At 62.3% G+C, this 57,040-nt stretch carries 40 protein-coding genes and 10 pseudogenes; 19 read left to right on the forward strand and 31 right to left on the reverse strand.

The window, feature by feature from the left end:
* Positions 1-1,531: DNA mismatch repair protein MutS (gene mutS, locus JCM21793_RS07445; RefSeq protein ID WP_025029959.1), on the forward strand; the 1,531-nt coding region annotated here is incomplete at its 5' end.
* A gap of 14 nt (positions 1,532-1,545) precedes the next feature.
* Here mutS and JCM21793_RS07450 read toward each other — a convergent pair.
* Positions 1,546-2,505 carry a small ribosomal subunit Rsm22 family protein gene (locus tag JCM21793_RS07450; protein WP_025029960.1) on the reverse strand — a complete coding sequence of 320 codons (960 nt, stop codon included), beginning with the start codon at positions 2,503-2,505 and terminating at the stop codon, positions 1,546-1,548.
* A gap of 134 nt (positions 2,506-2,639) precedes the next feature.
* Here JCM21793_RS07450 and JCM21793_RS24695 point away from each other — a divergent pair.
* The 6 genes and pseudogenes from JCM21793_RS24695 to JCM21793_RS07480 all read left to right on the forward strand — a co-directional run bounded on the left by JCM21793_RS24695 (position 2,640) and on the right by JCM21793_RS07480 (position 10,901).
* Positions 2,640-5,437, forward strand: a pseudogene (locus JCM21793_RS24695) ([protein-PII] uridylyltransferase).
* 250 nt (positions 5,438-5,687) lie between these two features.
* Positions 5,688-7,262, forward strand: coding sequence for a murein biosynthesis integral membrane protein MurJ (gene murJ / locus JCM21793_RS07460; RefSeq protein ID WP_025029961.1), 1,575 nt, complete (start codon positions 5,688-5,690; stop codon positions 7,260-7,262).
* Positions 7,263-7,316: 54 nt separating this feature from the next.
* The gene (locus JCM21793_RS07465) at positions 7,317-8,510 is read left to right on the forward strand and encodes an acyltransferase family protein (protein ID WP_025029962.1); all 1,194 of its coding nucleotides are present in this window, start codon (positions 7,317-7,319) and stop codon (positions 8,508-8,510) included.
* Between the two features lie 72 nt (positions 8,511-8,582).
* Positions 8,583-9,649, forward strand: a pseudogene (gene trpS, locus JCM21793_RS24705) (tryptophan--tRNA ligase).
* 92 nt (positions 9,650-9,741) lie between these two features.
* Positions 9,742-10,233, forward strand: coding sequence for a universal stress protein (locus JCM21793_RS07475; RefSeq protein WP_007008142.1), 492 nt, complete (start codon positions 9,742-9,744; stop codon positions 10,231-10,233).
* Positions 10,234-10,325: 92 nt separating this feature from the next.
* Complete coding sequence (locus JCM21793_RS07480; protein WP_007008143.1) at positions 10,326-10,901, forward strand: NifU family protein; 576 nt, start codon at positions 10,326-10,328, stop codon at positions 10,899-10,901.
* A 97-nt stretch (positions 10,902-10,998) separates the two neighbouring features.
* Here JCM21793_RS07480 and JCM21793_RS07485 read toward each other — a convergent pair whose 3' ends face one another.
* A complete protein-coding gene (locus JCM21793_RS07485; protein WP_007008144.1) occupies positions 10,999-11,622 on the reverse strand; it encodes a L,D-transpeptidase in 624 nt (207 codons plus the stop codon).
* Between the two features lie 196 nt (positions 11,623-11,818).
* Between JCM21793_RS07485 and cueR the strand changes: the two genes are divergently transcribed.
* A complete protein-coding gene (gene cueR, locus JCM21793_RS07490) occupies positions 11,819-12,208 on the forward strand; it encodes a Cu(I)-responsive transcriptional regulator (protein ID WP_007008145.1) in 390 nt (129 codons plus the stop codon).
* A 38-nt stretch (positions 12,209-12,246) separates the two neighbouring features.
* Positions 12,247-12,747, forward strand: a complete 501-nt coding sequence (locus tag JCM21793_RS07495; RefSeq protein ID WP_025029963.1) for an MmcB family DNA repair protein — start codon at positions 12,247-12,249, stop codon at positions 12,745-12,747.
* 3 nt (positions 12,748-12,750) lie between these two features.
* Here JCM21793_RS07495 and JCM21793_RS07500 read toward each other — a convergent pair whose 3' ends face one another.
* The 7 genes and pseudogenes from JCM21793_RS07500 to JCM21793_RS07530 form a co-directional block, all read right to left on the reverse strand.
* Positions 12,751-13,368 carry a 2-hydroxychromene-2-carboxylate isomerase gene (locus JCM21793_RS07500; protein ID WP_025029964.1) on the reverse strand — a complete coding sequence of 206 codons (618 nt, stop codon included), beginning with the start codon at positions 13,366-13,368 and terminating at the stop codon, positions 12,751-12,753.
* A gap of 328 nt (positions 13,369-13,696) precedes the next feature.
* A complete protein-coding gene (locus tag JCM21793_RS07505) occupies positions 13,697-14,242 on the reverse strand; it encodes a thioesterase family protein (RefSeq protein WP_025029965.1) in 546 nt (181 codons plus the stop codon).
* Positions 14,243-14,384: 142 nt separating this feature from the next.
* Positions 14,385-16,603: pseudogene (locus JCM21793_RS24710) on the reverse strand (3-hydroxyacyl-CoA dehydrogenase NAD-binding domain-containing protein).
* Positions 16,604-16,625: 22 nt separating this feature from the next.
* Complete coding sequence (locus tag JCM21793_RS07515) at positions 16,626-17,834, reverse strand: acetyl-CoA C-acetyltransferase (protein WP_025029966.1); 1,209 nt, start codon at positions 17,832-17,834, stop codon at positions 16,626-16,628.
* A 47-nt stretch (positions 17,835-17,881) separates the two neighbouring features.
* Positions 17,882-18,988: an acyl-CoA dehydrogenase family protein gene (locus JCM21793_RS07520; protein WP_036539865.1), complete on the reverse strand. Its 1,107-nt coding sequence runs from the start codon at positions 18,986-18,988 to the stop codon at positions 17,882-17,884.
* Positions 18,989-19,122: 134 nt separating this feature from the next.
* Entirely contained in the window at positions 19,123-20,919 is a 1,797-nt protein-coding gene (locus tag JCM21793_RS07525) for an acyl-CoA dehydrogenase C-terminal domain-containing protein (protein ID WP_025029968.1), read from the reverse strand.
* Positions 20,920-21,297: 378 nt separating this feature from the next.
* Positions 21,298-21,765, reverse strand: coding sequence for a MerR family transcriptional regulator (locus tag JCM21793_RS07530; RefSeq protein ID WP_025029969.1), 468 nt, complete (start codon positions 21,763-21,765; stop codon positions 21,298-21,300).
* 438 nt (positions 21,766-22,203) lie between these two features.
* Between JCM21793_RS07530 and JCM21793_RS07535 the strand changes: the two genes are divergently transcribed.
* The 3 genes and pseudogenes from JCM21793_RS07535 to JCM21793_RS24715 all read left to right on the forward strand — a co-directional run bounded on the left by JCM21793_RS07535 (position 22,204) and on the right by JCM21793_RS24715 (position 27,862).
* On the forward strand, positions 22,204-25,935 hold the full coding sequence (locus JCM21793_RS07535) for a peptidoglycan-binding protein (protein WP_025029970.1): 3,732 nt from the start codon (positions 22,204-22,206) through the stop codon (positions 25,933-25,935).
* A 224-nt stretch (positions 25,936-26,159) separates the two neighbouring features.
* Positions 26,160-27,080, forward strand: a complete 921-nt coding sequence (locus JCM21793_RS07540; protein ID WP_007008155.1) for a sulfite exporter TauE/SafE family protein — start codon at positions 26,160-26,162, stop codon at positions 27,078-27,080.
* Positions 27,081-27,083: 3 nt separating this feature from the next.
* Positions 27,084-27,862: pseudogene (locus JCM21793_RS24715) on the forward strand (TIGR02186 family protein).
* Between the two features lie 103 nt (positions 27,863-27,965).
* On the opposite strand, the gene pdeM reads toward JCM21793_RS24715, so the two are convergent.
* The 9 genes and pseudogenes from pdeM to phnC form a co-directional block, all read right to left on the reverse strand.
* A complete protein-coding gene (gene pdeM / locus JCM21793_RS07550) occupies positions 27,966-28,673 on the reverse strand; it encodes a ligase-associated DNA damage response endonuclease PdeM (RefSeq protein ID WP_025029971.1) in 708 nt (235 codons plus the stop codon).
* Positions 28,670-31,201: a ligase-associated DNA damage response DEXH box helicase gene (locus JCM21793_RS07555; protein WP_025029972.1), complete on the reverse strand. Its 2,532-nt coding sequence runs from the start codon at positions 31,199-31,201 to the stop codon at positions 28,670-28,672. Before JCM21793_RS07555 ends, pdeM begins: the two co-directional genes overlap by 4 nt.
* Before the next feature lie 83 nt (positions 31,202-31,284).
* Complete coding sequence (phnN, locus tag JCM21793_RS07560) at positions 31,285-31,917, reverse strand: phosphonate metabolism protein/1,5-bisphosphokinase (PRPP-forming) PhnN (protein WP_025029973.1); 633 nt, start codon at positions 31,915-31,917, stop codon at positions 31,285-31,287.
* On the reverse strand, positions 31,914-33,053 hold the full coding sequence (locus JCM21793_RS07565; protein WP_025029974.1) for an alpha-D-ribose 1-methylphosphonate 5-triphosphate diphosphatase: 1,140 nt from the start codon (positions 33,051-33,053) through the stop codon (positions 31,914-31,916). Before JCM21793_RS07565 ends, phnN begins: the two co-directional genes overlap by 4 nt.
* Positions 33,054-33,055: 2 nt before the next feature.
* The gene (locus tag JCM21793_RS07570) at positions 33,056-33,763 is read right to left on the reverse strand and encodes a DUF1045 domain-containing protein (RefSeq protein ID WP_025029975.1); all 708 of its coding nucleotides are present in this window, start codon (positions 33,761-33,763) and stop codon (positions 33,056-33,058) included.
* 112 nt (positions 33,764-33,875) lie between these two features.
* A complete protein-coding gene (gene phnE / locus JCM21793_RS07575) occupies positions 33,876-35,423 on the reverse strand; it encodes a phosphonate ABC transporter, permease protein PhnE (RefSeq protein WP_025029976.1) in 1,548 nt (515 codons plus the stop codon).
* A 2-nt stretch (positions 35,424-35,425) separates the two neighbouring features.
* Positions 35,426-36,394 carry a phosphonate ABC transporter, permease protein PhnE gene (gene phnE, locus JCM21793_RS07580; protein WP_025029977.1) on the reverse strand — a complete coding sequence of 323 codons (969 nt, stop codon included), beginning with the start codon at positions 36,392-36,394 and terminating at the stop codon, positions 35,426-35,428.
* A 67-nt stretch (positions 36,395-36,461) separates the two neighbouring features.
* A pseudogene (gene phnD, locus JCM21793_RS24720) lies at positions 36,462-37,368 on the reverse strand (phosphonate ABC transporter substrate-binding protein).
* 87 nt (positions 37,369-37,455) lie between these two features.
* Positions 37,456-38,298 (reverse strand): phosphonate ABC transporter ATP-binding protein, encoded by an 843-nt coding sequence (gene phnC / locus JCM21793_RS07590; protein WP_025029978.1) that lies wholly within the window; start codon positions 38,296-38,298, stop codon positions 37,456-37,458.
* A 226-nt stretch (positions 38,299-38,524) separates the two neighbouring features.
* Between phnC and JCM21793_RS07595 the strand changes: the two genes are divergently transcribed.
* Positions 38,525-38,932 (forward strand): GFA family protein, encoded by a 408-nt coding sequence (locus tag JCM21793_RS07595; RefSeq protein WP_025029979.1) that lies wholly within the window; start codon positions 38,525-38,527, stop codon positions 38,930-38,932.
* Between the two features lie 12 nt (positions 38,933-38,944).
* Here JCM21793_RS07595 and JCM21793_RS07600 read toward each other — a convergent pair whose 3' ends face one another.
* Complete coding sequence (locus JCM21793_RS07600) at positions 38,945-39,901, reverse strand: NAD(P)H-dependent flavin oxidoreductase (RefSeq protein ID WP_025029980.1); 957 nt, start codon at positions 39,899-39,901, stop codon at positions 38,945-38,947.
* Positions 39,902-40,002: 101 nt separating this feature from the next.
* A pseudogene (locus tag JCM21793_RS24725) lies at positions 40,003-41,144 on the reverse strand (aminotransferase class I/II-fold pyridoxal phosphate-dependent enzyme).
* Positions 41,145-41,300: 156 nt separating this feature from the next.
* Here JCM21793_RS24725 and JCM21793_RS07610 point away from each other — a divergent pair.
* The gene (locus tag JCM21793_RS07610) at positions 41,301-42,395 is read left to right on the forward strand and encodes a hypothetical protein (protein ID WP_025029981.1); all 1,095 of its coding nucleotides are present in this window, start codon (positions 41,301-41,303) and stop codon (positions 42,393-42,395) included.
* Positions 42,396-42,611: 216 nt separating this feature from the next.
* Here JCM21793_RS07610 and JCM21793_RS07615 read toward each other — a convergent pair whose 3' ends face one another.
* Positions 42,612-44,210 carry a cisplatin damage response ATP-dependent DNA ligase gene (locus JCM21793_RS07615; RefSeq protein WP_025029982.1) on the reverse strand — a complete coding sequence of 533 codons (1,599 nt, stop codon included), beginning with the start codon at positions 44,208-44,210 and terminating at the stop codon, positions 42,612-42,614.
* A pseudogene (locus JCM21793_RS24730) lies at positions 44,210-45,219 on the reverse strand (ligase-associated DNA damage response exonuclease). Before JCM21793_RS24730 ends, JCM21793_RS07615 begins: the two are co-directional and overlap by 1 nt.
* Before the next feature lie 116 nt (positions 45,220-45,335).
* Here JCM21793_RS24730 and JCM21793_RS07625 point away from each other — a divergent pair.
* The gene (locus JCM21793_RS07625; protein WP_025029983.1) at positions 45,336-46,310 is read left to right on the forward strand and encodes a class I SAM-dependent methyltransferase; all 975 of its coding nucleotides are present in this window, start codon (positions 45,336-45,338) and stop codon (positions 46,308-46,310) included.
* A 187-nt stretch (positions 46,311-46,497) separates the two neighbouring features.
* On the opposite strand, the gene bfr is transcribed toward JCM21793_RS07625, so the two are convergent.
* The 9 genes and pseudogenes from bfr to phnG form a co-directional block, all read right to left on the reverse strand.
* Positions 46,498-46,983, reverse strand: a complete 486-nt coding sequence (gene bfr / locus JCM21793_RS07630; protein WP_007010512.1) for a bacterioferritin — start codon at positions 46,981-46,983, stop codon at positions 46,498-46,500.
* Entirely contained in the window at positions 46,949-47,263 is a 315-nt protein-coding gene (locus JCM21793_RS29445; RefSeq protein ID WP_025029984.1) for a hypothetical protein, read from the reverse strand. The genes bfr and JCM21793_RS29445 overlap by 35 nt, the downstream gene beginning before the upstream one ends.
* A 295-nt stretch (positions 47,264-47,558) precedes the next feature.
* The gene (locus JCM21793_RS07640) at positions 47,559-48,173 is read right to left on the reverse strand and encodes a DapH/DapD/GlmU-related protein (RefSeq protein ID WP_025029985.1); all 615 of its coding nucleotides are present in this window, start codon (positions 48,171-48,173) and stop codon (positions 47,559-47,561) included.
* Positions 48,170-48,876: pseudogene (gene phnL, locus JCM21793_RS24735) on the reverse strand (phosphonate C-P lyase system protein PhnL). The gene JCM21793_RS07640 and the pseudogene phnL overlap by 4 nt, the downstream one beginning before the upstream one ends.
* Before the next feature lie 2 nt (positions 48,877-48,878).
* Positions 48,879-49,655 carry a phosphonate C-P lyase system protein PhnK gene (gene phnK / locus JCM21793_RS07650; protein ID WP_025029986.1) on the reverse strand — a complete coding sequence of 259 codons (777 nt, stop codon included), beginning with the start codon at positions 49,653-49,655 and terminating at the stop codon, positions 48,879-48,881.
* Positions 49,656-49,689: 34 nt separating this feature from the next.
* Complete coding sequence (locus JCM21793_RS07655; RefSeq protein WP_007010517.1) at positions 49,690-50,580, reverse strand: alpha-D-ribose 1-methylphosphonate 5-phosphate C-P-lyase PhnJ; 891 nt, start codon at positions 50,578-50,580, stop codon at positions 49,690-49,692.
* Between the two features lie 10 nt (positions 50,581-50,590).
* Positions 50,591-51,685 (reverse strand): annotated as a pseudogene (locus JCM21793_RS28635) (carbon-phosphorus lyase complex subunit); the annotation flags it as partial.
* Between the two features lie 3 nt (positions 51,686-51,688).
* Positions 51,689-52,299, reverse strand: a pseudogene (gene phnH, locus JCM21793_RS28640) (phosphonate C-P lyase system protein PhnH).
* Entirely contained in the window at positions 52,299-52,766 is a 468-nt protein-coding gene (gene phnG, locus JCM21793_RS07670) for a phosphonate C-P lyase system protein PhnG (protein ID WP_025029989.1), read from the reverse strand. The pseudogene phnH and the gene phnG overlap by 1 nt, the downstream one beginning before the upstream one ends.
* Before the next feature lie 123 nt (positions 52,767-52,889).
* Here phnG and phnF point away from each other — a divergent pair, with 123 nt between their 5' ends.
* The 4 genes from phnF to JCM21793_RS07690 all read left to right on the forward strand — a co-directional run.
* Positions 52,890-53,642: a phosphonate metabolism transcriptional regulator PhnF gene (phnF, locus tag JCM21793_RS07675; RefSeq protein WP_081784659.1), complete on the forward strand. Its 753-nt coding sequence runs from the start codon at positions 52,890-52,892 to the stop codon at positions 53,640-53,642.
* Positions 53,643-53,749: 107 nt separating this feature from the next.
* Positions 53,750-54,988 carry an ABC transporter substrate-binding protein gene (locus JCM21793_RS07680; protein ID WP_036539870.1) on the forward strand — a complete coding sequence of 413 codons (1,239 nt, stop codon included), beginning with the start codon at positions 53,750-53,752 and terminating at the stop codon, positions 54,986-54,988.
* A 21-nt stretch (positions 54,989-55,009) separates the two neighbouring features.
* Positions 55,010-56,686 (forward strand): ABC transporter permease, encoded by a 1,677-nt coding sequence (locus JCM21793_RS07685; protein WP_025029992.1) that lies wholly within the window; start codon positions 55,010-55,012, stop codon positions 56,684-56,686.
* Positions 56,687-56,702: 16 nt separating this feature from the next.
* Positions 56,703-57,040 (forward strand): ATP-binding cassette domain-containing protein (locus tag JCM21793_RS07690; protein ID WP_036539876.1); only part of this gene is annotated, 338 nt, incomplete at its 3' end.

Below are 57,040 nucleotides of genomic sequence, written 5' to 3' on the forward strand. Positions count from 1 at the left end.
CTTCGAGGCGGCCCATGGCGTGGCGGAGCTGCTTCAGGGCAAGGACGCGCCTGCCGAAATCGCCGCCGCACTGTCCGGCATTGCCGGCCTGCCTCTGGATTTCGCCGCCCATCTGTCCCGCGCGCTTTCCGACGAGCTGCCGCTATTGAAACGCGATGGCGGGTTCATCCGCGCTGGCTACAATGACGAGCTCGATGAAATGCGCGCGCTGCGCGACCAGTCGCGTCGTGTTATCGCCGAGATGGAGCGGCAGCTTGCCGGAGAGACGGGCATCAAATCGCTCAAGATCCGGCACAACAACGTGCTGGGCTATTATATCGAGGTCACGGCCAACAATGCCGGCGTGATGAATGGCACGGACGAGGCGAAGGCCCGCTTCATCCACCGCCAGACCATGGCCAACGCCATGCGCTTCACCACAACGGAACTGGCCGAGCTTGAAACGAAGATCGCCAACGCCGCCGACCGCGCCCTGCAGATCGAGCTTGGTGTCTTCGATCAACTGTTGTCCGAAGCCGTGGCCGCCGCCGACCGCATTCGCGCTGCCGCGGATGCGCTAGCGGTGCTCGATGTTTCAGCCGCACTTGCCGAACTGGCGGAAGCGGAAAACTACTGCCGCCCGCAGGTGGATGAGAGTCTCGACTTTCACATCGAAGGCGGGCGGCATCCCGTGGTGGAGCAGGCGTTGCGCAGGCAACTGGCCGAGCCTTTCGTCGCCAATGACTGCGACCTCTCGCCGACGGGCAAGGGGGATGCGGGAGCGATCTGGCTTCTGACCGGCCCGAATATGGGCGGTAAATCGACCTTCCTGCGCCAGAACGCGCTGATCGCGGTGATGGCGCAGATGGGCTCCTTCGTTCCTGCATCTGTCGCCCGCATCGGCGTGGTGGATCGCCTGTTCAGCCGCGTTGGCGCATCCGACGATCTGGCGCGTGGCCGCTCGACCTTCATGGTAGAGATGGTGGAAACGGCGGCGATCCTCAATCAGGCGGGGCCGCGTGCGTTGGTGATTCTTGATGAGATCGGCCGCGGCACGGCGACCTTCGATGGCCTGTCCATCGCCTGGGCAGCGGTGGAATATCTCCATGAACAAAACCGCTGCCGCGCGCTCTTCGCCACGCATTTCCACGAGATGACCGCGCTTTCGGAAAAGCTCGGACGGCTCTCCAATGTCACCATGCGGGTAAAGGAATTCGAGGGTGACGTGGTGTTCCTGCACGAGGTGGGACGCGGCGCGGCTGATCGTTCCTACGGTGTGCAGGTGGCACGGCTCGCCGGTCTGCCGCATGCGGTGGTGGAGCGGGCGCGCGCAGTGCTCCAGCAGCTCGAAGAGGGCGAGACCTCCGGCAAGGCCTCGAAACTGATCGACGATCTGCCGCTCTTCTCGGTGGTGGCAAAGCAGGAAGCGAAAGCGTCGAAGACGCCGGATCGCCTCGGCGAGGAATTGCTGGCGCTCAATCCGGATGATCTGACTCCGCGCGAGGCGCTGGAGGCGCTTTATCGGCTGAAGCAGCTTGCGGCGGAGAAATAGGCTGCGCTACCAACCTAAAGTACATCGCCCCAGTCGGCCTTGCGGGCGGCCTTGAAGGTGCGGCCTTCGCGGCGGGTGACGAGGCGTTCGTCCAGCGCGCCGCTGCTGGTGCACAGTTTCAGGCGCACCATGCCGCTGGATGTTTTCGGCGGGGCGAGCACGCGGTCGGGGCGCTCGTCGGGCTTGTGGCGAGACACCGCCAGATAGCTGAATTTTTCATCCTCCCACGGCACCTCGCCGCCCTTGGCCGTGCGGTGCAGGCGCGAGCGGGCGACGCGGCGGGAGAAATGACACCAGTCGGGCGCTGTCACCGGGCAGGGCGCGTGGTGCGGGCAGGGGGCGAGAATGTGGCCGCCAAGGGCGATGAGCCGGTCGCGTGCGGCAAGAATGCGCTGCCATCCGGCGGGCGTTCCTGGCTCCACGATCACCAGCGTGTCGGCGGTCAGCGCCCAGAGGCGGTCGATCAGCGTTTCGCGTACCGCCGGAGCAAGTTCGTCCAGAACATAGCAGAGCGTCACGAGGTCGGCCGGCGCGATATCGGTGAGACCGTCTTCGACGCTTGCCGCATGCCACCTGGCTTCCACGGGAAGAGCTTCAGCAAGCCTCGCGCCGGTCTCGCGCATGGTAGCGCTCGTTTCGACCAGCGTTGCGGTATCGAGCTCCGGCCATTCCGCGCGAGCAGCCCAGAGCGCGGTGCCCGGGCCGGCGCCCACATCGAGCATGCGCGATGGCGCAAAATCCTCACGCCGTGCTGCGGTCTCCGAAAGACACTGGCGTATGGCGGCGTAGGTGGCGGGCAGGCGGGTTGCCAGATAGGCTTTTGCCGCCAGTGCATCGCCCACGTGGAGGCTTCCGTCACGGGTTTCGGCGCGGTAGCGCTTCGACAGGCGCCGGGCAGCATCCTGTATCTGGAAAAGCGGCGTGCCTTCCAGAAGTGCGTCGACTGCCTGGCGCAGCGGGGTGGGAAGCTCCATTTGAAACCCGGATGCTTGGTGTGCGAAACCGGTGCGACATAACGGCAGGGGGCAAAAGCTGCAACCGTAACTTTTGACAGCCGTTTCGCCGCGCGCGAAAACACGCTATACAGCGCCGCCAATTCGGAAAGCTCATGGCCAAGGTTCCACTCAAGCTCGACCAGATCATAGACGGCGCGGACCTGCGCGCCGAGCTCGCAGGTTATGCCGAAAAGTCGAGCGGCTCAGAACTGCGCACAAGCGTGATGAAAGCGCTGAAGGCGCGCATTGCGGAAGGCCGGAAAGCCGCCGAAACCATGCTGATGAACGATGGCGGCGGCACGGCCTGCGCGGCCCGCCTCTCGCATCTGATGGATGTGATTATCACTGAGGTGCAGCATTTTGCGGCAACGCACATCTACCCGACACAGAACCCGTCGTCGGCAGAACGCCTGGCGATTGTCGCCGTCGGCGGCTATGGGCGCGGCACGCTGGCGCCCGGATCCGACATCGATCTCCTTTTTCTCTTGCCCTACAAGCAGACGCCCTGGGGCGAGCAGATCGTGGAATATGTGCTCTACATGCTGTGGGACATGGGCTGAAGGTCGGCCATGCCACCCGCAACATCGACGAGTGTATCCGCCAGGCGCGCACCGACATGACGATCCGCACTGCCGTTCTGGAAGCGCGCTTCATCTGCGGCGAAAAACCTCTTTACGAAGAGATGGTCGAGCGTTTCGACGAGGAAGTGGTCAAGGATACGGGGGCCGAATACAGCCAGGCCAAGCTTGCCGAGCGCGACCTGCGTCATGCCAAGGCGGGCGAGAGCCGTTATCTGGTCGAGCCCAATGTGAAGGACGGCAAGGGTGGCCTGCGCGATCTGCACACGCTGTTCTGGATCGGCAAATATTTTTACCGCGTGCGCCGCGCGGAAGACCTGGTGGGGCAGGGGGTCTTTACCCGCAAGGAATATCTCCAGTTTCGCAAGGCGGAAGATTTTCTCTGGGCGGTGCGCTGCCACATGCACTTTCTCACCGGAAAGGCGGAAGAGCGGCTGCATTTCGATATTCAGCGCGATATCGCAGAGCGGCTTGGCTATACGAGCCATCCTGGCCTGTCGGCGGTCGAGCGCTTCATGAAGCACTACTTCCTCACCGCCAAGGGCGTGGGCGACCTGACACGCATCTTCTGTGCAGCGCTTGAGGAAGAACAGGGCAAGCACGTGCCCGGCTTCAACCGCTTTTTCATGAATTTCTCGCGCCGCCGCAGAAAACTTGCAGGCACCAGCGATTTCATCGTCGACAATCACCGCATCAACGTGGCGGACGAAGGTGTGTTCGAGCGCGACCGGGTGAACCTGTTGCGGCTGTTCTGGTTCGCCGATCGGCACGGTCTCGAATATCACCCCGAGGCGCTGAAGCTGCTCACCCGTTCGCTCAAGCTGATCGACCGAAATCTGCGCCGTGATAAAGAGGCCAACCGCCTCTTTATGGATGTGCTGACGTCCGACCGCGATCCTGCGCTCAACATGCGCCGCATGAACGAGGCCGGCGTTCTGGGCAAGCTCATCCCCGATTTCAACAAGATCGTGGCGATGATGCAGTTCAACATGTACCACCACTATACGGTCGACGAGCATCTCATCCGCTGCATCGGCGTCCTGTCCGAGATCGAACATGGCGACGGCGAGAAGCTGCATCCGCTTTCCCATTCGCTGATGCCGTCTCTAAAGCCGTGGCGCGAAGTGCTCTACACCACGGTTCTTCTGCATGACATCGCCAAGGGGCGGCCGGAAGACCACGAGACGGCGGGTGCGCGGATCGCCCGCAGGCTGTGTCCGCATATGGGGTTCGATCCCAAGGAAACGGAGATGATCGCCTGGCTGGTCGAGCATCATCTCGACATGTCCATGGTTGCCCAGACGCGTGATCTGAACGACCGCAAGACGACCCAGGACTTCGCCGACATGGTGCAGTCCGTGGAGCGGCTAAAGCTGCTTCTGGTGCTGACCGTCTGCGACATTCGCGGCGTCGGGCCCGGCGTGTGGAATGGCTGGAAGGGCCAGCTTCTGCGCACGCTCTATTATGAGACCGAAGTGCTTCTGACCGGTGGCTTCTCCGAAGCGCCGCGCTCCACCCGTGCGGACGAGGCGCGCCAGCGGCTGGCAGGCGCGCTGGAAGAGCACGGCTGGCCCGAAAAGGACATCGAGGACTATCTCGATCTGCACTACTCGGCCTATCTGCTGGCCGTCGATCTGGATGACCAGATACGCCATGCGGATTTCATCCGCGATGCCGACAGGCAGGAACGGCCTCTTGCAACGATGGTGAAGCCGCACACATTCGAGGCGGTGACCGAGATCACGGTGTTCGCGCCGGACCACCCGCGCCTCCTGTCGATCATCGCCGGTGCCTGCTCGGCAGCCGGCGCGAACATTGTCGACGCGCAGATTTTCACCACCACCCATGGTCGCGCGCTGGATACGATCCTGATCAACCGCGAGTTCGATTTCGATGCCGATGAGCGCCGACGGGCCGAAAGCGTGCGCAGGCTCATCGAGGATGTCCTCTCGGGCAAATCCTATCTGCCCGACATGATCGAGAAGCGCGCAAAACCGCGCCGCGGCACCCGCGCCTTCCGCGTCGAGCCGCGCGTTGAGATCGGCAACACGCTGTCGAACCGTTTTTCCGTTGTCGAGGTGAGGGGGCTCGATCGTCCGGGGCTGCTTTCGGAAGTAACCGAAACGCTGTCCGACCTCTCGCTCGACATTGCCTCGGCACACATCACGACGTTTGGCGAGAAAGTGATCGACACATTCTACGTGACCGATCTCACCGGCCAGAAGATCGTCAGCACCGACAGACTGGATGCGATCCGCAAGGCGCTTTTGAAAACGCTGGAAAGCGGCGTGGAGCGATCGGTGAGAGGCAAATCGCGGACGGCTGCCGAATGAGCATGGTGGCGGGGGAGGAAGCCTTGCAGGGCGGCGGCGGGAGCAGCGTTCCGGCGTGGACCCCCGGGACAAGCCCGAGGATGACGACGGGGTTGGTTGGCCGATCACTCGTATATGCAGCGACGCAGGCACTACTGAAGAAGCTCGTCATCCTCGGGCTTGACCCGAGGATCCATGCCAGCGCATCTCAGCATTGCAATTCTTTGGATTGCAGCCCCCATCCCGCACCCATTTTCAGGTCTTCGCTCCCATGAGTCTCATCGGAAAATTCGCCAGTGTCGGCAGCGCGACCATGGCAAGCCGCATCCTCGGCTTTGCGCGCGAAGCGCTGATTGCGGCCGCCATTGGCGTTGGCCCGGTTACGGACGCCTTCTATGCTGCGTTCCGCTTTCCCAACCTCTTCCGCCGGCTCTTCGCCGAAGGGGCGTTCAACACTGCCTTCATTCCGCTTTTCGCCAAGGAGATGGAGGGCGGTGGTGTTGAGGCCGCCCGGCGCTTTGGCGAGGATGTGCTGGCCGTTCTGATGATGGTGCTTCTGGCGCTTTCGGCCGCCGCCATGCTCGCAATGCCGTTTCTGGTCTCAACCATCATCGCACCGGGCTTTGCCGCTTCGCCGGAGAAGTTCGACCTGACGGTGATCATGACGCGGATCATGTTCCCCTATCTGTTCTGCATGTCGCTGGTCGCCATGTTCTCCGGCATTCTGAATGCGATGCGCCACTATTTCCTGGCGGCATTGGTGCCGACGCTTCTCAATGTGATTTTGATCGGGGTTCTGCTCGTCGCGCTTTTCTGGCAGTTCGACCCGCGCCAGACGGGCATCTGGCTTGCCTGGGGCGTGTTCGCCTCGGGTCTGGCACAGCTGTTCTTTCTGATACAGGGTGCGCGTCACGCGGGCTACTCCATGCGGGTGCGGCGTCCGCGCCTCACGCCTGGTGTAAAACGCCTGCTTGTGCTCATGGCGCCGGCGCTTCTGACCGGCGGCATCATGCAGATCAACCTGCTGGTCGGGCAGATCATCGCCTCCACTCAGGGCAACGCCATCGGCCTCCTGAACTTCGCCGACCGCATCAACCAGCTGCCGCTTGGCGTCATCGGCATTGCCGTGGGCGTGGTGCTTCTGCCGGAGCTTTCCCGCGCCCTGAAGGCTGGCGATCACGCCGACGCGCAGCACCTGCAGAACCGCTCCATGGAGTTCGCGCTGGGGCTCACACTGCCGGCCGCCGTAGGGCTCATGGTCATGCCGGCGCCGATCGTCGCTCTTCTGTATGAGCGTGGTCAGTTTACCGCGCTCGATACGGCTATGACGGCAGCGGCGCTCGCCGCCTTCGCCAGCGGTTTGCCGGCCTATGTGCTGACGAAAGTGTTCCAGCCGGCGTTCTTCGCGCGCGAAGACATGAGAACGCCGATGTGGTTCTCGCTGGTCACGGTTGTTGTGAACATTGCAGCTAGCCTGCTCTTCTTCCCCGTCTACGGCCATGTGGCGATCGCCGCGGCAACCTCGCTTTCAGCCTGGGTGAATGTGCTTCTTCTGGCGGTCACCCTTTGGCGGCGCGGCGATTTCCGACCTTCGTCGCTAACCCTGCGGCGCATCGCTTTCATGCTGCTCGCCAGCGCAGTGATGGGCGTGGTCGTCTGGGGAATGCTGACAGGTCTACCGCAGTTTGTCGGGCACGACCTTCTGATCGTACGCATTCTCACCGTTGTCGCCATCGTCGTGCTCGCGGCGATTGCCTATTTCGGCGTGGCGCTTGCAACCGGTGGGATCGACCGGAAGGAGCTTGCCCGTGCCCGGCGACGGGACCGCAAGAACGTCTCCCATTAACGGAATGCGAAGGCGGTGCATCTAGCATTGCCTTCATCATTCCGGGGGAGAGGCATGCAGCAACGGCTCTACTATATCGATTTTCTGCGTGTCTCCGCGTTCATGCTGCTGATCGCCTATCACGCTTCGGTCGCCTTCTTCCCGGACATGAAATGGCTGATCGAGGCGCCGGAGGGCAGCGCCACCTTGTCGCTGATCATGAAACACCCACGCGCCTGGCGGCTTGCCCTGCTTTTCTTCGTGTCAGGCATGGGCACCTGGTTCGTCTATCGACGGTGCGACGATCTCAGCTTTCTGACCGGCCGGTTCATGCGCCTCTTCCCGCCGCTGATCTTCGCCATGTGCGTCATCATCGTGCCGCAGGTCTGGTATGAACGCATGTATGAGGAGGGTTATCAGGGCTCCTTGCTCACCTTCTGGCTCACGCGCTATTTCACCGAAGGCAAATATCCCGACGGGAATTTCACCTGGGCGCATATGTGGTTCGTTGCCTATCTGCTGGTGATGACCATCGTCTGCTATCCGGTTTTCCGGCTGATCGATCAGCCCTTCATGAAGCCGGTGACCGACTGGTTTCAACGGGTGGCAGGCTCCGGATCGGTCTACCTGCTCTTCCTACTGCCGCTCGTGCTCAATCTTGTGCTGTCGCCCGTTTTCCCGCGCCAGACCAATGCGCTCTACAATGACGGCGCCTGGTTTGCGGTATGGGCGAGCTGGTTCGGGCTTGGCTTTCTTTTCGCCAGATACCATCAAGCGCTGATTGGGAATGTCGTGGGTTTACGCTGGCAAAGCGCCGGGTTGGCAGCAGCGCTGACGGCGGCGCTCTACCTCTTCTCATGGACCGGAGCCGGCGGTGCTTTCATCGGCGACTATGAAACCATGACGCCGCTCTTCAAGACGCTCCTGATGGCGCTGGCATGGACGATGATCCTGGCGCTGTGCGGGTTTACGGCGAAGCATCTGAACGCACCGAGTGTTACTGTCTCATGGCTCAACCGCAAGGTCTTTCCACTTTACATCGTGCATCAGACCGTGGTTCTGGCCGCGCTCTATTATGTTCTGCCGCTCGGACTTGGCGTCTGGACCGAATATGCGTTGGTTCTGACTGCGACGTTTGCCGGCTCGTTCCTGTTCGCCATCGCGGTTGAGTGGCTGCCCGGCCGGAGCGGCATTCTGGCGGGGCTCGCACCGCGCGGTCGGCCCTTGCCCGCCGGCGGAGCGGAAACGCAATCGGTGCGTGGGGCTTGATTGCCGGTTTCGCGTCGTTCATAAGCCATGGCGCGCGGTTTTCGCGCTTCAAAAGGCATTCAGGAACGATCCATGAGCGAATTCAGGGAGCTCGTCTTCTCCGGCGTTCAGCCGACGGGCAATCTTCACCTCGGCAATTATCTGGGCGCGCTGCAGAAGTTTGTCGCGCTGCAGGACAGCCATGAGTGCATCTATTGTGTCGTCGATCTGCACTCGCTGACCGCGACCATGGCGCATGACGATCTGGCCGACCAGACGCGTTCGATCACCGCCGCCTTCCTGGCGAGCGGCATCGACCCGAAGAAGAACATCGTCTTCAACCAGAGTCAGGTGCTGCAGCACGCAGAACTCGCATGGATATTCAACTGCGTCGCGCGCATCGGCTGGATGAACCGCATGACGCAGTTCAAGGACAAGGCCGGCAAGGACCGTGAGAACGCGTCCCTCGGTCTGCTCGCCTATCCGAGCCTGATGGCGGCTGACATTCTCGTCTACCGCGCCACCCACGTTCCGGTAGGGGACGATCAGAAGCAGCACCTCGAGCTGACGCGCGACATTGCGCAGAAATTCAACAATGACTTCTCCGGGCGCATTGCCGAGCTTGGCTATGGCGTGGAGATGGAGGTGGGCGAAGAAAAGGTGAACGGCTTCTTCCCGCTCACCGAACCGCTCATCGAAGGCGCGATCACCCGTGTGATGAGCTGCGTGACGGCTCCAAGAAGATGTCCAAATCGGACCCGTCCGACCTGTCGCGCATCAATCTTACGGACGACGCCGACGCCATCGCCAAAAAGATCAAGAAGGCAAAGACCGATCCCGAGGCTCTGCCTTCAGAAGTGGACGGCCTGGCCGAGCGGCCCGAGGCGCAGAACCTTGTTGGCATCTATGCCGCGCTTTCCGGTGCCACCAAGGCGGATGTGCTTGCGGAGTTCGGTGGGCGGCAATTCTCCGAGTTCAAGCCGGCGCTGGCGGAGCTTGCGGTCGAGAAACTCTCGCCGATCGCCGGCGAGATGCGCCGCATTCTTGCGGATCCGGCTTATATTGACGGTGTTCTGCGTGAAGGCGCCGGCCGGGCGCGCGAGAAGGCGGAAGCGACCATGAAGATGGTGCGCGAGATCATCGGGCTCATCGACGGGTGAGCCCTTTGAACACCCCGTCTTGCCGAAAGCCGTTCGCGATGGCAGATTGCGCGGAAATGGCGGGTCACTCGCCGGCGAAACAGGACGTGTGAATGGTCTCCAAGCGACTGATCCGCGAGGCGGGACACCGCCGCAAGTTCCTTGCCATCATTGATGACACGCCCGAATGCGAGCGGGCCGTTGCCTACGCGGCGCGGCGCGCCCAGTCGACAAATGGCGTTCTGGTGCTTCTTTTCGTGATCGAACCCGGCGACTTCCAGCACTGGCTGGGGGTCGAGCAGATCATGCGTGAGGAAGCGACGGCAACGGCCAATGCAGCACTCGACACGCATGCCACCAAGGTGCGCGAGACAATCGGCATCGAGCCGGAACTCGTGGTGCGCGAAGGCAAGTCCGCCGACGAGATTCACAAGCTGATCGAAGAGGACCAGGACATCGCCATCCTCGTTCTGGCAGCGGGCAGTTCCAAGGAAGGGCCGGGGCCGCTGGTCTCGTCCATTGCCGGTAAGACGGCCGCTTTTCCCATCCCCGTCACCGTCGTGCCGCAGAATCTGAGCGACGAGGAAATCGAAAGCCTGGCATAGGGGCGCGACGCTCCCCATATGTGCGCTTGAACACCGGAGCGATTCCACCTATTTTAGAATCATTCCAAGAAACGCCAGATCGGAAAACCACCATGTTCATTCAGACTGAAGCGACCCCCAATCCCGCGACGCTGAAATTCCTGCCTGGCCGGGTGGTTCTGGAAGAAGGAACGGCCGATTTCCGCGAGGCGGAGTCGGCGGCAGAGACATCGCCGCTGGCCGAGCGGCTGTTTTCGGTCTCCGGCGTGACTGGAGTCTTCTTCGGTTATGACTTCATTACCGTCACCAAAGAGGACGGTCCGGACTGGCAGCATCTGAAGCCGGCCATTCTTGGCACCATCATGGAGCACTTCATGTCGGGCCAGCCGGTCATGGCCAAGGCAGGGCTCGGCGGCCTTCCGGTTTCCGACGAAGGCGAGTTCTACGACGAGGCGGATGAGGAAATTGTTTCGACCATCAAGGAGCTGCTCGATACGCGTGTACGCCCGGCGGTTGCCCAGGATGGCGGCGACATCACTTTTCGCGGCTACGAGAAGGGCACCGTCTTTCTGCATATGAAAGGTGCCTGCGCGGGCTGCCCGTCTTCCACGGCCACGTTGAAGCACGGCATCCAGAACCTGCTCCATCATTTCGTTCCGGAAGTTCGGGAAGTCGAACAGGTGCTCTGATCGCTCCCGCGTCAGGATCAAGACAAGAAAAAACCGGGCTCCAGAGCCCGGTTTTTTTCAGGGTCGGATCGACTGACCCCGGTCGCTGAGACGGTTTCTACCGCTTAACGATTACTTTAGCACCAACTTCGGTACGGTTGTAAAGGTCAATGATGTCCTGATTCATCAATCTGATGCATCCCGACGACATTGCCTTGCCGATGGAGCGCCATTCCGGCGTGCCGTGCAGGCGATAGCCGGTGTCGCCACCGCGGTTGAACAGATAGAGCGCGCGTGCGCCGAGCGGATTGGACAGGCCGGGCGGCATGCCGCGGCGCCATTTCGCCAGCTCCGGCTGACGGCCGATCATCGCAGACGGCGGCGTCCAGGTCGGCCACTCGCGCTTCATGGCGATGCGCGCCGTGCCCGCCCATTCAAAGCCCTCACGACCAACGCCGATGCCATAGCGCATGGCTTTGCCGCCATCCATCACGAGGTAGAGAAACTTGGCATTGGTGTCGACAATGATGGTGCCAGGCTTTTCCTTGGTTTCGTAGGAAACAATCTGACGGTGATACTGGCGGGGAACTTCATTGATCGGAATGCGGGGAAGCTGGTAGCCAGCGTCTTTCACCGTGCCGTAGTCGGACGTGAAAACCTTGAAAGGACCGCCCGTCGTACAGCCGGCAAGTGCCGTTGCAAGCCCCAGTGCCGCAGCGACGGCGATGGATTTGAATTTCATGTGTTCCCCCAGCCCGGATACCTTAATTATGCCTGAAGCGCGTCGTAATCTGATCATCATTGTTAAATTCTTGGTTAACAAATTGCCAAGGCTTAGGCCGCGCTGACGTAGCGGAAGCCCCTTATTGACTCACATTATTGCAAACAGGCAACACAATCCCCAGTTTCTGCATTGATGAAAGCGCAGGAGTCGCATCATGAATGTTGGACAGGCCGCCCGCCGTTCGGGATTACCGGCTAAGACGATTCGCTATTATGAGGAAATTGGCTTGATAGCACCGCAGCGTGCGGGCAACGGCTATCGCGCCTACAGCGATCAGGACCTCCATTTTCTGACATTTCTGAAGCGCGCGCGGGGGCTTGGCTTCTCCATCGACGAATGCCGGCAACTCATGGCTCTCTATCGGGATAAAGAGCGGGCAAGCCAGGACGTGCGCGATATAGCCGTGTCCCATGTGGCGGCAATCGACGACAAGATCGCTGAACTGCAATCCATGCGCGCAGTTCTCAACAAGCTGATCCTTGCCTGCCGGGGCGATGAACGTCCGGATTGCCCAATCCTCAATGACATCGCCGGAGCACGGTAAGGCTTCAAACGGGGCTATGAGGATGGCATAATTCCGCAATGCCGATCATCTCTCCGATTCCCGTCAACCCTCTGGCCGATGGGCGCCAGTCGGATCGCGCCATGGTCATCCGACGCGGCGTGCAACGCCTGCTGATGAGCATGGGGGCCGTTGTGTTGCCGGAGTTGACGCTTGCCACCGGTCGTCGCGCCGATCTCGTGGCGCTGACGCGGAAAGGCGATATCTGGATCATCGAGATCAAGTCGTCGGTTGAGGATTTTCGAGTGGATCGGAAATGGCCGGATTACCGCCAGCACTCCGATCGCTTCTTCTTTGCGACCCACCCGGAAGTGCCGGCAGAGATTTTCCCCGAGGAGTGCGGTTTTATCCTGTCTGACGGCTATGGGGCCGAGATCCTCCGCGAGCCCGACGAACACCGGCTCGCCGCCGCCACACGCAAGGCGATGATGCTGCGCTTTGCGCGGGCGGGTGCGGCGCGCGTCACCGCTGCGGAGCTTGCCGGTATCGAGGTCCCGCTTGCCGAAGGCGAGGTGGGCTGAAGCTCAGGGTGTGATGGGTGCGCGGCCCGTCGCCAGTGCATGGTCGAGATATTCGACACGGTCCTGCCCGAAGAACGCCTCGCCGTTCAGCACATAGGTGGGCACGCCAACTGCATCGGCCTCGACCGCGTCTTTCGTATTCTGCGCGCGGATTGCGGCAATCGCTTCGCTTTGGGCGGCTTCGAGAATGGATGCGGCGTCGAACTTCTCCAGTTCCAGATATTTCGCCAGCGTGTCGGGATCGGCGATGTTCTCCTCGTTCGCCCACACGGCGGCGAAAACACGCTCCATATAGCTCATGGGGTCGTGCCCTCCGGCGACCAGGGCCGCAATCACATGGTCTGAAAGAGCCGGGTCGACAGGCCAATGCCTTGGCGTCTTGTTGATGGGCATGCCGCGGAAATCCGCGATGCGCTGCAGTTCGACCAGTCGCAGTCGCTGGCGCACCGGAGGGCGCTTTGCCGGCGGGACCGCACCGGAAATCTCCCACACACCCATCAGGTTGACCGGCTTCACCCGCACGGTCGCGCCATGTTTGGACAGAACCGTCCGCAGTGGCCGATGACCCAGATAGGTGAAGGGCGAAGCGGAAGTGAAATAGTAGTCGACGGTGGCTGGCATGAGTGTCTCCGGTACATTTTCCGAGGCTGAAACTAGGGTCAGGACCTATTAATATGGTCGCAATGGTCGGCCTGATTTGTGCGGATACGCGAAGCAAGACCACAGGAAGACTTCATGTCTTTCAAGGTCTTGCGACAAAGTAGGCCGTGCAAATCAGGCCGATCCGAAGGACGCTCGATAGACCGGCGACCTGCCACGTCAAACCCCTTGACCGGGAGAAGGACCCCGCTCTGCGGGCTTTTCCTTGCATCTCTTGGTCTATCGATCGCCATTGTGGTCATATTAATGGGTCCTGACCCTAGCGAGCCAGGCGCCGCACCGATAGACGTCAGGCCAACACTTTTGCGCGAGCGCGCAGGCCCTGATGCGAGGCCATGAAAGCCTTTTCCTCGTCATTTGGAGCGCGCGGTGCCGTATCGACGCCGAGCGCGCTCATCAACTCGTCCATCGGAACGAAGCGCTTTCCGCGATAATCGTAAACACCTCCGGTGGTGAGGATCATGGCGGCGATACGTCCGTCCTGGAGGACGAAACGATGCTGTCCAATGATCTGCGTGCCGTCCCACGTCTCGATGGTGGAGACCACATCGAAACGCTGCCACAGGCGAACCTCGCGCACATAGGCCGTCTGAAGTCCGCCAAGCAGCGGCGCCCAGCCGCGTTCGCGGGCTGCCGCCACCAGACCGCTGCGCAGAAAAATGTCGATCCGCCCCATATCCGCCAGCATCATGTAGCGGGCGTTGTTGAGGTGGATATTCATGTCGATGTCGGTCGGCAGGCAGCGGAACGAGAGCGTGCTCTCATCGCCCAGCCGGTAGACGCCCCGGCTCTTGCGTGTGGCTGCCACACGAAGAAGACGCATCCAGACATACATGGTTTTCTATCCTGACGGGTTTGGTGTGGCGGCTGGCGCTCAACGAGCCTCAAGCGAGGCTGCGACCTGTGGCGCTGCACTATCTATCGTCCCGGATGCGGTTCCGTATCCGGGACGGTGTTTTCGCTTCAAGCGGTGGGCCTCAGGCGGCTTTCTTCTCCGCCGCCTTTTCAGGCGCGAAGCGCTGGTAGAAGGTCTCGCCGCTCTCAGCCATGTCCAGCAGGAGCTTCGGGGCTTTGAACTGCTTGCCGTACTTCTTCTGCAGGCGCTTGGTCATGGCAACGAAGGCATCAGCACCCATCCCATCAATGTAGGACAGCGCGCCGCCCGTATAGGGTGCGAAGCCGAAGGCGAGGATGGAGCCGACATCCGCCTCGCGCGGATCGACGACAATGCCTTCTTCCATGATGCGGGCCGCTTCCAGCGCGATCGTGGCCAGGAAACGCTCCTGCAGTTCCTCGACATCGATCTTGTCCGGGTTCTTCTGCGGATAGAGATCCTTCAGGCCGGCCCAGAGATGCTTCTTTGCAGCTTTGCCGGATAGTCATAGAAGCCCTTGCCGTTCTTGCGGCCAAGGCGGCCATGCTTGTCGACCAGCGTGTCGATCAGCTCCATGTGGCGCGGGTCGACGGCCTTGGGGCCGAGATCGCGCACGGTCTGCTTCATGATCTTCTGGGCGAGATCGACAGCCGTCTCATCGGTGAGCGCAAGCGGGCCAATTGGCATGCCGGCCATCTTCGCCGCATTCTCCACCATCGGGGCGGGTACGCCCTCGATGACCATGGAGAAGGCCTCCTGCATGTAGCGCAGGACGCAGCGATTGACGTAGAAGCCGCGCGTATCGTTGACCACGATGGGCGTCTTCTTGATGGCGCGCACATAGTCCATCGCCATGGCCAGCGCCTTGTCGCCGGTCTTCTTGCCCATGATGATCTCCACCAGCATCATCTTGTCGACGGGGGAGAAGAAGTGGATGCCGATGAAGTTCTTCGGGCGTTTGGAGTTTTTCGCCAGGCCGGAGATCGGAATGGTAGAGGTGTTGGAGGCGAAGACGGCGGACGGCTTCAGAACCGCCTCGGCCTTCTCTGTCGCCGTTTTCTTGATCTCCGAATCCTCGAACACCGCCTCGATCACCAGATCGCAGCCTTCAAGCTCGGCATAATCGTCACTCGGTGTGATGAGGGAGAGGAGCTTTTCCTTGTCTTCGGCGGTGGCGCGGCCCTTCTTGATGGCCTTGTCCATCAGGTCGGCCGAATGCGCCTTGCCCTTTTCGGCGGATGCCGTGTCGCGGTCGATCAGAACGACCGGAATGCCGGCTTTGGCCGTGACGAAGGCGATGCCTGCGCCCATGAAGCCGGCGCCCAGAACCCCGATTTTCCTGAGCTTCTTCGCTGGCACGTCGTCCGGACGGCGCGCGCCCTTGTTGAGCTCCTGCAGCGAGACGAAGAGCGAGCGGATCATCATCTTCGCTTCGGTCGTCTGCATGATCTCGGTGAAATAGCGCTGCTCGATGGTCAGCGCGGTATCGAAGGGCACCAGCATGCCCTCATAGACGCATTTCAGGATCGCAGCTGCTGCCGGGTAATTGTTGTAGGTCTCACGGCGCAGGATGGCGATTGCCGGCGGCCAGAGGTTTGCGCCTGCTGCCGAGTAGACGGGGCCGCCGGGCAGTTTGAAGCCCTTCTCGTCCCACGGCTGAACCGGGCTGAGGCCGTCGAGGACCATCTTCTTCGCCGTCTCGACCAGCTTCTTCGGCGCGGCGATCTCGTGGATCAGCCCCATGGCCTTCGCCTTCTGCGGCGTCAGCGTCTGGCCGGTGGTCAGCATCTGCAGGGCTTCCTGCGGCTTGGCAAGGCGTGGCACGCGTTGGGTGCCGCCCGCGCCGGGGAAAATGCCCACCTTCACTTCAGGAAGCGCCATCTTCACTGCCGGGCTGTCGGCTGCGACGCGGCCATGGCAGGCGAGCGACAGCTCGAAAGCGCCGCCCATGCAGGTGCCGTTGATGGCCGAGACCCACGGCTTGCCGGAGGTTTCAAGCTTGCGCCAGAGCCAGCCCATGCGGCCGGCATTGTCGAACAGAAGCTTGACCGCCTTCTTGCGGTCCTTGGCCTTTTCCTTCTCGAACTGGCCGAGCATTTTCTGCAGCATGGTCAGGTCCGCGCCGCCGGAAAAGGTCTCCTTGCCCGAGGTGATGACAGCACCCTTGATCGCATCGCTGCCGGCAACCTGGTCGATGATCGCGTCCAGCTCGTTCATCACCTCTTCGGTGAAGACGTTCATGGAGCGGTCCGGCATGTCCCAGGTGACGAGCGCGATGCCGTCTGCTTCCACGTCAACGGTGAAATTCTTGTAGTCGGTCATGGTCTGATCTCTCCCCGACAGCTCAAACGCGTTCGATGATGGTTGCGGTGCCCATGCCCGCGCCGATGCACAGCGTCACGAGCGCAGTGTTCAGGTCGCGGCGCTCAAGCTCGTCGAGAACCGTGCCGAAAATCATCGCGCCGGTCGCACCCAGCGGGTGGCCCATGGCGATTGCGCCGCCATTCACATTGATCCGGTCATGGTCGATCTCGAAGGCTTGCATGTAACGCAGCACCACCGAGGCGAAAGCCTCGTTCAGCTCGAACAGGTCGATGTCCGAAAGCTTCATCCTGGCTTTCTTCAGAAGCTTTTCCGTCACGTCGACCGGGCCGGTCAGCATGATCGCTGGCTCGGAGCCGATATTGGTGAAGGCGCGGATCCTTGCGCGCGGCGCGAGCCCCATGGATTTGCCGGCCTTGCGCGAACCGAGCAGCACGGCGGCCGCGCCATCGACGATGCCCGACGAGTTGCCGGCGTGGTGCACATGGTTGATGCTTTCAAGCTCCGGATAGCGCTGCACGGCCACGGCGTCGAAACCGCCCATTTCGCCGGGCATCACGAAGGATGGATTCAACTGGCCAAGCGCCTGCATGTCGGTGCCGGGGCGCATGTGCTCGTCATGATCGAGAATAGTCAGGCCGTTCTGGTCTTCCACGGGGATCACCGACTTCTTGAAATAGCCCTTGTCCCAGGAGTTCTTGGCGCGCTTCTGGCTTTCCACGGCATAGGCGTCCACATCGTCGCGGGAAAAGCCGTATTTCGTGGCGATCAGGTCTGCGGACACGCCCTGCGGCATGAAATAGGAGGGGATGCCGACCGAAGGGTCCATGAACCATGCGCCGCCGGACATGCCCATGCCGACGCGCGACATGCTCTCCACGCCGCCGGCAATGACGATTTCGTCGGAGCCGCCGGCGATCTTGGCCGCGCCCAGATTGATGGCGTCGAGGCCCGATGCGCAGAAGCGCGAGATCTGCATGCCCGGAGCCGCGTTCGCGTAGCGCGCCTCGAAGGCGGCCGAGCGCGGGATCACGGAGCCGGCTTCACCGACCGGATCGACGCAGCCGAAAATGATGTCGTCCACCTTGGCGGTGTCGAGGCCGTTGCGGTCGCGCACGGCTTCCAGAACTTTCGCGCCAAGGCGCACGGCGGGCACCTCGTGCAGCGAACCGTCCTTCTTCCCGCGTCCGCGCGGCGTGCGCACGGCGTCATATACATAAGCGTCAGCCATATCGGTCTCCCTGCTTTACCGACCCAACGCGGGGTCGTGCGATTGGTTCAAAGGGTTCTGGCGATCACCAGCTTCATGATCTCGTTGGTGCCGCCATAGATGCGCTGCACGCGGGCGTCGCGATACATGCGCGCGATGGGATATTCGTTCATATAGCCATAGCCGCCGTGGAGCTGCAGGCATTCGTCGACCACCTTGCACTGCAGGTCGGTGAGCCAGTATTTGACCATGGAGGCGGTGGCGGTATCGAGATTGCCGGCGAGGTGACGTGCCACGCAATCATTGTAGAAAACGCGGCCGACCGTTGCCTCGGTTTTCAGTTCCGCCAGTTTGAACTGGGTGTTCTGAAAGTCGATCACCTTCTGGCCGAAGGCCTTGCGCTCTTTCACATAGTCGATGGTGACGGCCAGAGCGCGCTCGATCATGGCTATCGCCTGGGCGCCGATCAGAAGCCGCTCCTGCGGGAGTTGCTGCATGAGCTGCACAAAGCCCTGGCCTTCCTCATGACCGAGAAGATTGGCGGTTGGCACACGCACATCGTTGAAGAAGAGTTCCGAAGTGTCGTTGGACTTGAGGCCGATCTTGTCGAGGTTGCGACCGCGCTCAAACCCTTCGGTCTCGTCGGTTTCGACCACGATCAGGGATGTGCCCTTCGCGCCCTGGCTAGGGTCCGTCTTGGCCACCACGATAACGAGATTGGCTAACTGCCCGTTGGTGATGAAGGTCTTGGAGCCGTTGAGGCGGTAATGGTTTCCGTCCTTCTCCGCCCGCGTTTTCACACCCTGAAGATCGGACCCGGCGCCGGGTTCGGTCATGGCGATTGCGCCGATCAACTCGCCGCTCGCGAGCTTCGGCAGCCAGCGCTGCTTCTGCTCTTCCGAGCCGTAATGGAGGATGTATGGCGCGACGATGGCGTTGTGGAGCGCAATGCCGAAACCATCGACGCCCACATGGCTGATCGCTTCGATGATCGCGCTTTCATGGGCGTAGGCGCCGCCCGCACCGCCATGCTCCTCCGGCATCGAGGCGCAGAGAAGGCCCGCAGCGCCGGCTTTCTCCCAGCTTGCGCGGTCGAAGATCTCCGCTTTCTCGAACGCTTCATAGTGAGGCGCAATCTCTTCCGTCAGGAAGCGGCTCGCCATGTCATAGAGCATGGCGACGTCTTCACCGGCCCAGTCGGGCCGAGAAAGGCCAAGTACGGACTGTGGGTCTGCCACTCTACGCCTCCTCGCTGACAACGCTGCGCACTAGCGTAGGCACGCTAGAACGAGCACGGCTTTCATACCAGTCAAAACGCCTCTTCCGGCAGGGCCATCATCGCGTCGGCGCCGGTGGAGATACGGGCGAGGTGCGCCGCCGTTTCGGGCATGACGCGCTCCATGAAATACCGGCCGGTGGCGATCTTGGCCTCAAGGAACGAGGCGTCGCCGTTGGCACCCGCGGCAATCTGCTCCTGCGCTTGCTTGACCATTCGGCCCCACATGTAGCCAAGCGCCATAAGGCCCATCAGATGCATGTAGTCGTAGGAGGCCGCACCCGCATTGTCAGGCTTCTGGACCGCGTTCTGCATCAGCCAGAGCGAAGCGGCCTGCAGGTCGTTAAGGCCTTTCTTGAGCGCCTTCGTGAAGGGGGCCATCGCCTCGTCGTCACGATGGGCCTCACAGAAATCGCCGACTTCCTTGAAGAAGGCCTGTGCGGCGCGGCCACCTTTGGCCGGCAGTTTGCGGCCCACCAGGTCCAGCGCCTGAATGCCGTTCGCGCCCTCGTAGATCATGGCGATGCGGGCGTCACGCACGAACTGGCTCATGCCATGTTCCTCGATATATCCGTGACCGCCGAACAGCTGCTGCGCCATGACGGCGTGCTCGAACCCCTTGTCGGTGAGAACGCCCTTGATCACGGGCGTCATCAGCGCCAGGAGATCGGATGCCGCTTCGCGGTCCTTCTCGTCTTCGGAGAGATGCGCGATGTCTGATTTGAGCGCGGTCCACAGGATCAGCGCACGTCCGGCCTCGTTGAAGGCGCGCATGGTCATCAGATTGCGGCGCACATCCGGGTGGACGATGATCGGATCGGCCTTCTTTTCCGGTGCTCTCGGCCCTGTGAGCGAGCGGCCCTGTAGACGTTCGCGGGCATATTCCACCGCGCCCTGATAGGCAGCCTCGCCGACGGCGTGGCCCTGCAGGCCGACGCCGAGGCGCGCCTCGTTCATCATCGTGAACATGGCTTTGAGGCCGCCATGCTCCTCGCCAAGCAGATAGCCGGTGGCGTCGTCATAATTCATGACGCAGGTGGCATTGCCGTGAATGCCCATCTTTTCCTCGATGGCTCCGCAGGAAACCGCGTTGCGCGCACCGGGCGTGCCGGCATCGTCGATCATCACCTTAGGCACGATGAAGAGCGAGATGCCCTTCACGCCGGCGGGTGCACCCTCGATGCGAGCCAGAACCAGATGGATGATGTTTTCCGAGAGATCGTGCTCGCCCGCGGAAATGAAGATCTTCTGGCCGGAAATTTTGTAGCTTCCGTCGCCGTTTGGCACGGCTTTGGAAGTCAGAAGGCCCAGATCGGTGCCGCAATGAGGCTCGGTCAGGTTCATGGTGCCGGTCCAGGTGCCTTCCACCATCTTCGGCAGCCACTTCTGCTTCTGCTCCTCGGTCCCATGTGTAAGGATCGCTGCGATGGCGCCCTGTGTGAGGCCCGGATACATCATCAGCGCCATATTGGCGGAAACCAGATACTCGCTGACGGCCGAGTGCACCGTGTAGGGGAGGCCCTGGCCGCCGTATTCTGCAGGCACGGAAAGGCCCAGCCAGCCGCCTTCGCAATATTGACGGTAGGCATCACCAAAGCCCTTCGGCGTCGTGACGGAACCATCCTCATGGCGGGTGCAGCCTTCGATGTCGCCTGTGCGATTGAGCGGCTGCATGACGTTTTCGGCCAGCTTCGCGCCTTCGCTCAGGATCGCTTCGACGATGTCCGGCGAGGCGTCGGCAAAGCCCGGCAGATTGTCGTAATTGCCGTAGCCAAGAACATCGTTGAGCACGAACAGCGTATCGCGCACGGGCGCACTGTAGGTCGGCATGAGACTCCTCCAGCTCTCGGAACAAAGGCGCGAACAGAGCTTTCGCGCAGCATCGGAAGCGCTCTAGCAAATTTTGACGTTTGCGTAAACGTCAAAAACGACGCGCGGCGTCACAAAGCCCCGTGCCGACCAGTGCCGGCACGGTGAGTTCTGGAATGAAACTGAAGCTGCGGCCCCGCAGCGGAGAGCGCGCCGGAGCAATCTGCAGTCAGGTGGAATGGCCTGACATCTGCAGAAATTCAGATGATGACAGGGCGTCCGGGCGGTTTGTCCCCGGCATCTGCCTCCCGTCCAGATTGGTCGTGTGCGCAAATGCCGGGTAGAGAAAAACCGCTGGCGGTGTTCCGCCGGTCTTCAGTCCGGATGTGTCGGACGAAATCAGCCGGCGGTGCCCAGAGCCGAGGCGGTATTCAGCCGGGCGCCGACGTCCGCGATCAGCTTCTTCAGCTCGGAAATCGCATCCTCGATGGAGCGATGCTGTTTCTGAAGCCGCACCATCTGGCGTTCGGATTTCGTCAGGACGAGTTGCAACTGCTCGACATTGCCCTCCGTGCGATCCGCCTTTGGGTCGTGAAGGTCAAGCACTTCCTTTATGTCGCTCAGCGAGAAGCCGATCTTACGGCCAAGCAAAATCTGCTGGAGGCGGAGCTTGTCGTTGCGCGAATAGAGGCGTGTCGTGCCCACGCGCTCCGGCGTCAGCAGGCCTTTGTCTTCGTAAAAGCGCAGGGCGCGAAGGGTGACGCCGAATTCGCGCGCCATCTCGCCAATGCGGGTGAATTCTTCGGAGGTCTCGGGAGAATCATTTCCCTCGGCGGTCTTTTCGACAGCCATTGCAATGTTCGTCATGATCACTGTTCCGTATCGAATGAACACTCCGGCGGGGAAACCGGAATGGTGACATGCCTGACGGCCAAACTTCGCCGACGGGCGAAGGACGCACCGCTCAGACACGTTTAGAAGGCGGGCTTATGCGTCGCAGAATACGGCATTACAAGGGCCTTTGGCCAAATTGTGAACGGCTTGCCAACAACCTTTTTGCCGGATTTTCGCGCGTATGCTTAATCGCCGGTAAGAAATGTTAACTCCGTGTTTACCATGATCGGGGAATTGTGGACCCGTCAGCAGACCATGCCCGTTCGCGTTCGAAGCCTGGGCATGGCGGCCTGACCGTGGGTGTCTCTGAAGTGTTTGTCTTCTGCCTTACCGGCGTACCAAAGCTGAAGGGCCCGCGCGGCAAGAACTATCGATGGCCAACCGGCAACCGGTGGAGAGGCGGGCGTTCCGATGAACAACAAGCGTTCCTATCTGGAAAACATAAATGCCGGTCGTCGTCGGCGGCCAAGGGCCAACGCGTCTCTTAATGAGATCAACCGCACGCTGGAAGAGATGGAGCATCGGCTTGGACGTGCCACCGGTCGTTTCGATCAGCAGGCGGAGGAAAACGAGGTCGCTCGTCGCATCCAGGAACTGTCCGAAACGGTGTCCCAGACCTACGCCCGGCCCGGGGATCGCCCTGCGCCGCACCGGCACAAGGTCGCGCCGCAGGCCTATTTCGAGCGCGCCGCGCACGAGCTTGAGCGCAGCCACAGGCAGGAGCGCGAAGTCTCATCGATTGGCAGTATCGCCAGCGAGCTGAAGACCCTGCGCTCGGAGCTTCGTGATGCAATGCGCTCCGGCCTCAACGATGAATTCACCACGCTGCGCCGTGAACTGGCGGGCATTATGGCCTCGGTGCCCAACAGTGCGTTGAGCAGCGAGCTTGTGGTTGAATTTGAACGCCTCTCCAATGCCATCGCACAGCTTGCCGAGCGCAGCGATGACAAGAATGTCAAAATGCTGCGCCTGGAAATGGAGGAGTTGAAATCATCGATTTCCAATCTCGCGCGCGAAGAGACGCTGCGCGCCGTCGATCAGCGCTGGGACGCGCTCGACGATCGCTGGAGCGCGTTCGAGACTCGTGTTTCCAATGACATTCGCAGGAGCGACCCGGCGATTGAGATGCTGCATCAGCGCATCGAAGAGATCGCCCATGCGGTCAACAACCTGCCGGGATCCCTCTCGATCCAGTCGCTTGAGGACCGGGTACGCACGCTTGCGGGCGCACTCGACCAGTTGCTGGAGCGCAAGCAGCAGAGCAATCCCGAAGTTTATGCTGCCCTGGATGAACGTCTTGACGAGATCAGCAGGGCAATCGCGGCCTCCGCTCCGAAGGCGCAGGCTGCGAGTTTCGATCCACAGCCCTTCGAGCGTATCGAGGCGCGGATTTCCTCTCTCGCCAGTCAGGTGTCTGAACTGCTTTCTGAACGTTCGGGCGGCGAGGCGGTCGGCCAGCTCAGCGAACAGCTCTATTCGCTGTCGCAGCGTGTCGACGAAATCGCCCACCGTATCGACATGCCGGAACAGACTGTGGAACGCCTTGCCGGCCAGATCGCCGGCATCGCCGAAAAGCTCGATACCGCCCCGCAGCCGCAGATTGCGGAGCACATGCTGCGCGGCATTGAAGATCGGTTCGCGCATCTCTCCCAGCTCATTGAGGAGCGGCAGGGTGACGTCGCCGAGCAGGGTCGGACGCTGGTTGATGAGCTGGAACGCCGTCTGCAGGAGATTTCCGCGCGGATCGATGAGCGCGGCAATCCGGCTCACGACGAAGCGGGCATCATGGCGACGATCGACGCACGCTTCAACGAGCTGGCCGCGCGCCTCGACGTTGGCGCTGGTGAAGCCCGCGATGGTGAAGCGCTTCGTGCGCTCGAGGCACGGCTCGACGACATCTCGGGACGTTTGCAGGCCTCTTCTTCACAGGCCTCTTCCGTCGATCCCGAGGTGATCCGGAATCTCGAAGCGCAGGTGCGCAGCCTTTCTGAACACCTTTCGCGCCCGGGTGCCGACCTGCCGGAATTCGAGGATCTGGGCCCGCGTCTGGAGAACATCGAGCGCTCCATTCACGAGAACCGTGCCGCTGTTGTCGAAGCAGCGCGGCACGCTGCGGAGCAGGCGATCGGCGCACTCGGAAACGCTCCTCAGGCGGAGGCATTCGATCGTGAGCTGCGGGCAGAATTGCGGGCTCTTGAGGAACTTACGCGCAAGTCGGACGAACGCAACACCAAGACGTTTGAAGCCATTCACGACACGCTCCTCAAGATCGTCGACCGCATCGGCGCAGTGGAAACCACGTCGAAAGCCGGCGCGGGTAGCGATGCGACGAAAATCGCCGTTGCAGCCGCTCCCTCGATTTCGCCCGCTGGCGATGAGGCCGTGGAAACGGTGACGCGCGATTATGAGCCGGCACCAAACCGTTCACCGGCCGAGGCTGCCGCAGCTGCGGCCCGCGCGGCTCTGGATGAGGACGGGCAGAAGGAGCCGGTGAAACCAGAACGCACCTCGCTTCTGGGCGGTTTGTCACGGGCATGGAGCACGCGCGGCGAAAAGCAGCAGGCCGAGGCCGAGGTCGATGACGAGGTCTTCGAGGAAGCCGAGCTGGAGGCCGATGGAAGCCTCGAGGCGGTAGAGCTGGATGCTGAACGCATCAATGAGCCACTCGAACCAGGCTCCGGCGCTCCCGATCTCAATGCAATCCTGCGCCGTGTGCGTGATGAGAAGAAGGCACCGGTCCGCGCGGAGACGGATGACGCTGCGAAATCGGATTTCATTGCCGCGGCAAGACGGGCGGCGCAGGCTGCTGCCGCCGAGGCGGAGATTCTGAAGAAACGTCGGGCCGACGCCACCGAAGAAACCGGTCGCTTCGGCCTCGGGCGCCTGCTCAAGCGCAGCAGGAAGCCGCTTATGGTGATGCTCGGAGCCGGCATTGTCGCCGCCGGTGGATATCAGGTCGGCAAGGCATACCTGTCGAACTCGACATCCATCCCGATGCCAGTCGCAAGCGATAGTTCGATGCCGGAGCCAGCGGCCGTTGTGGCCGGCGCCAGCACCGCGGCGGAAGATCGCCGGGTGCGTGTCGTGGATGAGCAGCCGCTGGACGAAGCGTCTCCCAGCGAGGCAGTCGACGAGACGGTCGATACACTGGCCTCCATGCCGCAGATGGATGCACCTGCGCAGGGCAAGTTTGAGGAGCCGCTTTCAATAACCGAGACGGCCAACCTTCCCGAAGCACCGCCTGTGGAAGCCGTTCAAACGGTTTCGCTGGATGAAATCCCGATGGATGCCGGGCCGGTGCCGCTTCGTGAAGCGGCCGCGGCAGGAGATCCGAAGGCGTATTTCGAGATTGCCAGCCGCTATGCGGATGGACGCGGGACGACGGCGGACATGGCGAAGGCCGTCGAATGGTACACGAAGGCCGCCGAAGCCGGCTTCGCGCCCGCTCAATACCGGGTCGGTGATCTCTATCAGAAGGGTACCAGCGTCGAGCGTGACGCGGCAAAGGCGAAGATGTGGTTCCAGCTTGCGGCACAGCAGGGCAATGCGGGTGCCATGCACAATCTGGGTGTTCTCTACGCCATGGGTGCCGACGGGCCGGCAGACAACAGCTCTGCCGCACGCTGGTTCCTTGAAGCGGCGGAGCATGGCGTCAAGGACAGCCAGTTCAACCTTGGCATCCTTTCGGCCAAGGGCATGGGGGTGCCGCAGGACCTGACCGAAGCCTATAAGTGGTTTGCCATCGTCGCCAATGGCGGTGACAGGGACGCTGCCAGCAAACGCGACGAGATCGCGGCTGCTCTGTCACCGGAGAAACTGGAACAGGCGAAAAACAAGACCGCTTTGTGGAAAGCCAAATCCATCGACCCCGCCGTCAACATGGTTGATGTGCCTGAATCCTGGCGTGAGAGCCGTGAACTGACCGCCAGCGTCGACATGAAGAAGGCGGTCACCAACATTCAGCTTATCCTGAATCAGCAGGGGTTTGATGCGGGCAAGCCGGACGGCATCATGGGCGGCAAGACCAAGACGGCGATCAGCGCTTTCCAGAAGGCCAACGGCATGACGCCGACCGGAGAGGTCGATGAGGCGCTGGTGCGTGCGCTTCTGGAAAAGAACAAGGCAGCGGCCGCTGCTCAGTAGGGCAGCTTCGCATCTGATGGACAGCCGGCTTTTAGGGGCAGGACCCAAAGTGTGTCCGAACGGACGCACTTCACCTTCGCCGGGCAAGTCGTTCAAACTTTTCCCGATTTGGTGACAACTCGGTTTGACTTCGTGATCGCCAGAGCGCAGAACGGAAGCACGCATAACGCTTCCACATCTCGCCCGGCGCCGTCGTCGGGGAAACAATTATTCGGGTGCCGCGGGTGGGTATCTATCTCCCAATCGCCGAAATGTCCGTCAATGTCTTCGTGCTGCTGGCCATGGGCGGCGCGGTCGGCTTTCTCTCCGGCATGTTCGGCGTCGGCGGCGGGTTTCTCATCACGCCGCTCCTGATCTTCTACAACATCCCGCCCGCCATCGCGGTTGCCACCGGCGCCAACCAGGTGATCGCTTCATCTTTCTCTGGCGCGCTGGCGCATTTCAAGCGCAAGTCGCTCGATCTCAAGCTGGGCACGGTTTTGCTGGCCGGCGGCATTGTCGGTGCGTCGCTGGGTGTCTCCGTCTTCGCCTATCTGCGGCGACTGGGACAGCTCGACCTGATCGTCTCGCTGCTCTACGTGGCGTTCCTCGGCGTGGTCGGCGGTCTGATGCTGATGGAAAGCGTGCGCGCCATCAGGCGTTCGCGCGGCGGCCAGACGGTGACGCTGCGCAAGCCCGGTCAGCACAACTGGATCCATCGTCTGCCGCTGAAAATGCGCTTTCGCGCCTCAAAACTCTTTGTCAGCGTGATACCGGTACTGGCTTTGGGTGCGTTTATCGGTTTCCTGGCGTCGATCATGGGTGTCGGTGGCGGCTTCATCATGGTGCCGGCGCTGATCTACCTTCTGAAAGTGCCGACCAATGTCGTGATTGGCACGTCGCTGTTCCAGATCATTTTCGTGGCGGCTTTCACGACGATCATTCATTCGACAGCCAACCAGACCGTCGATGTGGTGCTCGCTTTTCTCCTTATGGTCGGTGGCGTTGCCGGTGCGCAATATGGCGCGAGGGTGGGGCAGAAGCTTCGCGGCGAGCAGTTGCGCGCGCTTCTGGCGCTGCTCGTTCTGGCGGTGGCGCTTCGTCTTGGATTTGACCTCTTCGTTCGGCCCGAGAGCGTCTATTCCCTCTCCATGGGAGGGGTTTGAGCGATGCGTTTTGTGATCTTGTCCACGCTTGCCCTTCTGGTGCCCGTGCTGGCCGCACGGGCGCAGGACCACATCCCGGAGAACATCCAGATCGGTCTGTCCACGGACGAGGTTTCAATCACCTCGGATTTCAGCGGCGCGGTACTCACCATTTTCGGCGCGCTCGACAATGCCGATCCACTGGTCTCCCGGCAGGGGCGCTACGACGTGATCGTGGTTCTGGAAGGGCCACCGCGTGCCGTAACGGTGCGCAAGAAAACCCGTGTCGCGGGCATGTGGATCAACACGGAGTCCCTCATCTTCGCGATGTGCCGGCGTCCTACTCCATGGCGCTGACGCGCGCGCCCCAGGACATCACCGCGCCGGATGGCTACCGGCGGCTCGCGCTTGGAGCGGACAACCTGCACCTGCAGCCGCTCGACGCCGATGGCGATCCGAAAACGATCGAGGAATTCACCCGTGCGCTGCGGGATCGCAAGGAGGCCGAGGGGCTTTACTCGACGCGGGCGGGCGCGGTGCGTTTTCTGTCGCAAAGCCTTTTCCGGGCGTCGCTGCGGCTCGCACCCAACGTTGCGGTTGGCACGCACAGGGCGCGCGCCTTTCTGTTCCGAAACGGCATGTTTCTGCGCGAGACTTCGGCGCAGCTCACCATCCGCAAGGCGGGGCTTGAGCAGCGCCTCTATCAGTTTGCCCATCAGAACAGCATGCTGTACGGCATTCTCGCGGTGCTGATCGCCATCGTGACAGGCTGGCTCGGGCGGCTGATTTTCCGCAAGGACTGATCCTGGCGCAATTCCAGGAAAAGTGGGTACGGTTTTCCGTTGGAAATTGCGCAATGATAACAAGACGGAGCGGAGCGACGTTTCCATGAAACAGTGCACCGCTCTAACGCAGCATGCTGCCGGCAATGGCGTAGATGCTTTGCCGTCCAAGCATGTAGGCCGCGAGCCTTTCACGCGCAAACAGACCGGTGAAAGCGCGGTCAAGCACATTGAGGGTGCCGGTCAGGCTGCCGAAGGCGGGCATGATCAGCCGCTCCCCGTCGGAGACGAAGCAGGCTCGCCGCACCGAGCGTCCGCGTCTTACGATGCGTGCTCCCGGATGCAGGTGCCCGGCGATCTCGCCGGGACCGGCGCCGCGCGCAGGCTCGTGGCGAAAGGTGAGGCCTTCAACGGCGATTTCCTGCGCGCAGCGGCCGGGAAGGTCCGGCGGCGGTGCAGGGTCATGATTGCCGGCAATCCAGTGCCAGTCACGCCTGCCGATGATCCGTACAAGGTGATCACGGAAGGCTGCCGGCATTTCGGCGGCTCCGTTTTCGTCATGAAAACTGTCGCCGAGGCTGATTATCATCTCGGGGCTGTAATCGGCGACAACGCTTTCGAGCCGCGTCAGCGTTGCGGCGGTGTCGTAGGGCGGCAGCATACGTCCACGCCTGGCGAAGGCTGCGCCTTTTTCCAGATGCAGGTCGGAGACGACCATAAGGCCCATCGCCGGAAAGAACAGCACACCGCGCCAGTCGCACACGGCCTCGTGACCGGCAATCCGGACCGTCAGTGCCGTGCTTGTCTCGGTTGCGGGTGCAAGGCTGTTCATGCCTCAAGAGCCTCCTGCATCAACTCTTCGCCGGAAAGCCGCGAAGCTTCACCGAGCAGTGCCTCGTTGGCGTCGCCGGCCACGGCTTCCTTGCCGATCTCCAGCATGATCGGCACAGCCAGCGGCGAAATGCGCTCCAGCGATTTATGCACGATTCGTCCCCGAATGCGCGACAGCATTTCGCCCAGTCTCCTGACATCGAGCAGCCCCTGCGCGGCGTCCGCCCATGTGGCCTGCATGAGAATGTGGTCGGGCTCATGGGCCCGCAAAACGTCGTAAATGAGGTCGGCGGAAACGGTCACCTGCCGACCGGTTTTCTCTTGTCCGGGGTGGCGTTTTTCGACGAGGCCGGAAATCAGCGCACAATTGCGGAAGGTGCGCTTTAAAAGCCAGCTATCGGCGATCCACGCTTCGAGGTCATCGCCCAGCATATCCTCGTCCATGAGCGCGGGCAGACTGAGCTTGCCGCTTTTCAGCATGGCGCTCATATCGTTGAGGCCCCATATGGCAATGGCATAGTCATTGGCGACAAAGCCGAGCGGATGTGCGCCGTCACGCTCGAGCCGGCGGGTCAGGAGCATGCCGAGCGTCTGGTGGGCGAGGCGTCCTTCGAACGGATAGAGCAACATGTAGAAGCGGTTGCCGCGCGGAAACGTTTCGACCAGAAGGTCTTCGCGGCGCGGCAGGACCGATTTGTCGCGTTGGATGGAGAGCCACTCGGCGACCTGCGGCGGCAATGTTTTCCAGCGCTTCGGGTCGGCCAACATGGCGCGCACCTCCGCCGCCAGATAGGTGGAGAGCGGAAACTTGCCGCCGGCATAATAGGGCACTTTGGCGTCCTCGCCGCCGCCCGCCGAAACGAGGCACTCATTCTCGCGGATACCCTCGAAGCGGAGCACGCGGCCGGAGAACAGGAAGGTGTCGCCCTGTGTGAGGGTTTCGAGGAAATACTCCTCCACCTTGCCCAGCACCGGTCCGCCGCGCGAGGCGCTGCCGCGTCCGCGCCTGACCATGCGGATGTTGAGCATGGGGGACTCGACGATGGTGCCGACATTCAGCCGGTACTGCTGGGCGATGCGCGGATTGGCGATGCGCCAGAGCCCGTCTTTCGTCTTGCGGATGCGGGCATAGCGTTCATAGGTCTTGAGCGCGTAGCCGCCGGTCGCCACGAAATCCACGATGCGGTCGAAGGTCGCCCGGTCGAGCCCGGCATAGGGGGCAGCACTCGCCACTTCGCCATAGAGCACATCGGCATCGAAGGGAGCGGCGCAGGCCGAGCCCAGCACATGCTGCGCCAGCACGTCGAGCGCGCCTTCCACCAGTGGCGGCGTGTCCTGTGCGCCCAGATAGTTCGCTTCAAGCGCTGCACGGCACTCCATCACCTCGAAGCGGTTTGCCGGCACGAGAATGGCGCGGCTCGGTTCATCCATGCGGTGGTTGGAGCGGCCTATGCGCTGCGCCAGCCGGCTTGCCCCCTTTGGTGCGCCCACATGCACGACCAGGTCCACATCGCCCCAGTCGATGCCGAGATCCAGCGTTGACGTGGCGACGATGGCCCGGAGGCTGTTGGTCTCCATCGCCTTTTCCACCTTGCGCCTTTGCCCGACATCGAGCGAGCCGTGGTGCAGCGCAATCGGCAGACTGTCTTCATTGGCGCGCCACAACTCGCGGAACAGGAGCTCGGCCTGGCTGCGCGTGTTGACGAAGAGCAGCGTGGTCCGATGCGCCTTGATCGCCTCATAGACTTTGGGGATGGCATAAAGCGCGGAGTGCCCTGCCCAGGGCACACGCTCCTCGGTTTCCAGAATGGTGATGTGTGGTTTCGCGCCACCCGACACGGTCACGATATCGGCCATGGCGCCGGGCCTGTCCTGCGGCACCAGCCAGCGGCGCAGCGCTTCGGGCTCTGCGACCGTCGCCGAAAGCCCGATGGTCTGCAACTCCGGTCGCAGGCGGCGCAGCCGCGCAAGGCCGAGCGAAAGCAGGTGCCCCCGCTTGGAGATCACCAGCGAATGCAATTCGTCGAACACCACGAATCTGAGGTCCGAGAAGAAGTGCTCCGCATCGGGCGAGGCGATCAGAAGCGCAAGCTGTTCGGGGGTCGTCAGCAGAATGTCGGGCGGAGCGTGCTTCTGCCGCTGGCGCTTGTGAGTGGGCGTATCGCCGGTGCGCGTTTCCATGGTCGCCGGCAGCTCCATCTCGGCCACCGGCATGTTCAGATTGCGCTGAATGTCGACGGCGAGCGCCTTGAGCGGAGAAATGTAAAGCGTGTGAACGCCACGGCGCGCTTCGCCGGGGCGGGGTTTTGGCCGGTCCGCCAGATCGGTGAGCGTTGGCAGAAAACCGGCGAGCGTCTTGCCGGCACCCGTCGGTGCGATCAGCAGCGCCGAGCGACCGGCCTGTGTGCGGGCGAGAAGCTCAAGCTGATGCGCGCGCGGCTGCCACCCACGCGTGGCGAACCATTCGCTGAAGGGCGCTGGCAGGAAAGGCGCGGCGATGCCGTCAATGGGGTGCGTCCGGTGTTCCAAGATGGGTTAGAACTAAACCAGAACAGAGAAAGCGCCAAGAGGGGCTGTCGGCATCAGCCAGGATATCTGAAACAGGGCGAGGATCAGACGCTGTCGCTCACCGCGCTCCAGGCGGTGGCACGGCGCAGAATGTCCTGAAACTTTTCACCCGCCTCTTCCAGCGTGCTGGAGTTGTCGATGATTGTTGCGTCTTCCACGGCGAGCTCCTTCGCGTGCGCCCGTTCGAGACGCGCCAGCACTTCCTCGCGGGTCTCGCGGCCACGGCTTGAAAGCCGCTCGGCAAGGACGTCGCGGGATGCGGTCACGATCACGGCGATGACATTGCCATAGCGTTCACGCAGGAGCGGGATGACGGCGCGGGAAACGTTGGCAACGGCCACATGGCCTTCACGCACAATGCCGTCCACGCTGGCGGGCAGGCCGTATTTCAGCCCGTTCGCTTCCCAGCTTACGGCGAATGCGCCTTTGCTTTCCGCCTCGTCAAAACTGGCGCGGGTGAGGCAGTCATGCGCCTCGCCGGCGCCGTCCATCTCGCGGGTGATGACACGGCGCACGAAGGTGACGTCGCTGTCCTGGGGCCCGAGCCGCTGGCGCGCATAGTCCATCACCGAATCCTTGCCGGCGCCCGAAGGGCCGGCCACGGCGATGAAAACGCCGTGTCGGATCGGGAAATCCTGCTCGTCGATGACGCGCTCCAGCGTGGCCGAGGACCTCATGCCACCCGCGCTCCCTCGCGCCAGACCGAGCGCACGATCGGCACATGCTCGTCCACCCGCACGCGGATCATGTCGGCACGGCGACCGACTTCAAGAATGCCGCGATCATCGAGACCGACGGCTTCTGCCGGGTTTTTCGAAACCATGGCGACGGCCTGCGGCAGCGAAATATGTTCTACCGTCTCGCCGAGGGCAAACGCGGCCTGAACAAGGCTGAACGGGATGTAATCCGACGACAGAATGTCGAGCGTCTTGCCTTCCGCCAGACTGCGCGCGGAGACATTGCCGGAATGCGATCCGCCACGCACCACGTTGGGCGCGCCCATCAAAACCTGCATGCCGGCCTCGCGGGAGGCTGTGGCGGCCTCCTGCGTGGTGGGGAACTCGGCGACGCGCACGCCCTGCGTCGCGGCTTCGTCCACATGCTCCATCGTGGCGTCGTCATGGCTCGCCAGAATGATGCCGTTGTCCCGGCAGATTTCGGCAATCGCGTTGCGATGCCTGCTCGAATAGGTCTGCGACTGGGTGATGCGCTTGTCGCAGAACTGGCGGAAATCCTCTTCCGTCATGCCGGTCTTGTTCATGTAGTAGACCTTGTAGGTCTCGATGCTGGTGAACTGGCGCTGGCCCGGCGAGTGGTCCATCAGTGAAGCGAGCTTCACGCGGCTGTCGTTTCTGAAAAGTTCGAAACCCTCCAGACAATCGGGCGCGGAGACCTCACACCGTAGATGCAGGAAGTGGTCGGCACGCAGGCGGCCGGCTTCCACGCTGTTTTCGATGGCGTGGCCAAGCTCGCGCATTTCCGGCGCGCCGAGGTTGCTGTCTTCATCGAGGCCGATGCGCAGCGCGTCGAACACGGTGGTAATGCCGGATGCCGCAATCTGTGCATCATGCGCGAGCACCGAGGCGATTGGGTTCCAGCGCACTTTCGGGCGTGGCGCGTAGTGGCGCTCCAGATGGTCCGTGTGCAGTTCGACAAGGCCCGGCAGGACGTAATCGCCATCCATATCCTCACCGACAGAGGCATTGCCTGTGGCAATGTCGACGATGCGCCCGTCACGGATCGAGATGCTGCCTTCGATCACCTCATCGGGCAGCACGATGCGGGCATTTTTGAGGACCAGTTCGTTCGTCATTATCAGGCAGTCTTTCTTGTCTTGTTCCAGCCGAGCGTCTGGAAGGATTTCACCTGGAACGGCGCGCCCGGCTCCGACTCGATGAACAGGGCCAGCGAGCCGATCTCCAGTGGTTCCGACAAAAGCGGCCCGAAGAAGGCATCGATGGCGCGTTCCATGCGGGGCGCCTCGGCCTGTGGCACGCGTCCGGTCAGGGTCATGTGAAAGCGGAATTCCTCGAACACGTAGGGATAGCCCCATTTGTGCAGATTCTTGAGCTGTCCGGGCGTGAGGTTCTCCGGGTTGCGCCGTTCAAGCTCATTGGCCGTCAGCGGCGCGCGGAAGGGTTCGAAGTTCTCCACGATGCTGCCCGCCAGCGCATCCAGCCGTTCAGACCGTTCTTCCGGCACGAGCGCGAAAAAACCGTCCAGCCTGCGCACCACCGCGCGCGGGATCGTCACCGGTTCCATCTGCGCGCAGAACTTTGTCAGCGCCTGGATCAGCGCCTGCTCGCTCTGGCCTTCGGCAAGCCGGAACGGGGCTTTCAGCGTCGCATGAAACCCGTAGCGGCGTGCCGCAGCCGTGTGAAACGAAATCTCCGCAGCCGAGAACGGCCCGGCCTCCACCGGGGTCAGCGGCATTCCGGTAAAGGCGTCGCGTCCCAGCCAGCGGGCGGCGGCCCGCGTCAGCGGGTCGTCTTGTTCGGGTGTGAAGTAGATTGCGTAGCGCATGAGCTTTTCCTCGCCGATTGCGGTGCAATAGGCGATTTGTGTGACAGGTTAACGAATCCCTCGAAAGGACCACAGAAGCTATCAGCCAATTTCCGCTGCGTCATCATCCACCTCATTGCCTGCCAATGAGGCGCTGGCGCAGCATGTTGGAAATATTGTCGAAGACGAAAACGACCATCAGGATGAGGAGCACCATGTAAGCCACGTTTTCCCAGTCCTGATTGGTGCGCATGGCCTCCCAGAGCTTGAGGCCGATGCCGCCTGCACCCACTGCACCGATGATGGTGGCCGAGCGCGTGTTGGACTCCCAGAAATACAGCGACTGGCTCAAAAACACCGGCAGAACCTGCGGCACGACGCCGTAGCGCTGGACCGAGGATGGGGCCGCACCGACAGAGCGCACGCCCTCGCGCTGCTTGTCGTCGATGTTTTCGAGCGCTTCGGAATAGAGCTTGCCGAAGGTGCCGGTGTCGGTGAAGAAGATCGCCGAAATGCCGGCCAGCGGCCCCGGCCCGAACGCCCGGGTGAAGAACAGCGCCCAGATCAGCATGTCCACCGAGCGCAGGAAGTCGAACGAGCGCTTCAAGAGATGGTTGATGAAACGGTTGGGCATGATGTTGCGCGCGGCCGCAAAGGCGAGCGGGAAGGCCAGAAGCGAGGCGAACACCGTGCCGGCAAACGCCATGACGATGGTCTGCAGCAGCTTCAGCCACACATCGCCATGTTGCCAGTCGGCATTGTTGACGATGTTGTCCCAGGCGACGGCCAGATTGGAGCGGCCTTCCTCTATGCGATCGCCGAACAAGATCGTGCCCAGAACCTGACCGGCCGACATGCCCCAGTAGGGAGATCGCGTATCGAAGAAGAAGTTCTCCCAACCGAGGAAGCGGCGACGTATCTTGACCTCATCGTCTTCGATCTCCGCACGGCCGGCAAAGCCGAAGCGCGCGATCACTTTGGAGCCGGGTGCGCGCTGGCTTGCCCAGTCGGGCAGGGGCCCGCGCGCATTGACCGCGATCTGCTCCTCGATGTCGAGTTCCAGCGTCTCGCCCTTGTGCGTGACGGTCACGAAGCCGGGCTGAACGCGGATATGCGTGTCGCCACCGAACGAAACATCGGCGCTCACAATGGCTTCTTCACGGGTCGCCACCGGTTCCGCCGGTGCGGTGTTCGCGGTCGGTGTTTCGGGTGGTGTGGAGGCAGATGGCATGGCACCAAGAAACCCACCGTCGTCTTTCGCAGCAGGCTTCGTGTCCAGCGACCCGAGGAAGCCGGCGCCGCTGGTTTGGCCGCTGCCGGCGCCCGCGGCTGCGCTGGTCGTTGCGCTGCGGCGTTCGACCGTCGCCGTCTCCGTCACCACCCAGTCCGGTTTCGGATCGTCGCCCAGTGGCGAGAAACGGGGGAAGGAAACATCCAGCGCATCGCCGTCATACTCGATGTCCGGGCGCACCTCGTAGGAAACCCAGTCTGCCAGATAGCTGCCCGCAATGTCCCAATTGCCGCCGGAGATCACCTGCCCCACGGCAAAGAGCCACCAGGCGAAGACCATGTAGAGCGCGACGGCAGCGATGATGAGCGCGGCGCGAAAGCGCTCCAGCAGCGGGCGCTGAAAAACATCCGTGTGACGCGCGACGATGGCGCTGGCTTCGGTCTCGGTCATGGTCAGCCTCCCCGGCCGAATTCGAATGCCTGCCTGCCGACGAGGCGACCGCGCAGCCAGGCCGAAAGCTGGTCGACCGCGACGATGGTGCAGAACAGGAGAAGAATGATGGCGAGCGTCTTGGCCTCATGCGTGCGGCTGATCGACAGGCGCAGCGCCTCGCCGATACCGCCACCACCGACCGCGCCGATGATGGTGGAGGCGCGCACATTGATCTCGAAACGCAGGAGCGCGTAGCTCAGGAAGTTGGGCATGACCTGCGGAACGATGGCGAACCAGACACGCTCCGTCCAGTTTGCACCAGCGGCACGCAGGCCTTCCTCGGCCTTCATGTCGGCGTTCTCGACCACCTCGAAGAACATTTTGCCAAGCGCGCCGATCGTATGGATCGAGACTGCGATGATCGCGGGCACGGCCCCGATGGACAGCACGGCCAGAAAGAAGCCGGCGATGACGATTTCGGGGAAGGCGCGCAGCAGCTCCATGAAACGGCGCACGAAGAACCGTAGCCAGCGCCGCGTCGTCAGGTTCGATGCTGCCAGAAAGCAAAGGACGAAGCCAAAGCCGAACCCGATCAGCGTGGAAACCAGCGCAATGTTGATGGTTTCCAGCATCTTGTAGAAATACTCGGGCAGATAGAACGTCTCGGTGAGATAGATCCGTCCATCGGGATAATTGTATTTCAGGCTGCCATCGTCATAGGGCGAGGGCAGGTCGAAAAGGGCGCGCCAGATTTCCCAGCCATCGCGCGGCAGCATCTGACCCACGAAATCGAACAGATAGGGCAGTCGGTCGAAGAACTTGCCGGCGTTCGATTCATTGGCAAACCAGAGCGAACCGCTCATGGCGAGAACCATGAACACGATGCCGCCAATGGTGTAGAGCCGGCGGCGTCCGGCCAGTTCGCGCCAGTGGCGCTCCACGGCCTGGCCGGCTTCGGAAAGAAGCGGGGAATGGGTCGTTGCTGTCATGTCTGGCACGCCTGTGCGACAACGCCGCCGGCACGGGCCGGCGGCGTGTCAGATTGCGGGAAAGGGATCAGGAACCGATCTTGGAGCGACGGGCGTCGATGATCGGCTCGTAGAATGCCGGCGTCACTTCGGTGTAGCCTTGTAGTCGCCGCCCTGGATGGCCGCGAAGCACTCCGGATCGGCTTCCGGCATTTCCATCATGAAGGTCTTGAACTTGTTCTTCATGTCGGCGTCCATGGAGGTGCGAACCACGACCGGACCGTTCGGGATCAGCGGGGACTTCCAGAGCTCAACCAGATCGTCCATGTCGAGAATACCCTTCTCGACCATCTTGTGCAGGTTGCCGGAGGTGTAGCCGTCGGAGAACTCGCCAACACCGGAAGCCCAGGTCGTGCCGGCGTCGAACGTGCCCTTCACCACTTCGAGAACCAGATTCTCGTGGCCGCCGCCGAAGCCGGTCTCGCCAAAGAACTCTTCAACAGAAGCGTTGATGGCCTTGGGGAGCGTGACGGCGGGTACGAGGTAGCCGGAGGTGGAATCCGGGTCGGCGAAGCCGAGCTTCTTGCCCTTCATGTCTTCCAGCGACTTGATGCCGGAATCCTTGCGGGCCACCATGACCGAGTGATAGCCGGTCGAACCGTCGGTCTGCACCGTTGTGAGGATCGGCTCAACGGCCTTCGGGTCTTCCAGATAGACCTTTGCATAGCCCGAAGCGCCGAGCTCGGCATAGTCGAGCGTGCCGCCGAGCAGGCCCTGGATCACGCCGTCATAGTCGGCAGCCGGGAACAGAGCGACCTTCTCGACGCCAGAACCTCAGGAAGCTTGTCGACCATGCAGGAGAAGTTGCGCAGGCGGTCGGCTTCGTTTTCGCCGCCGAGAATGCCGATGCGGAATTCCTTCAGGTCTTCGGCCTGTGCGCCCCCGACCATCATTGCGGTGAGCGCTACGGCGCCCATAAGAGCTTTCTTGAACATGACGTCTCTCCATTTGGGTGCCGGCTTTTCCCGCCGGCGGGTTTTCAGGCAGAGCGGCCCGTTACGCGGGCCAGGCGATCCCGTAGGTCAGACGGCGGCGAGCGCCGGTTGCGCCTGACCGATCGATTTCCTTGCCGGCTGCGGAGCCGGAACATTGATGCTGGTGGAGGTAATGGCTTCGGAAAGCTCCGCGCCTTCCTCGCCGCCATAAATGGTGCGCACCGCTTCGCTGGTCAGCGCCTCAGGCGGGCCGTCGAAAACCACCGCGCCCTTGGCCATGCCGATAATGCGGTTGCAATAGGCGCGCGCCGTGTCGAGCGTGTGCAGGTTGGTGATGACGGTGATGCCTTCGCGGGCGTTGATGTCGGCCAGCGAGTCCATAACCACCTTGGCGTTGAGCGGATCGAGCGAGGCGATCGGCTCGTCGGCGAGGATCACCTTCGGTTCCTGCATGAGAGCACGGGCAATCGCAACGCGCTGCTGCTGACCGCCGGAAAGGGTGCCAGCGCGCTGCAGCGCCGTCTGGGCGATGTCGAGGCGCTCCAGTGCGGCGATGGCGCGGATGCGCTCCTCGCGGGTGAACATGTTCATCAGGTTGAGAACGGTGGAACGATGGTTGAGGCGCCCGAGCAGGACGTTGGTCAGCACGTCGAGGCGCGGCACCAGATTGAACTGCTGGAAGATCATGGCGCAATCGCGCTGCCAACGGCGCAGCTCCGCGCCTTTAAGAGCCGATACCTCTTTGCCCTGAAATGAGATCGAGCCTTCGGACGGATCGATCAGCCGGTTGATCATGCGCAGAAGCGTCGATTTGCCGGCACCGGAGCGGCCAATGATGCCGACCATCTGGCCCTGTTCGATTTCCAGTTCCACGTCGCGCACGGCCGTGTTCTGTCCGAAGCGTCGGGTGACCTGTCGAATTTCAAGCATTTGCTGATCCCGTTAAGCGCCTTGTTGCGGCTCTCCCGCGGGCTTTCCGCCCTTGTTGCTCTTTCGCCTAATGGGTGTGGATGAAAACTGGATGTCGCCTGGATGACGGTTTTTTGACAGTACACAGCTCCTACAGACACGGGGTGGTACGCATCGAATGCGGTTCTCTGCCGGATGTGTTAAGGGGGCCTGCCGCTAAGGGGCGCTGTCTGGAGGGAAACAAACCATGAGTACGAAGCATTCCGGCAAGTGTCTGTGTGGCACGGTGAGATTTGAGATCTCAGGCACATTCGAGCGCTTTTATCTGTGTCACTGTTCACGATGCAGGAAAGGGTCGGGCTCCGCCCATGCGGCAAATCTGTTTTCGAGCGAGGCCGAGATCACCTGGCTTTCAGGCGAAGACTGTATCGAGAGTTATCGCGTGCCCGATGCGCGGCACAGGAGGAGCTTCTGCCGAACCTGTGGTTCAGCCCTGCCGAGGGCGGAGGCCGGTGGCGCGATGATTGTCGTTCCTGCTGGCAGCCTCGATACGCCCGTTGACGTGCGCCCCAATGCGCATATCTGTCTTTCCAGCCGGGCGAACTGGGATGACGGGCTGGATGAGGTAACCCGGCTGGACGGCCTGCCGGGGTGATGCGCGAAAGGGTTAGCGAGGGCCGCAGAGCCGATTCTTTGCCGCGGCATACTCGTCTGCAAGCCGGTCCACGAGCGCGCCTGCGCCGGTGATCTCGCTCACCGCACCGACACCCTGTCCGCTGCCCCAGATGTCGCGCCAGGCCTTTGCGTCGGCGCTGGCGAAATTCATCTTGGAGGGATCGGCTTCCGGCAGATTGTCAGGGTCCATGCCGGCTTTCACGATGGAGCCCTTCAGATAATTGCCGTGCACGCCGGTAAAGAGGTTGGAGTAGACGATATCGGCTGCGCGCGAAGAGACGATCATTTCCTTGTAGTCGCCCGGCGCACGCGCTTCGTGCGTGGCGATGAACGGCGAGCCGATATAGGCAAGATCCGCGCCCATCGCTTCGGCGGCGAGCACCGCACCGCCATTGGCAATGGCGCCCGAGAGAAGCAGCGGTCCGTCGAACCACTGCCGGATTTCCTGCACCAGCGCGAAGGGCGAGAGCGTGCCCGCATGACCGCCGGCACCGGTTGCCACGGCAATCAGTCCGTCAGCGCCCTTTTCGATCGCCTTGCGTGCATGGCGGTCGTGAATGATGTCGTGCAACACGATACCGCCATAGGAATGGACGGCCTGGTTCACTTCCTCGACCGCGCCGAGCGAGGTGATCACAATCGGCACCTTGTGGTCCACGCAGACCCTCAGATCGTGCTCCAGCCGGTCGTTGGAACGGTGAACGATCTGGTTGACCGCAAAGGGGGCGGAGGGGCGATCCGGGTTCTGTGCGTCATGCGCGGCCAGCTCTTCGGTGATCTGCGAAAGCCACTCGTCGAGCTGTTCCTTGGGGCGGGCGTTGAGCGCGGGAAACGAGCCCACCACGCCAGCCTTGCACTGCGCCACCACCAGCGGCGGATGCGAGATGATGAACAGAGGCGCGCCGACCACGGGCAAACGCAATGTGTCAAAAACGGCCGGAAGCGCCATGAGCAGTCCCCTTAATTGACGTATTCGTAAACGTCAAAGCTTCTACAGCATCTCACCCCGTATTGAAAACCTCCGGCCGCACATTTTGTGCCGATGCTTTCTCAGGCGGGCGCGATGTCGTTGTGCCGACGCGCGAGGAAATCCTTCATCGCCGCAAGCCCGGCTTCAATGCCCCTGCGTCCGAAGCCAACGCGAAAGCGTCCCGCTGGGGTCTCCATCAGCTCTGAACGGTAGACCGAGGCGGGCAACAGCAGAACGCCCGCCTGCTCCACGAGATCATGACAGAAACGCTCGACACCGTCCCGCCCGTTGTAGCGTGGATAGCAACGCAGCCGCCATCCGGGTGGCGCCAGTCGAACAGGTCCGGATACTCTGCGAAGAAAGTATCCATCTTCTCCAGATTCTCTGCGATAAGCGCGCGGTTGCGCGCGAGAATCCGGTCGCTCACCGAAAGCGCCATCACCGCCAGCCGTTCGCTTGGGGCGGAATTGCAGATGGAGAGATAGTGCTTGTAGCGCTCCAGCTTCTGCAACAGCGCGCTGTCGCGGCTGGCGATCCAGCCGATACGCAGGCCCGGCAGGCCATAGGCCTTGGACATGACGTTGAGGGAAACGCCCTTCTCATAGGCTTCCGCTGCCTGCGGCAGGCGCCCGGCCTCGTCGCGTTCGAGCAGGCGGTAGACCTCATCACTGAAAAGGTAGAGATCGTGCTCGCGGCAAAGCGCCACGAGGGCTGCGAAATCCTCCTGCGGCATCAGGGCGCCGGTCGGATTGTTGGGCAGGTTGACCGAGATGAGCTTCGTGTTGGGACGGATCGCGGCACGCACCGCATCGAGATCGAGCCGCCAGTTGTCGTTTTCCAGAAGCGGAACGCCGGTCACCGCGCACAGCCCCAGCGGCACGGTCTCCGCAGCCTGGTAGTTTGGAACGGAAACGATGGCGTGATCCCCGGGTGAAAGCATCACCCGCATGGCCGCATAAATGCCTTCCTCGGCACCGGCGAAGCAGAGGATGTCACGCGCGGAAAGACCGTCATATGTGGCGGCAATGGCCTCGCGCAGGTCCGGCGCGCCCCATGTTTCCGTGTAGCCGAGCCACAGCGCATCGAGATTTTCACGCGCGGAAGGCCCTGCCATCTGCGCCAGCTCGCCAAGCGTCATGCTCTCCATGTCGGAGGCGGTCATGTGATGCCGGGCGTTGAACTCCCAGCGGGAAAAGTGAACCTCGAGCGCGAAATCCCGCATTCTGAACTCCTTGGGGCATGATTGGGATGGACATTGAACCGGATTCCACGTGCCTGGGCGGGAGGAGCCGATTGTTCACACCTTGTTATGACCGTTGATTGCATACTCACCAAAGGTTAACCATGGGGCAATGACAGGCAAAGAGGGCAGCCAGCCTTGGACGCGATAGAAAATGCGATAAGAAAGGCGTTCGAAAAGGGCGACGCGAGCAAACGGCCCTTTCGTGAAAAGGTTTATCGTTCTGCCTTTGCCGCGCTGGAACGCACGCTCGAAGCGCGTGACGATCTTTCAGAAGACGCGAAGCTCGCCAGACGCGAGAATCTGAAGGATACCATAACGGAGATCGAGACGGAGTTTGTGCCCGCCGCGGCTTCTTCGTCTTCGCCGACGCAGAAGGTGGAGGTTCCTCCGGTTTCGCGGCCCGAACCTGACCAACGGAAAAACCCATCACCGCAGGTATCGCCGGAGTCGCGCCGTGCGCCGCGCCCGAAGGACGACAATGGCGATTTCGCACCACGGATTGACCCCCGTGACCGCGGCTTCACCCCCGATGAGCCCTCGCAGGAGGACGCAAAGCGTCGCATCCGAGCAGCCCTGCCTCGACAGCGCCGTCCCTACGCCATGCTTTTTCTGGTGGCGACCCTGGTGGCTTTCGCCGGCATGGGGCTCTGGTGGACCATGTCCAGTGGGATCCTGATGTCCGGCGATGAGCGCGACACCAGTGTGCGCAACCCTCCACTGGCTCTTGAGGAGGACAGCTATTCAGGCGGCGACGATGCGTCCTCGTCCGGATCACGCGGAAGCCGGGCGGCCGGCCAGTGGATCACGGTTTTCGACCCGGCCGACCCGACCAGTGTTTCGGCACCCGACGGTGGCAATATCGACGTGATGCGCAATGACGATCAGGTTTTCCTGCGCGTAAGCACCGCCGGCAGCGCCGGCATCTCCTTCGATGTCGGGCAGGGCGTTCTGGAGACACTTGCCGGACGGAACGCCATTTTCAGCATCGAGGCCCGGGCACAGGATGGCGAGGAAACGCAGCTCTCGCTTTCCTGCAATTTCGGAGCACTCGGCGGTTGCGGGCGCACCCGCTACGTGGTGGGGCCAACCCGCGCTGACTACCTCTTCGAAGTCGAGCTGCCCAATCAGTCGCCCAGTGGCGGCGGCACGATCACGATCATTCCCGATGCAACGGGCGAAGGGCATGCGCTTGATGTTTTCTCTATCCGCGCTGCCAGAGCCACGCGGTAGTCCTGGCCTCTACAGCGCCGCGCGTCTTATAAGACGCGCAAAGGACGCTGTAACACTTTCAAATGATGCATGTTCGTTGTCTTTCAAAAGAATTCATTTGAAAGCGACATGCATTAGAGCATCGGACCGAAAAGTGGGATCCGGTTTTCGGATTATTCCGATGCTCCATCAATCGTTTAGATCGTCCTTTGTGCGTCCGGGTGGACGCACGGCGATCTAGTCAGCGAGCATGGCCGTCAGCGTTTCAAGCCGGTCCGCCTCGGCTGCCGGCTTGTCCCAGCGCAGGCGGGAGATGCGCGGGAAGCGCATGGCGACGCCCGATTTGTGGCGGGTCGAGCGGTTCAACCCTTCAAAAGCGATTTCCAGAACGAGGCCGTGACCGCGTTCAGCGCGCACCGAGCGGACGGGGCCGAACCGTTCGATGGTGTTGTCGCGCACGTATTTGTCTATCTGCTTCAGTTCCTCGTCGGTGAAACCGAAATAAGCCTTGCCGACAGGCACCAGTTCGGGCGCCTCTTCCGGACCCTTCCACACGCCGAACGTATAGTCGGAGTAATAGCTTGACCGTTTGCCGTGGCCGCGTTGGGCATACATCAGCACAGCATCGACGGTAAACGGATCACGCTTCCATTTGAACCACGGCCCCTTCGGGCGACCCGGCACATAGGTGGAATCGCGCCGTTTCAGCATAACGCCTTCGATGACCGGGTGGGGCGGCGCGCGGCGCTTTTCCTCAAGCTCCTGCCAGTTTGAAAATGCGACCATGGGCGAGAGGTCGAACCGGTCCTGCGACAATGCCGGAAGCATCTTCTGCAGTGCTGCCCGGCGATCGGTGAAGGCAAGGGAACGCAGATCCTCGCCTTCGACCCGCAGAAGGTCGTAGCAGCGCAGGAAGACCGGGTATTCGGCCAGCATCTTTTTTGAAACCGTTTTGCGGTTCAGGCGCTGCTGCAGATCCGAGAATGTTCCGGTCCTGAATCTTGGATTTCCGACCAGAAGCTCTCCATCCAGGGAGATTTCAGCATCGAATTCCGCCAAAAGATCGGGAAATGCGCCAGAAACATCGTCGCCCGTGCGCGAATAAAGCCGTTTCACGCCGTCTTCGCAGATCGCCTGAACGCGGATGCCGTCCCATTTCCATTCGGCGGCATAGTCAGCCGGATTGAGTTTTTCGAGATCGCCGTCGCTAACCGGATGGGCAAGCATGACCGGACTGAAGAGCGCCTTGGCCGTGCTGACGGGTTTCTCGCTTGTGCCTTCAAGCCAGGCGAAGAGCGCTTCATAGGGTGGTTCGAGCCCGTGCCAGAGCTCTTCGATCTCGCCCACATCGCGGTCGCCGAAAATGGCCAGCGCCTGCTTTGCAAGCCGAGCGGAAACGCCGATTCGCAAACCGCCGGTCGCAAGCTTGATGAGCGCGAAACGGGCGGAAGGATCGAGCCGGTCGAGCAGGCCCGCGATGACGGAGGGTGCCTCGGCCCGTCCAAGCCTGGAGAGCGTTTCAACGATCTCCGAGAGCGGGGGTGGCCGGGTCCCGCCCTCAGCCGCGGATGGCCAGACAAGCGAGATGGTCTCGGCGAGATCGCCGACATAGTCATAGGAGTAAGCGAAAAGCACTTCGTCCATGCGCTCGCCGATCAGGGTGCGTAGCATGGCGGGCTTGACGGCGGGAAAGTCGAGCCCGCCGGTCAGCGCGGCCAGAGCGTAGCCACGGTCGGGATCGGGCACGGCGCGAAAATGATCCGTGAGAAGGCGGATCTTCCCGTTGCGCGACGGGGTCAGGACAAGGCGGTCGAGCAGATCTGCAAAGCGCTGCATCACTCGGCCTCGTCTTCATAGCCGACGAGATTGAGCGGGCGGGCCATGATGCCGTTCAGTTCACACCAGCGCACGATGGCCTCCTCGCGTCCGTGCGTCACCCAGACCTCGTTCGCTTCCGTTTCGCGGATGGTGGCGGTCAGCTCGTTCCAGTCGGCATGGTCGGAAAGGATCAAAGGCAGTTCGACACCGCGCTGCTTCGCGCGCTGGCGGATGCGCATCCAGCCGGAGGCGAAGACGTTGAGCGGGTCGGCGAAACGCCGCGTCCAGCGTTCACCGAACACGGATGGGGGCGCGACGACAACCCGGCCCGCGGCGCGGTCCTCGATGCCTTCATCGACCGTTGCGGGTTCAAGTTCGCCAAGATCGATGCCCTGCTCCTGGTAGTAGCGGCAGAGCTTTTCCAGCGCGCCGTGAATGAGGATGGGCGCTTCATGGCCGGCTGCCCGCAGGAGGCTGATGACGCGCTGGGCCTTGCCGAGCGAATAGGCGCCGAGGATGTGCGCGCGCTCGGGAAACTGCATCAGCGAGGCGGTCAGACGCCGTATTTCGCTCATGGGGTCGGGATGGACGAAAACCGGCAGGCCGAAGGTCGCTCGGTGATGAAGACGTCGCAGCGCACAGGCTCGAACGGTGCGCAGGTTGCATCGGGATGGCGCTTGTAATCGCCTGAAGCGACAATGCGCAGGCCATTCTTCTCGACCGCGATCTGTGCGGAACCGAGCACATGGCCCGCCGGGTGAAACGAGACGGTCACGCCATCCTGCTGAAGCGGCTCGCCATAGCCAATGGGCTGCCGGCTTGCCGCAAAGCCCGCACCGTAGCGCAGTTCCATGATATCGAGCGTCTCCCTCGTCGCCAGGACATGTCCATGTCCGGCGCGGGCGTGGTCCGCATGGCCATGCGTGATCATTGCCCGCTCCACCGGGCGCACGGGGTCGATGTAGAAATCGCCGGGCGGGCAATAAAGCCCCGCCGGACGGGGCTGGAGGAGGTTCTGCGGCTTCATGGTCTGAGAAGATAGGATATTTTTCCGGCAGAGAAAGACAGGCTTGTCAGGAGAGATTTCCGGGAGCATAAGCGCTCACCGCCCGCGCAAGGGCCCTCCCGGAACACACGCACCGCATGAACCCGCTCACCTTTACCTCGGGCAACCTCCTGGCCGACCGTCGGGCCGACTATGCCGAAATGCTTTTCGAAAATGGCGACTACAAAGCTGCCACCACGCTTCTGGGCGACGCGCTGCAGCTCGTGCCCGGGTGGGCGGCCGGACACTATCGCCATGGGGAGATGCTTGCTGAAGCCGGCGAAATCGCTGCTGCCGTGGAAGCCTGGCGCACGGTTCTGAGGCTCGACGGCAAAGACCGGCTTGGGGCAGCGCTGAAGCTGGAGCTGCACGGCGCACTGGATGGGCTCGGGGCCGTGCCTTCCGCCTTCGTCGAAACGCTGTTCGATCAGTACGCGGATAAATTTGATACCACGCTGGTGGACAGGCTCAGCTATCGCGTACCGCAATTGCTGGACGAGGCACTTCTGCGTGTCGGCCGAGAAAGCTTCGCCCATGCCGTTGATCTCGGTTGCGGCACCGGTCTGATGGGCGAGCGGTTGAGGGCCCGTGTGAGTTTTCTTGAGGGGATCGACATTTCCGCGGAAATGCTTAGGCGGGCAGAGGGCAAGCAGATCTACGACCGGCTGGCACGTGCGGATCTGTCAGCACTCGCCGATTTTCCGCGCGCAGCAGATCTCGTGACGGCGGCGGATGTGTTCATGTATCTGGGGGCACTTGAAAGGCTGTTTGCCGTGGCCGGTGCATCGCTCGCGCCGGGGACGCTGTTTGTCTTCTCGGTCGAGCATCACACGGGGCCTGAAGCAATGGTGCTGCGTGCCTCGCGCCGCTACGCCCATTCCGAACCACACCTGCGTGCGGTCCTTACCGAAGCCGGGTTCGACCCGGTGCTGCTCGAGAAGGCGACGATCCGGATGGACCGTGGAGAACCGATAGAAGGTCTGATCGTGGTCGCAGAACGGGTTGGCAACGAGACCCGGCCCGCCGATCCCGCCATCATCTCCCGCCGGAAAGAGCGGCCTCGGGCCCATTAGAGCGTTTCACCGTTTCATGGAAACGCCGCTCCGCTCTATCTGTTTGATTTCCTGCATTTGTGCTGGCGTCAGGTGATTCCACCTGACTGCAAAATGCTCTAGGCGGCTGAGCGTGTTTTCGGTCCGATGCTCAAAATGCGAAAAGGGTTGGCCGGAGCAGAGCTTGAACCGGCAACCCAGGACCAAGTTACTCGGCCTCGTCGGCTGAACCGGCGTTGAGCTGGCCGTATTTTTCGACGCCGATATTCTCAAGCAGTTCGAGCTGGGTTTCGAGATAGTCGATGTGGCCTTCCTCGTCTGCAAGAAGCTCTTCGAACAGCTTCATGGAGACGTAATCGCCTGCGGCGTGGCAGTCGTCGCGCGACTCCTTGTAGAGCTTGCGGGCGTCATGCTCGCCGGCGAGATCTGCCTCGAGGACTTCCTTGATGTTCTGGCCAATGCGAAGCGGTCCGACGACCTGCAGGTTGGGGTGGCCTTCGAGGAAGATGATGCGCTCGACCAGCTTGTCGGCGTGGTGCATCTCCTCGATGGATTCCTCGCGTTCCTTCTTGGCAAGCTTGGTGTAGCCCCAATCCTCAAGAAGGCGATAGTGCAGCCAGTACTGGTTGACCGCACCGAGTTCGTGGGTGAGCGCTTCGTTAAGCCGCTCGATAACCTTTTTGTCGCCTTTCATTGAACCTGCTCCCGTAGCGTTCGCGCAGGGCGCGAACCTGGTCTAGATATGTCACGACTTCAGCTCCCTCGCTTTGATCGTGACGCTGGTGGTACTCTTCCGTGACTCGGATGATCGTTTCCACCACATTTGGGAAGCAGCCGCAACACCGTCCGCGCTTGGACATCGTATGATAGACCTTGGCTGGCACGATAAGCTGCCATGGATCAGCATCCAGCATCGAGATGATCGTATTCTCGACCTCTTTCTGGGTGATCATGTTGCACTGACAGACGAGCATGGCGACGTCGGAAACTCCGTGGCTTTGCAAGGTCGGGCCCAGGTGCAGAGCCAGAACCTTCAAGGCGGGAGTTTGTCGGAGGAAGAACCCGGACCATCTCCATGTGTGCCGGCAGGTTCGACGGCATACAGGATGGCGGGCGACGACAGACGTCCTGCGATCGAAAGGGTTAAAGGCCCAGACATCATGGACGCATCGCGCGGATGCAGGATTATAGAAACCGCACGGCTGCGGTTCTGTCAATAAAAACCTGACAACTATATTCAGGGAAAGCTGCGACGCGATGGCGCGGGCCCTAACCCTCGTACTTTTCCAGGAATTCCTCTGCGTTCAGCGAGCGGAAATCGTTCAGTGCGGTGCGCAGCCTGTCATGGTTCCAGTCCCACCACGCAAGCGCCTGATATCGCTCGGAGGTTTTGCGGTCGAAGCGTTCGCGGATCGGCCGGGCGGGAACGCCGCCGACAATCGTGTAGGGCGCGACGTCTTTCGACACCACCGCCCCGGCCCCGATCACCGCGCCATCGCCGATTGTGACGCCGGGCAGTATGGTGGAGCCGTGTCCGAGCCATGTGTCATGGCCGATCCGCACCATGTTTTCCCGCCGCCAGCCGAAGAAATCGCTGTCATGCTCTGCATCCGGCCAGTAATCGCCGGAGCGGTAGGTGAAATGGTGCAGGGTCGGGCGCCAGGTCGGGTGGTTCGTGGCGTTGATGCGCACGGCGGCGGCGATGTTGGAAAACTTGCCGATCTCGGCGCACCAGACGCTGCAATCCTGCGTCATGTAGGAGTAGTCGCCGACCACTGCTTCATGCACACGCGACCGCTCGCCGATTTCCGTGTAGCGGCCGAGTGTGGATGCGACGATTTCGGCGGAAGGGTGAACCGACGGCTTTTCGGAGAGCTGTTTCATGCCGCTTTCCTGCCCGGTGCGAAGTCGATGACGTCGATGATGCGGTCGGCCACCACGTCGCGCACATCCTGATCGTGGAAGATGCCCAGAAGGGCGACGCCCGCCGTCTTCTTCTCGTCGATCATGGAAACAACGATCTCGCGGTTTGCCTTGTCGAGCGAGGCGGTCGGTTCGTCGAGCAGCAGGACCGGATGATCGGTGATGAAGCCGCGCGCAATGTTCACGCGTTGCTGTTCGCCGCCGGAGAAGGTGGCGGGCGGCAGGTCCCACAGACGCTCCGGCAGGTTGAGGCGGGCAAGCAGCTTCTCGGCCCTGCCGCGCGCGGTTTCCAAAGCTTCACCACGCGCGATGAGCGGCTCGGCCACCACATCGCGTGCGGAAACGCGCGGCACCGCCCGCAGGAACTGGCTGACATAGCCGATCGTGTCGCGGCGGATGGCGATGACGGTGCGCGGATCAGCGGTGGCCAGATCCACCAGATTGCCGTCATGGGTGACGATCACCTGACCGCTGTCGATGGCGTAGCTGCCATAGATCATCTTGAGGATGGAACTCTTGCCGGCGCCCGAGGGGCCGCCAAGCACGGCGCATTCGCCGGCGGAGAGCGAGAAGGAGACATCGGCCACCACGGTAGGCGAATGCCGCCCTGGAGATGCATGGTGAAGCTCTTGCAGACTTCGGAGACGACGAGTGGCGTTGCCATGGTTACACCTGCAGGATGGAGGAAACGAGAAGCTGGGTGTAGGGCGCCTGCGGATCGTCGAGCACCCGGTCGGTGAGGCCGCTTTCGACCACGTGACCGTCCTTCATAACGATCATGCGGTGGGAGAGAAGGCGGGCGACCGCAAGGTCGTGGGTGACGACGATGGCGGAGAGGCCCAGTTCGTGAACGAGCCCGCGTAGCAGATCGAGCAGGCGGGCCTGCACCGACACGTCGAGACCGCCGGTCGGTTCATCCATGAAGACGAGGCGCGGGCCGGTGACGAGGTTGCGGGCAATCTGGAGGCGCTGGCGCATGCCGCCGGAAAAGGCGCGTGGCTGGTCGTCGATGCGATCCTCTGAGATTTCCACGCGGCCAAGCCAGTCGGTTGCGCTGGCGCGGATGTCGCCATAGTGGCGCTGGCCCACGGCCATCAACCGCTCGCCGACATTGGCGCCGGCGGAGACCGTCATGCGCAGCCCGTCGGAGGGGTTCTGGTGCACGAAGCCCCAGTCGGTGCGCATCAGGAAGCGTCGCTCGGCCTCGCTCATGCGGTAGAGGTCGTGGAAGGCCCCGTAGCGCATGCGGTAGGACACGGTGCCGGAGGTCGGCAGGAGGCGGGTCGAGAGGCAGTTGAGCAAGGTGGTCTTGCCCGAGCCGGACTCGCCCACCACAGCCAGAACCTCGCCCGGCCACAGGTCGAAGGAGATATCGTTGCAGCCGATGCGGTTGCCGTAGAATTTCGAGATGGAGCGAACGCGAAGCAGCGGTTCGTCGGTCATTGGATTTCTCCGCGAATTTTCAAAAGTTTGCGCATCAGATGGTCGCAGCCTCTTCGCCGGACAGATGCCCGCGATGGCCACTAGCGCGGCGCGCCTCGCAATTGTCGGTGTCGGAGCAGACGAACATGCGCCCGCCGCGATCATCGAGAACCACTTCGTCGAGATAGACATTCGTGCCGCCGCACAGCGCGCAGGGCTCATCGAAGGTCTGGATCTCGAAGGGGTGATCCTCGAAATCGAGGCTTTCGACCCGCGTGTAGGGCGGCACGGCGTAGATGCGCTTTTCGCGGCCTGCGCCGAAAAGCTGGAGCGCCTTCGACATGTGCATTTTCGGATTGTCGAATTTCGGCGTCGGCGACGGGTCCATCACATAGCGCCCCTCGACCTTGACCGGATAGGCGAAGGTGGTGGCGATGTGACCGTGCTGGGCGATGTCCTCGTAGAGCTTCACATGCATGAGGCCGTATTCCTCAAGCGCGTGCATCTTGCGGGTTTCGGTCTCGCGCGGTTCGAGAAAGCGCAGCGGTTCCGGGATCGGCACCTGATAGACGAGCACCTGACCGGCCTTCAGCGGTTCCTCCGGTATGCGGTGGCGCGTCTGGATGATGGTGGCGTCGGCGGTGTGGGTGGTGACATCCACATTGGCGACCTTCTGGAAGAAGGCGCGGATGGAGACGGCATTGGTGGTGTCGTCCGCACCCTGGTCGATGACCTTGAGCACATCGTCGGTTCCGATCACTGATGCGGTGACCTGCACGCCGCCAGTGCCCCAGCCATAGGGCATCGGCATTTCGCGGCTGGCGAAGGGCACCTGATAGCCGGGAATGGCGATGGCCTTGAGGATCGCGCGGCGGATCATGCGCTTCGTCTGCTCGTCCAGATAGGCGAAATTGTACTGGGCGATGTTGTCGGTGTGGGCGTTCATTCAGCAGCTCCCGGTGCTCGGTGTCTGCGCCCTCGCGGCGCTCCTCATATTCGCGGCGCATCTGGCGAACCAGACCGAGCTCGGCCTGAAAGTCGACATAGTGCGGCAGCTTCAGGTGCTCGACGAAGCCGGTCGCCTGCACGTTGTCGCAATGGGAAATGACGAACTCCTCGTCCTGCGCGGGCGCGGTGATATCCTCATCCAGTTCGTCCGCGCGCAGCGCCCGGTCGCACAGCGACATGGCCATGGCCTTGCGTTCCGACTGACCGAACACCAGCCCGTAGCCGCGCGTGAACTGCGGCGGCACCTTCTTCGACCCCTTGAACTGGTTGACCATCTGGCATTCGGTGACGCGGATGCGGCCAAGCGTGAGCGGGAAATCCAGTTCCGGCACGTCGATCTCCACATCCACCTCGCCAATGCGGATTTCGCCGGCAAAAGGGTGGTTGCGGCCATAGCCGCGCTGGGTGGAGTATCCGAGAGCAAGGAGAAAACCCTCGTCGCCGCGCGACAGCGCCTGAAGGCGCTGGTCGCGATCCATGGGAAACTCCGGCGGCTCGCGGGTGATGTCGCCGGGCTCGCGGTCTTCCGGCAGCGAACCGTCTTCCTCAATCAGGCCTTCATTGGCGAGAATGTCGGACACACGCGGCATGGCTTCTTCGGCCTCGCTGCGCGCCTCGGGCGCTGCCGGTTCGGCGTCTTCGGCCAGTTCCGGGTCAAGCAGGCGGTGCGTGTAGTCGAAGGTGGGGCCGAGAAGCTGCCCGCCAGGCAGATCCTTGTAGGTGGCGGAGACGCGCCGCTCGACCAGCATGGCCGCCGTGTCGACGGGGCGCGTATAGCCGAAGCGCGGCAGGGTGGTGCGGTAGGCGCGCAGAAGGAAGATCGCCTCGATCATGTCGCCGCGCGCCTGCTTCACAGCAAGCGCTGCAAGCCCCGCATCGTAAAGCGAGCCTTCGGACATGACGCGGTCGACGGCGAGCGAAAGCTGGCTGGAGATCTGTTCGAGCGTGATGGCGGGCACATTGCGGTCGCCGCGGCGACGGTCGGCCAGAAGCCGATGCGCGTTCTGGATGGCGGCTTCGCCGCCCTTGACGGCTACATACATGGCTCAGGCCTCCTGATTGGTGATGCGGGTGGAACGGGGCAGGGCCGCGAGGCCCTCGCGGCTGACCAGGATCAGGTCGATCCCGCGTGGGAAACGGGCGTGGTTTTGCGCCCACTGTCGGGCGAAATGGCGCGGCAGCGGATGCGGCGCAAGGCGCGCTTCGCTCTCGATGCCGGGGCCCTGGAGCACCAGTTCCTCGCCGCCTGAAAGGTCGCTCACCTGAAGAACGAGCGTGGCCGAACGGTCGGGATATTCCTGTGAGCCTTGAGCAAAATTCTCCAGCCCGATCAGGTGTTCCGGATCGGCGGAAAAGACGAAATGCGCATCGGCTGGCGTGTTGGCGATGGGCGCGCCGGTGTGGAAGGCGAGCCAGGCGCACACGGCATCGTCGTCCGCCAGAATCGGATCGAGCCAGATGGGCGTGTCCTGATCGCAAAGGGCCAGCGCAACGGCGGCAGCTCCGGCGTCAGCGGTGCGGGCGGTCTTGCAAGCGCTACGCCCTTGTGGATCGTGCCGGGTTCGGCCATGGCCTGCATCACCGCGCGAAAGATCGTCTGGGCGTCGAAAACCGGGTTCTGGAAACCGCCCTCGATGGCGATGGAATCGAGCGTCATCAGTCCTCTCCGCGAACCATGGTGAAGAAATCGACCTTGGTCGCCGCCGTTTCGGCGCGACGGGTCGCGTCCGCTTCGATGCGGCGGGCGCGCAGCGGCGCGAGGATCTTTTCCTCGATGCGGGCTTCAAGGTCGGGTTTCTGGCGCAGCGCGTCGATCAGGGCGGCAACCCGCACCTTCGTCTTCTCGCGGCCAAGCGCATAGGCATGGCCAACCTCGCCGCCGGGCAGCTTGACAGTGGCGCGCGTGACGGTGGCTTCGCCGAAGTTGAACGGCGCGCCGCCGCCGCCCATCCGGCCGCGAACGGTCACGAGGCCGGTTTCAGGTCCGCGCAGCGTTTCGGCTTCGTCGGGCAGCCCGGCTTCGTTCCAGAGCCGCATCAGGTCGCTTCCATTGGCCATGGCTAGCACCGCCATCGCCTCGCGTCGCCGTTCGGTGACCGCCTGTCTTTCCTGTCGTGAGACCATGATGTCTCCTTCCTCGTTCATTAATTTGTCTATTGTTCTAGACAATTAAACATATTATGGGTTTTGCCTAACGGGTGTCCATGACGCGTTGATGACAAGACTGGCAAGGGAAGCAGAAAATTGGTGCAGGTGAAGGAAGCGGTGATCGAGCGGCGCAGCGGCGTTGCGCTCTGGCGGCAGATTGCCGACCGCATGCGGCGTGAGATTGGCGAAGCGGCACTTGGCGGCGATGGCCGCATGCCGCCCGAAACGGCGCTTGCGGAGCGTTTCGGCGTCAACCGGCATACGGTGCGCACGGCGATCGCCGCACTCGTGCAAGAGGGCGTGCTGCGGGCCGAGCAGGGGCGCGGCACCTTCGTGGAAGGACGAAAGCGGCTGGCCTACCCCATTCGCAGCCGCACGCGCTTTTCCGAAGGGCTGGCCGGGCAGTCGCGCGGGCTGGCCGCCGATCTGCTCGACCACGCCACGGAGAAAGCAGCAGCGGACGTGGCAAAAGCACTGCACCTTTCCCCCGGTGCGCCGGTGATCCGGCTTGAGACACTTTCGCATGCCGATGGCAGGCCCGTGTCGCGCGCGCGAAGCTGGTTCGATGCTGAGCGCTTTGCGGGCATGGCCGAGGCCTTCGCACAGACACGCTCGATCACGGCTTCGTTTAGGGAATTTGGCCTCGCCGACTATCTGCGCCACAGCACCGTCGTAACGGCCAGACACGCGGAAGCGGGCGACCTGAAAGACCTGCGGCTTTCGCCCGGCGCAATCGTTCTCGTGACCACCGCCATCAATGTGGATACGCGAGGGAAGCCGGTGCAATATTCCGAGACCCGCTTTGCCGCCGACAGGATCGAACTGCATATTCCCGGTTCCGAAGCCCAATAGCCTTTCACCTGAAGCTCACCGTGAAGTGACCGTAGCGCGAGGTGGTTTGCGTTGATTTGCACCGCCTTAACGTGCTCTATCGCCGCTTGTTTCAACCACGGGCAACAATGGGGTCTCTCTTGCGCGCACTGCTTTTTTCGACGGCATTTCTGGCGATTGGCGCGGTTGCGGCCGCCGCCGACACCGCAAAGCCCGATCCCGCGAACTGGGATGCGGTTCTGGAGGATGCGCGTGGCGAAACGGTCTATTTCAACGCCTGGGGCGGCTCGCAGAACATCAACGACTACATCGGATGGGCAGGCGATGAACTGAACGAACGCTTCGGCGTCACGCTCAAGCACGTAAAGCTTGAGGATACGGCAAGCGCCGTGGCCACGGTGGTGGCGGAAAAGGCCGCTGGCCGCGACGGAAATGGAACGGTCGACCTCATCTGGATCAATGGCGAGAATTTCGCCGCCATGAAGGAGCAGGGCCTGATCCTCTCGCCGGGCTGGGCCGAAAAACTGCCGAACTGGACCTTTGTTGATGTCGAGAACAAGCCGACAATCCGCACCGACTTCACCGTGCCGGTGGAAGGGCTTGAGAGCCCATGGGGCATGGCGAAACTCGTCTTCTTCTACGACACCGCGCGCACCAGTGTGGAAGATCTGCCGCAGGATGCCGACGGACTTTTGAAGTGGGCGCAGGAAAACCCCGGCCGCTTCTCCTATCCGCAGCCACCGGATTTCATCGGCTCGTCCTTCCTGAAACAGGTTCTGGCCGAGACGATCGCCGATCCCTCCCTGCTGCTCGAACCCGTGGAAGAGGAGCGCTTTGACGAGGTGACGAAGCCGCTGTTCGATTTTCTCGACGCGTTGAACCCGGTCATGTGGCGCTCCGGCCGTGCGTATCCTCAAAACTACCCGGCGATGAAGCAGCTTCTCGCCGATTCCGAGCTCGACATCATCTTCGCGTTCAATCCGGCTGAGGCCTCAAGCGCCATCGCCAATGGCGAATTGCCGGACACGGTGCGATCCTTCACTTTTCCCGGCGGCACGCTGGCCAATACTCACTTCCTCACCATTCCCTACAACGCCTCGGCAAAGGCGGGCGCACTGGTGGCTGCCAATTTCCTGATGTCGCCGGAGGCGCAGGCCCGCAAGCAGGATCCCGCCATCTGGGGCGATCCCACCGTTCTGGCGCTCGACAAGCTGAACGAGGAAGATCGCGCCCGCTTCGATGCCATCGATCTCGGCGTCGCAACGCTGCGGCCCGACGAACTCGGCCCCGCGCTGGACGAGCCGCACCCAAGCTGGATGGAGCGCATCGAAACCGAGTGGAAGCGGCGTTATGGGGTTGGCAATTAGCCAAGGCGTGGGACCAGCCTGATGCTGACGCGCCTCGGTCCCATGCTCGCCATAGGGCTTCTGACCGCTCCGGTCGCGTTCGGGCTGGCCGGCACTGTGTTGCCGGCCTTCGGCTATCTGCCGGCACTGGGCGGCATGGAGTTCGGTCTGGCACCCTTCTCCATGCTGTTTGCCGAACCGGCGATCCTCATGTCGGCGCTGATGAGCCTTGTGACCGGGCTCGTCACCGCCGTCATTTCCCTGACAGCGGTGATCCTGTTCACCGCCGCATGGGGCGGCACTCGGCTTTTCGCGCGCATCCAGCATCTGATTTCGCCGCTGCTTTCCCTGCCGCACGCGGCCAGCGCCTTCGCACTCGCTTTCCTTATAGCGCCGTCGGGCATGATCGCGCGGTTGATCTCGCCGGAGCTGACCGGTTGGGAGCGTCCGCCCGATCTGCTGATTGTGCACGATCCGCTCGGCCTGTCGATGATGGCGGGGCTGATCGTGAAGGAAATTCCGTTCCTGCTTCTCGTCACGCTGGCCGCACTGCCGCAGGTGAAGCCGGCGCGCACGCGGGCGCTCATCGCATCGATGGGGTATGGGCGCATTTCCGGTTTCGTGTTCGGCCTCTGGCCGTCGATCTACCCGCAGATCCGACTGCCGGTTTTCGCGGTCATCGCCTTTGCCACATCGGTGGTCGATGTGGCCGCCATTCTTGGCCCGACCACGCCGGCGCCGCTGGCCGTTCGGCTAGTCAACTGGATGAACGATCCCGACCTTTCCAGGCGCTTTCTGGCATCGGCCGGCGCAATGCTGCAACTGGGCGTCACGGCTGCTGCGATCCTGATCTGGATCGGCTTCGAAAAACTGGGCGCACGCCTGCGCGATCGGATGGCTTGTGCGGGAAAACGCCTCCGGCGCGACCGTGTCCTGCGCTGGGGGGCGCTTGCCGTCATGCTGGCTTCCGCCGGTGCGATCTTTATCGGCCTGCTGGCGCTCGGTCTTTGGTCGGTGGCGGGCCTCTGGCAATATCCCGACCTTCTGCCCGCGCGCTTCGATCTGCGCAACTGGATGCGGGTTATGCCCAATCTGGTGGAGCCGTTGACGACCACGCTCTTCGTGGCGTTCGTTTCCACGCTGATTGCGGTGGCAATCGCCATATTGTGCTTCGTGCGGGAGGATGAGACCGGGCGCCCGGCGCGGGGCACGCTCGCGCTTCTCTATCTGCCGCTACTGGTGCCGCAGGTGGCGTTCCTGTTCGGGCTCCAGCTCCTGTTCATCCTGACGGATGTGGAGGCCACGCTGGCGGCGCTGGTGTTCACCCATCTCGTCTTCGTGTTGCCCTATGCCTGGCTCAGCCTCAAAGATCCCTGGCGCGCCTTCGACCGGCGGTACGATCAGATCGCGGCGGGGCTCGGCAAGGGACCGGTAGAGCGCTTCTTCTATATCCGCCTGCCCATGCTGGCGCGGCCGCTTCTTGCCGTTGCGGCCATCGGCTTCTCGGTGTCGGTGGGGCTCTATCTGCCCACGCTGCTGATTGGTGCGGGGCGGCTGACGACAATCACCACGGAGGCGGTGGCGCTCGCTTCCGGTGGCAATCGCCGCGTGATCGGCATCTATGCCTTCATGCAAATGGTCTTGCCGGCGGCGGGCTTTGCCGTTGCCACCATCGTACCGGCGCTGATATTCCGCCGTTATCGCGACATGCATGTTTGAATGGAAACGGGACTTGATGGACGCCGGGCTTTTCATCGACGGGGTGACGATTGCGCTGGAAGAGCGCGAGATCGTTTCGCTGACAAAACGGGTCGCGCCCGGTGGGGTGCTGACCGTCATGGGGCCGTCCGGCGCGGGCAAGTCCACGCTGCTCGCCTATATTGGCGGGTTTCTCGATCCGGTGTTCTCGGCGCGCGGCAGGGTTTTCGTCGATGGAACAGAGGTGACGGCGCTGAAGCCCGAAGACCGGCATGTGGGTGTGCTTTTTCAGGACCCGCTTCTGTTCCCGCATATGAGCGTGGGCGGCAATCTGATGTTCGCGCTGCCGGAGGCGGTGCGCGGCCGCGCGGCACG

The sequence above is a fragment of the Nitratireductor aquibiodomus NL21 = JCM 21793 genome, from assembly GCF_000615975.1.
Taxonomy (GTDB): domain Bacteria; phylum Pseudomonadota; class Alphaproteobacteria; order Rhizobiales; family Rhizobiaceae; genus Nitratireductor; species Nitratireductor aquibiodomus.

Excerpts from the sequence above, each read along its gene's own strand:
- JCM21793_RS07450 (WP_025029960.1), bottom strand. The coding sequence starts at position 2,505 with ATGGAGCTTCCCACCCCGCTGCGCCAGGCAGTCGACGCACTTCTGGAA.
- murJ (WP_025029961.1), top strand. The coding sequence starts at position 5,688 with ATGAGTCTCATCGGAAAATTCGCCAGTGTCGGCAGCGCGACCATGGCA.
- JCM21793_RS07465 (WP_025029962.1), top strand. The coding sequence starts at position 7,317 with ATGCAGCAACGGCTCTACTATATCGATTTTCTGCGTGTCTCCGCGTTC.
- JCM21793_RS07475 (WP_007008142.1), top strand. The coding sequence starts at position 9,742 with ATGGTCTCCAAGCGACTGATCCGCGAGGCGGGACACCGCCGCAAGTTC.
- JCM21793_RS07480 (WP_007008143.1), top strand. The coding sequence starts at position 10,326 with ATGTTCATTCAGACTGAAGCGACCCCCAATCCCGCGACGCTGAAATTC.
- JCM21793_RS07485 (WP_007008144.1), bottom strand. The coding sequence starts at position 11,622 with ATGAAATTCAAATCCATCGCCGTCGCTGCGGCACTGGGGCTTGCAACG.
- cueR (WP_007008145.1), top strand. The coding sequence starts at position 11,819 with ATGAATGTTGGACAGGCCGCCCGCCGTTCGGGATTACCGGCTAAGACG.
- JCM21793_RS07495 (WP_025029963.1), top strand. The coding sequence starts at position 12,247 with ATGCCGATCATCTCTCCGATTCCCGTCAACCCTCTGGCCGATGGGCGC.
- JCM21793_RS07500 (WP_025029964.1), bottom strand. The coding sequence starts at position 13,368 with ATGCCAGCCACCGTCGACTACTATTTCACTTCCGCTTCGCCCTTCACC.
- JCM21793_RS07505 (WP_025029965.1), bottom strand. The coding sequence starts at position 14,242 with ATGTATGTCTGGATGCGTCTTCTTCGTGTGGCAGCCACACGCAAGAGC.
- JCM21793_RS07515 (WP_025029966.1), bottom strand. The coding sequence starts at position 17,834 with ATGGCTGACGCTTATGTATATGACGCCGTGCGCACGCCGCGCGGACGC.
- JCM21793_RS07520 (WP_036539865.1), bottom strand. The coding sequence starts at position 18,988 with ATGCTCTATGACATGGCGAGCCGCTTCCTGACGGAAGAGATTGCGCCT.
- JCM21793_RS07525 (WP_025029968.1), bottom strand. The coding sequence starts at position 20,919 with ATGCCGACCTACAGTGCGCCCGTGCGCGATACGCTGTTCGTGCTCAAC.
- JCM21793_RS07530 (WP_025029969.1), bottom strand. The coding sequence starts at position 21,765 with ATGACGAACATTGCAATGGCTGTCGAAAAGACCGCCGAGGGAAATGAT.
- JCM21793_RS07535 (WP_025029970.1), top strand. The coding sequence starts at position 22,204 with ATGAACAACAAGCGTTCCTATCTGGAAAACATAAATGCCGGTCGTCGT.
- pdeM (WP_025029971.1), bottom strand. The coding sequence starts at position 28,673 with ATGAACAGCCTTGCACCCGCAACCGAGACAAGCACGGCACTGACGGTC.
- phnN (WP_025029973.1), bottom strand. The coding sequence starts at position 31,917 with ATGAGGTCCTCGGCCACGCTGGAGCGCGTCATCGACGAGCAGGATTTC.
- JCM21793_RS07565 (WP_025029974.1), bottom strand. The coding sequence starts at position 33,053 with ATGACGAACGAACTGGTCCTCAAAAATGCCCGCATCGTGCTGCCCGAT.
- JCM21793_RS07570 (WP_025029975.1), bottom strand. The coding sequence starts at position 33,763 with ATGCGCTACGCAATCTACTTCACACCCGAACAAGACGACCCGCTGACG.
- phnE (WP_025029976.1), bottom strand. The coding sequence starts at position 35,423 with ATGACCGAGACCGAAGCCAGCGCCATCGTCGCGCGTCACACGGATGTT.
- phnE (WP_025029977.1), bottom strand. The coding sequence starts at position 36,394 with ATGACAGCAACGACCCATTCCCCGCTTCTTTCCGAAGCCGGCCAGGCC.
- phnC (WP_025029978.1), bottom strand. The coding sequence starts at position 38,298 with ATGCTTGAAATTCGACAGGTCACCCGACGCTTCGGACAGAACACGGCC.
- JCM21793_RS07595 (WP_025029979.1), top strand. The coding sequence starts at position 38,525 with ATGAGTACGAAGCATTCCGGCAAGTGTCTGTGTGGCACGGTGAGATTT.
- JCM21793_RS07600 (WP_025029980.1), bottom strand. The coding sequence starts at position 39,901 with ATGGCGCTTCCGGCCGTTTTTGACACATTGCGTTTGCCCGTGGTCGGC.
- JCM21793_RS07615 (WP_025029982.1), bottom strand. The coding sequence starts at position 44,210 with ATGCAGCGCTTTGCAGATCTGCTCGACCGCCTTGTCCTGACCCCGTCG.
- JCM21793_RS07625 (WP_025029983.1), top strand. The coding sequence starts at position 45,336 with ATGAACCCGCTCACCTTTACCTCGGGCAACCTCCTGGCCGACCGTCGG.
- bfr (WP_007010512.1), bottom strand. The coding sequence starts at position 46,983 with ATGAAAGGCGACAAAAAGGTTATCGAGCGGCTTAACGAAGCGCTCACC.
- JCM21793_RS29445 (WP_025029984.1), bottom strand. The coding sequence starts at position 47,263 with ATGCTCGTCTGTCAGTGCAACATGATCACCCAGAAAGAGGTCGAGAAT.
- JCM21793_RS07640 (WP_025029985.1), bottom strand. The coding sequence starts at position 48,173 with ATGAAACAGCTCTCCGAAAAGCCGTCGGTTCACCCTTCCGCCGAAATC.
- phnK (WP_025029986.1), bottom strand. The coding sequence starts at position 49,655 with ATGACCGACGAACCGCTGCTTCGCGTTCGCTCCATCTCGAAATTCTAC.
- JCM21793_RS07655 (WP_007010517.1), bottom strand. The coding sequence starts at position 50,580 with ATGAACGCCCACACCGACAACATCGCCCAGTACAATTTCGCCTATCTG.
- phnG (WP_025029989.1), bottom strand. The coding sequence starts at position 52,766 with ATGGTCTCACGACAGGAAAGACAGGCGGTCACCGAACGGCGACGCGAG.
- JCM21793_RS07680 (WP_036539870.1), top strand. The coding sequence starts at position 53,750 with ATGGGGTCTCTCTTGCGCGCACTGCTTTTTTCGACGGCATTTCTGGCG.
- JCM21793_RS07685 (WP_025029992.1), top strand. The coding sequence starts at position 55,010 with ATGCTGACGCGCCTCGGTCCCATGCTCGCCATAGGGCTTCTGACCGCT.